Raw genomic sequence first — 57,671 nt, 5'->3', positions numbered from 1 at the left:
ATGGCAGACTATGCGTCAGCCACAACTGGAAGCTCAAAAGATGAATTAGGCAAAAACTTATTCCCATTAGGACGTTTAGGCTCTGTTAAGGAAGTGGCGCAAACAGTATTATTTTTAGCTTCTGATGAGTCTTCCTTCTCAACAGGTGCAGAATTCGTCATTGATGGCGGAGCAACAGCAAAATAACAATAAAGGTGGTCATTTATATGAAACTAAAAGATAAAGTAGCAATTGTTACTGGTGGGGCTAGTGGGATTGGTGAAGCCACAGTTCGTCTCTTTGTAGAAGAAGGCGCTAAAGTCGTTATTGCCGATTTTTCTGATCGTGGACAAAGCGTCTCTGAAGAATTAAATAACAATGGTTTTGATACACTCTTCGTGAAAACAGATGTAACAAGCGAAGCAGACATTCAAAACATGATAAAGGAAACCGTTACTAAATACGGTAAACTTGATATTATGTATGCAAATGCTGGCGTGGCTGATGATGCACCCGCACACGAGCTTTCTTTTGAAAAATGGAAAAGAACAATTGATATTAATTTATCAGGTGTATTTCTTTCTGATAAATATGCCATTGAACAATTCCTTGCTCAAGGTACAGGTGGCGTCATCGTCAACGCTGGTTCTATTCATAGTTTTGTTGCCTTACCAAATCCTACAGCCTACTCATCTGCAAAAGGTGGCATAAAATTATTAACGCAAAACCTATGTACAGCTTATGCTAAACAAGGCATTCGCGTAAATGCGGTTTGTCCTGGCTATATCGATACTCCTCTACTGGCTGAAGTTGATGCTCAAAAGAAAGAATATTTAGCATCCCTTCACCCACAAGGTCGACTTGGTAAACCAGAAGAAATCGCTAAAGCCGTTCTCTTCTTAGCTAGCGACGATTCAAGCTTTGTCAATGGTACAACGCTACTTGTTGATGGCGGTTATACTGCTCACTAATGAGACTTTGAATAGATTCGCCTGATAGCTGGTGCATTTAATGATGCCATTCTAGCCGTTAATAGTGCGAAGCTATATTTAGATCCTACCGAAGTCGATATGGCTGGTGTATCCTCTCACAATGACCGCTTCGCTGAAAAAAATGAAGAAATTATAAAACGTCATATGGCTAATTAAATAGAAACATCATGCATAACTGCACTTCAAATTATTGGAGAAAATCTAATAATTTGAATGCAGTTTATTTTTTTAAATAAATTTTTCACTTCTACGATACAAGCATCTATTTGAGAATCATTATCATTGATTGTATTATCGTAATATAAACTATTGAAAGAAGTGAATCCTCAAATTGAAAAATCTTACTTTAGCAGATTGGGACTCGGCAAAATTAACCATTATACATATATCTGATAATCCACTATTAAGGCCTGTCATTACTTGTAACTGCATTTTCGGTTTTATTGCTCAAGGAACTGGCGAATGGAACTTACATCATACTCCCCTATTACATAATAAAAACATCTTTTTGATTGTTCATGACCCTATAAACATACATGTCACGCAGGAACCATCTTCGGCATGTATATGGATCTATTGTAATGTTACTTTTGATAACACAAAATCTGAGCCCTTAGAGCCTCTCATTTTTTATGATGCACCGAAGCATTGGCTAACATTAATAGATAACATAAACATGCAATGGGAAAAGCACACAGACGCTAGTAAATATAAGACAAAGCTATACTTAGCAGAGTTAATCTATGAAATGTATACACTAGATTCAAATATACTGCATGAGGAACAGTTAACCTCTCAAACATTAGATTATATTAATAAACATTTTCATGAAAACTTATCTCGTCATACAATTGCAGAAAAAATGAATTACAGTGTATCTTATCTCTCTAAACAATTTAAATATCAAACTGGTTATGGTCTAATTGATTATTTATTACATACTCGTATCAAACATGCAAAGCGACTTTTAGTTGAAACACATCATTCAATCCAAGAAGTTTCGAAGCAGGTTGGTTACGAAGATTCTTCTTACTTTACTCGCCTATTTAAAAAACATACTGGATTAACACCTGGCCAATATAAAAGATTATATTTACCCACTTCTATAGTGTTGAATAATCCTAATTTTGAGTTAAAATCCTCCGATGTATTCAATCGAGGACCTTTATATAATGATAATTGTTATCAATATGAAGGAGGCTTTTTACCAATGAAATTTAATTGGAACCATACTATAGTAGCTTCATTTGTTTTATGTGCTGCTTTATTATTAACAGCTTGTACAAACAACGACACTACTGAAAAATCAGAGGAAACAATGGTTTATCACTCCATCAATGGTGATATTACGTATAATAAAAATCCAAAACGTATTGTTACTGATTTTTACTTAGGTTACTTACTTGCTTTAAATGTCAAACCGGTTGGTTCGAATGAAGCACAGCTAAAAAACCCTTATATACCTGAAAAAGATAAAAAAGGAATTGAGGTGATCGGAGACTCTATAGAAAAAGTACTTTCATTAGAGCCTGATTTAATTATTACAGGTAATAAAGAAATGTATGAGCAGCTTTCTAAAATCGCACCTACTATCTATATTGAATATGAAGAAAATATACCTAAACTCATTAAAGAATTTGGTATTATCTTAAATCAAGGAGACCATGCCGAGGAGTGGCTGAAAAATTATCAACAACAAGTTCAAACCGCTCGTAAAAAAATTGCTCATATCATTAAGCCTGAAGAAACAATAACTGTTATGGATATACTGGATGGCCAAGGAACCATCACTATTTATGGAGATGGTTATACAGGGTATCCTGTTTATACGGGATTAGGCTTACAAATGGCGCCAGCTGTGAAAGCACAAACTACTATAAAAACGCCGTGGACACAAATTTCTTCAGAAAAAATTTCAGACTTTGTAGGGGACCGTGTTATCGTAGCAAGAGCTGCCGACACACCTAAAGTCGACTTTACAACCGCTCCTGTATGGAAAAATTTAGAGGCCGTTAAAAATAATGAAGTTTACGAAATAGATAATTTCAAGTTTTGGTTTACAGATCCCATTTCTGTTATTGGGCAAATTAACGATCTAACTGACTTATTTATCGAGCGTGCCAATGATAAGAAAACTAAGTAGGACAAGCTCTTTTTAAACCATATCCCAAATGCGACAAAGCTCTTTATAGACTTTGTCGCATTTTTCTTAACCATCTTCTGCTTTTTATTTCATCATTCAAAGTTGATTGAAAAGTTTTAGATATAACGATTAGACTCCTCCCAAATAAAAATAGCAGTGACCTCTGATATTACGGCACTTCCCTTCCACATTATGCTATACTATTTCTATTATCGAAATATTGGAAAGAGGGATGCTAAATGACTAATTTACAGCAAATAGATGCTTATTTTGCAGAACATCGTGAGGCACATTTAAATGAACTGAATGAATTTTTACGAATTCCAAGTATCAGTTCGTTATCCGAGCATAAAGGGGATATTCAACACGCAGCTCAATGGCTAGCCGATGCGTTTGAAAAACTAAATCTTGAAAATATCTCTATTACACAAACAGCTGGACACCCTGTTGTTTATGCAGATTGGTTACATGCTGAAGGTAAACCAACTATTTTATTTTATGGTCATTATGATGTTCAACCTGTTGATCCATTAAATTTATGGGACAGTGAGCCTTTCAATCCTACGATTCGTGACAATAAACTATTTGCTCGTGGTGCTAGTGATGATAAAGGACAAGTCTTTATGCACTTAAAAATGATTGAGGCATTGTTTGCTACAACAGGGACGTTACCAGTCAATGTTAAATTCATTTATGAAGGTGAAGAAGAAATCGGAAGTCCTCATCTACCTGCCTATGTTGAACAATATAAAGAAAAACTAGCGGGAGATTTAATTTTAATTTCTGATACGGGCCTTTATGGTCCTCGTAAGCCTGCGGTGTGCTATGGACTACGTGGCTTAACAGGCATTCAAATTGATGTTCGTGGAGCTAAAGGAGATTTACACTCCGGTCTTTACGGTGGTGGTGTACAAAATGCAATTCATGCATTGGCTGAAATTTTAGCATCCTTCCGTGATGAGCATGGTACGATTCAAGTTGAAGGTTTCTACGACAACGTGTTGCCATTAACAGAAGAGGAACGTGAAGCTTATCTTGCACTTGGCTTTGATGAAGAATCAGTTAAACAGGAAGTGGGCGTAAAAGAATTATTCGGTGAACAAGGGTATTCTTATTTAGAACGAACTTGGGCGCGCCCAACCTTAGAGGTTAACGGTGTATTTGGTGGTTTCTCAGGTGAAGGCATCAAAACAGTGCTACCAGCTGAAGCTGGCGCTAAAATCACATGCCGTCTTGTACCAAATCAAGAGCCAGATGAAATCGTAGCACTTTTAAAAGCACATGTTGAAAAGCACAAACCTGCTGGTGTGGAAATCAACATTTCTGAATTTGATAAAGGCCGTCCATTCCTGACACCTTTCGATCATCCATTTATCCAGGCTGCTGGACGCTCCTATGAAAAAGTATATAATGTACCAACAGCTTACACACGTGGCGGTGGCTCTATCCCTATCGTAGCTGCGTTTGATGAAATTTTAGAATTACCTGTGGTGTTAATGGGCTTCGGTCTATCAAGTGAAAACTTCCATGCACCAAATGAACACTTCCATTTAGAAAACTTTGATAAAGGCTTACGTGTTCTAAGTGATTATTTATATGAGGTTTCAGGATTACAAAAATAAATATCGATTAATTAGAAAATCCCCTCACTTTTAAAGTGAAGGGATTTTTGTTTGATTACTCACCAAAAATCGTAACAATATCAGCTGATTGTTTGCGTTCTTTGCCTTTTGGCACTTCATCAAAATAACCAACTTGTAGCATGGCAATGACACGCTCACCTGGCTGCACCTTTAAAGCTTCACGGAATTTAGGGTTATCTAAGAAGCCTGGCGTTTTCCAGCAAGAGCCTATGCCTCTATCCCATGCGAGTAACTGCATATTTTGAATAAATGTACTTGCCGCTGCATAATCTTCTAAACGTTCTTTTTGACGTGCATCCTCTGGTACGATAACAAAGGCATAGCCACCTGGCAATGTAAATTTCAACATCTGCTTTGCTAAATCTTCGCTTGAAAGCTCCTGCCATTTCGGAATTGTCAGGTCACGTAATAGCTGATGAAGGTTTTCCAATTCCTTTCCACAGGCAACAACTAATCGCCACGGCTCGCGATTACCATGGTTTGGAGCCCATACCGCATCGTCAATAATAGCCATTAAATCCTCACGCTCTACAGGCTGACCATTAAATTTTTTAATCGATCGTCGTTGAATAATTGCATCTCTAACAGATAAAATTTGTTCGCTCATATATCTATTCTCCTTCTACCTTAAGACAACATATTAGAGTTTATCTCTTCTATCTTTCACATTATCATAAAATTGTATGCTTTAAAACTATCTGTTCTTAAGCAAAGCTGTCATCTATATGATAGAAAAAGTAAGTCATGCTTGGCGTATAGGCGGTGGAATCCTCGTAAAAGTAAGGTCGATTAATACTATCTGAGGTATGGGCATTCACATAAGGAATACCATTTTGAATACTTGTGACAATAACGGAGTGGTCAATTCTTCCATTCCCTTGAAAATCATAAAAAATGACATCCCCTAGCTCTAATTCCTCTGCATTTTGAACACGTCTACCCTTTAATCCTGTTGTAGACCCTTCTAAATACCATCGTAACGAATGGGCAACAGACCAGCTAAAGCTCCAATTCCCCTGCTGAATCCACCAGCCTTTATCTCTACTTGGTGCCCCCCGCATCGGTGCACCCCCTGCAAGTAAGCATTGAGATATATAGTTCGTGCAATCTACATCAAAGTTTGGAAAAGCTGGATTGCGTCTGTTCCACCACAAATTGGCGTATTGAACTGCAGCCTGCCTATTATACATTTTTGCCATACATCCCCTCCTCATGCCATCATATGTCTATTCAAGTATTTCTATTAGTTAGGTCCTTACTCTTATTCTTATTGAAATCCATTATATTCGGCATGTTCCTTTCCAATTTCAAGAACATTTTTGCTACAATAAGAATGAAAGATATGTCAATTTTATTTTATGATCAGAAGGGATGTTGAATGTGAAGCAGCATGCTGAGAAAGAGATTTTACAGCCAACTCTTTTATGCGATAAAAAAGGTAATTTAAATCCAGCAGCCATCGGATTTGCACGTAAGCCACTTATTAACAGCAATTTAAGCGGCCATCTCATGCGCAAAAAGAAATGGAACTATTGGTGTGTCTATGGTGATGAAATTTTGTTTTCAGCTACGATTAGTCATCTAGATTACGCAGCAGTCTGCTTCGTTTATTTTCTTGAATATGAAACACAACGCTATTTCGAAAAAACGATCACAATTCCCTTCGGTGGTAAACTAAAAATGCCTACACAGGTTTTAGAATCTGTTTCATTTAAAAATAGCGAAATGATGATTGATTTATTATATATACAAAATGAAACGCATCTATCTGTTTCCATACCAAACTTTGATGGAGATGTTTTACGAGCAAAGCTTATCATTCAGCACCCACCAGCTGACGAAACATTAAATGTAGTCATTCCTTGGAATCGCAAAACATTTCAGTTTACAGGCAAGCATCACATACTGCCAACCTCAGGTGTTGTCACAATTGGTACTCGACGTTTTAATTTCTCAGCTGAAGAGAACTTTGCTGTGTTGGATTATGGACGAGGTGTATGGCCCCGTGAAGCATTATGGAATTGGGGAATGGCCTCTCAACGCGTACGAGGAAGACGAATCGGACTTAATTTAGGGGGTAAATGGACAGATGGCACTGGCATGACTGAAAATGCTGTTTTTGTTGATGGTAAAATGACAAAAATACATGAGGATTTGATATTTCAATATGACTCCGGAGACTATATGCAGCGTTGGAAAGTGAAAACAAAATTTTCTAATCAGGTCTCATTAACTTTTTCACCTTTTTTTGAGCGTACTGCCCAAACGAATGCCAAACTAGTTAAATCAGAAGTACATCAACTATTTGGTTATTACGACGGTTCCATTTTACTCGACAATGGTGAAACACTAGTTATTCAACAAATGCTCGGATGTATTGAGGAACATCGTGCGAAATGGTAGAACAAATCTTCTAGAAGACGTTGCTTTCCGTGGGTATTTTAAAATGCAAATGATTCCACGGAAGCCTTTTGTCTCCTATTTTGTTCTAACTAAGGGCAAGTAATATTTTTTCAGGATCGTCTGTAAATATCGCCTGTACACCTAGTTGTTGTAAACTTCGAGCATCACGTTGATCATTAACGGTATACACACGTACTGTTGCGCCTTCAGCGAGAGCTAGTTTAACTGATTTACGAAATGAAGTTGGTAGACTTACATGTAACGCCTTAGCTGGAATGAGAGCAATGTAAGTAGTAAAATCTACTAACACCTCTGCAAACAATGCTGCACTTTCGATATAAGGCGCTATTTTAGATATGGTTTGCAGTGATTCATGATTGAAAGATGAAATGATGACCCGCTCTGTCATTTGCTGTGCAGCTACTTCTTTGAGTACAAGCGCTTCAATCCCTTCATATGCAATGATATCTGTTTTCAGTTCTATGTTGATACGATGATTGGTACCTGCAAAAAGCTCTAGCACTTCCCCTAACGTAGGAATTACTTCATCTCCGAACTCCCGCGAAAACCACGAACCAAAATCAAATGTACGCAATTGCTGTAATGTAAAATCTTTTACATAGCCCGAGCCATTGGAGGTACGATCAATGGTTTCATCATGAATGACCACTACCTCTTTATCTGCGGTTAAATGAACATCTAGCTCAATCCCTGCTATAGGGAGCTTTGATGCTGCTTGAAAGGCTGCCATCGTATTTTCCGGATAGTTTATCGAAACACCTCTATGTGCAAATATATCCAAAATCATGAACCTCCTCTATTTATTATTTAAAGAATAACCTTCCATCCCCCATGTAATAGTAGCATAATTAACTTTTTAGCTTTCACTTGATGGTAAATATTATATATAGTAGTATGATAATCTACTTTGAAATTGTAAGTACCTAGGAGGTGCTAAAAATGACTGTACAACATCCAGATTTTCAGGCTGAAGTAGAGCGGTTAGCGTATACCCAAAGTTATATGCAGCAAATATTAGACGAATCACAACGAGATTTACAATCTGCTCAAGAAAATATCCGCAAATCCATGGCTGATCTCGATTACTTAGATTCAAGTTTAAGTTATTTAAATATCTTAACAAATGCCAGATTCTTTGAAATGGCACGTAATCAAAAAGAAGGTCTAGAGGCCGTTCGCAAGAAGCCCTATTTCGCCAGAATCCATTTCCAAAAAACAGGTGACCCTGAAGAATTTCTTTATATTGGGAAGACCTCACTATTTCATCGTGAAACCCATGAACCCATTATTGTTGACTGGCGCTCACCCGTAGCCAATGTTTATTATGATGGTCGTCTTGGTGATATGGAGTACGATGTCCGTGGAGAAGTTCATAAGGGACATCTCTTTGCTAAAAGGCAATACAAGATCGAGAATGGCGAATTACTCGATATACGAGATATTGACTTAACAACAAATGATGAACTACTACAAGAAGCATTGGCTGGAAAAGCAGATGTTCGTCTAACGGAAATTGTTTCGACAATCCAAAAGGAACAAAATGAAATTATTCGAGCACATCTTCGTCAACCAATTATTGTGCAAGGTGCTGCAGGCAGTGGAAAAACGACCATTGCTCTCCACAGAATATCCTATTTCCTTTACACAATGGGTGAACATTTTAATCCTGAGCAGCTCATGATTTTAGCACCGAATAAGTTATTTATTGATTATATAGGCGATGTTTTACCAGAGCTTGGCGTCGATAAAATTTGCCAAACTACTTTTACAGACTACGTTCTTTCTGCCACTAAATTAAAGCTTAAGCTTCAAAATCCAAATGAGCAATTAGAGTCGCTCGTTGCCGGAGGTAGTCATCAGCCTACTGCCTGGATTGCTGAAATGAAAGGCTCCCTTTACTATCGTGATGTCATCGAACGCTACGTACAAAAGCTGGAACAAAAGATCGCAGAACAATTCGAAGATGTCTATATTGAAAAATACTGTATAATGCGTGCTTCCCACCTGAAGAAGCTGTTTTTATACGAATTTTCTTATATGCCTATCGAAAAGCGACTTGAACATATTAAAAAGGTGTTAGCAAGCCATGTTCGTCAAAAAAAACAGGCTGTTTTAGCTACACTCCATAAAAAGTATGATGAAGCATTGGGTAAAGCCTTAAATGGCATTCGAGATGATGAAAAACGACGACGTGTTGTCACAAAATTCATCGATGAGCGTGATGAGCGAATTCCTGCCATTGAAAAGGAAACGAAGACAACGGCATCAGCTTATATGCGTCGCTTTACTAAACATAATATTAAAACACTCTATCGTACCCTTCTCACCGATGCAGAACTTTTAGCAGAACTCGCCCCTGAATGGCATTACCTTGAACAGCAACAATTTTTACAGGCACATCGTAAAGAACAATGGGCACTCGAAGATTTAGCGGCACTATACTATTTACAAGCACGTTTAAAAGGCATTGCAGATGAATGGAAGATGCGTGTTGTCTTTATCGATGAGGTCCAAGATTATAGTTTATTTCAGCTTGCTGCTTTAAAAGCCGGTCTTGATACGGATATGTTCACAATGGTCGGTGATTTAGCCCAAGGTATTCATAGCTATCGTTCATTGACAGCATGGGAGCCTGTCCAAAACTTATTTCCTCGCGCAAGCTTCCGAACTTTGCAAAAAAGCTATCGTACAACCATTGAAATTATGGAAGTCGCGAATCAAATTCTAGCGCAAATGAATGAACAGCTCCCCCTAGTAGAACCCGTTGTGCGTCACGGTAACGTACCAAGTTTTATTCAAGCAGAGCAATTTGATGCCTTAAAAATTAAAGGGATCTTTGAAGCCATACGTCAAAACGGCCATCGATCCATTGCTTTAATTTGCAAAACTACTGCAGAAGCCATTACTATGCAACAGGCATTAAAAGACAATGCTATTGCTTCACAACTACTAACGGAAAATGAATCTATTAATCAAGAAATGTTACTTGTTGTACCAAGTCATCTAGCCAAGGGACTTGAATTTGATGCCGTCATAGTAGCTGCCTACGATACACCCTTTTACGATACGCCAATTGACCGAAAGCTACTTTATGTAGCTCTTACACGAGCCATGCACGAACTATACTTAATCGGTCCATCCAAAAAGACATTCCTATTAGAAAATTAAAAAGTCGCGAAAAGGCGACTTTTTTCTTTGCATCATTAATTTCTTGGTGGTAATTTATAAAACTTCCCTTTGGATAAATAAGCTTTAACAACTTTCCACCATGAACTAGGGGCTTCCTTTGGAGGAGACTTCTTCTTTGGCAATGCTGGCATGCGCATGATCACGACTCCTTTCTTAAAGCTTATTAATATTATATGAAGATAGTAGGTAATTATGATAAAAAAGGGCGATGAGTTGATATGAAATACCACTCATCGCCCTTTTTCCTATTGTTTTACATAATAATCAATTTGCTGCGCTTTCATAAAGCCTGCTTTTTCATAGACAGATAGTGCTTTTTTATTGTCTACTTCTACATCTAGCATGACGAATGCTGCACCAACTTTACTCGCATAATCCTTTGAGAAAGAAAGAAGTGCTGTCCCAATACCTTGTCCTTCACAATTTGGATGTACAGCAAGTGCTGTTACCCACTGGATTTCATTTTCCTGAGCTGTTGTCACTGTCCCAACAACAGCGCCATCCCGATAAGCAATCCAAAGCTTTCGTCCACTTGTTGATGTATTAAAGGCAATAAGCTCTTCTGATTCTTCTGGTAAATCTCCAAATGCTTCACAATAAATAGTAATCAGTTCAGCTTGCTCACCATTATAGGGTTGAATATTAATATCTTTTTGTAATGTAACGGGCTCTGCTTTTGTTTCTAAAGTAGCTTCTGAAAAACTATAGGTAAAACCTTTGTTTTCAATAAATGTGTGTCCATAAGGAGAGCCATCAATTACTACAGCTAATTGCCCCTCTGCCCCTCTTTCTTCTAGCCCAACTTGTATACCATCAACTAACGCAGTTCCAATACCCTTTTGTCGATATGCAGGTGTTACCACTAATGACCACTCATATGTATGAAGCCCCATTAAGTCAATTGCACTAGCAGCACCAACTAATAAATCCTTATCATCCTCATACGCTAGTACCATAAAGCCCTTAGTCTCGAAAGAGCTAGCCATTGGTACATTCATAATGGTTTCATATACTCGATAATCTTGAACTGTTGCTTCTTCACATAATAACTTTACTTCTTTCAATGTTTCTCCATCTAATGGAAAAGACACTGTCATCACTGAAATATTCATCATTTACTCCGTTCCTGTAACAGACTATTGCCCTATTGTAGCAAGAATGAAAATAAGCTGGCAACAAAATATATTAATACCCCCTATTAATCAGAATTTTACTTCAAATATTGGAAAAATAAAAGGATTTATACTATAAAAATTTAGTAAAATGACTGAAATTTACTAGAATTAATAGATATAAAATAATATAATAATTTCTCGAAAATAGTGATCTTTATCCTTTTGCAATCTGTTACTTTTAAACTATATACTACTTCCCATTTTACTAATGTTTTATAATAATTATACTATTTATTCAAATTAATAACATTTCATTTCAATAAAAAGATGATGTCAACGGCAGAAAAAGCAACTTTGCAAGGTGAGAGGTTGATTTCCGTTCCGCTAGCGTCCTTTCCAGGGGGCGTCCGATGAGCCGCTTCACTCACTTACGTTCGCTCTCATACTAGCATAGCAATCAAATAGCCAATATCTGTATTCTTAGAGGGGATAAGCTCTTATTTTCAATGTGGAGAAGTAATGCGTGACAACACCTCTTCATAAAGAGTAATGAACACCTCCACTTTATTTGAAAACCTTTGCTAAAAAGGTAACACTTTTATGGGTTGGAGTGGAAGGCTACTTGACTCCCGTGGGATAGCGAGACAGGCAAAACTCTAAACGAAGCGGTAGCGGAGGAAGCGGCTCGGCGCTCGCCCACATGAAAGCAAGTAGCCTGCAACGGAAATTCATTTCTACCTTTCAATTGACTGTTTTGTTTTTCAACACTAAGAGAGCAATTTCAAATGAAATTGCTCTTTTTCATCTATTCCTCAAGATGGTGTGAGGATGAATGCAGCATTTGTGCATAAAGACCACCTGATTCGATTAGTTTTTGCTGGGGTCCAGCTTCAACTAATTCCCCTTTATGCATAACTAAAACCATATCAGCATTATGGACAGTATTTAAACGATGAGCAATAACAAAGCTTGTGCGACCCTGCATCAACGTATCGAGTGCCTCTTGTATCGCCAGCTCTGTCACCGTATCAATACTGCTTGTGGCTTCATCTAATAGTAAAATTTTCGGATCAGCAATAAGTGCCCTTGCTATAGATAATAATTGCTTTTGACCTTGTGAAATCTCGCGTCCATCTGCAGCAAGAATGGTATCATACCCATCTTTGAGTTTCATAATGAAGTCATGGGCATTAGCACGCTTGGCCGCTTCTTCAATCTCTGCATCACTCGCATCCAATCGACCATAACGGATATTTTCGCGAACAGAAGCCTCAAATAAAAATGGATCCTGTAATACAAAAGCCATCTGTGAACGAAGGGATTGACGATCAATTTGCTGCACATTTATACCATCAAATAATACCTCACCCTTTGTTACCTCATAAAACCTTGCAATCAGTTGAAGAATTGTCGTTTTCCCAGCTCCAGTTGCACCAACGAGGGCTACTGTTTGTCCAGGCTCCACTTTAAAATCTACATTCTTTAATGTGTATGCTTCTTCTTCTAGTTCATATTTAAAGTACACCTGCTTAAATGCCACATGCCCCAACAACTGATGCTTTTGTGCAGACACGGTTTCCTTCTCTGGTTGTTCATCAAGCAAGGCAAATACGCGCTCTGCACCAGCAATGGCTGATAGTACCGTATTAAACTGGTTTGCTAAATCATTTAAAGGACGTGTAAATTGTCGTGCATATTCAGTGAATATAACAATTACCCCTATGGATACATGTCCATATAGTGCGAGAACTCCTCCTATACCAGCTACAATGGTAAAGCTCATATTATTTAAGAAGTTCATGACTTTAGGAATATAACCCGAGTAAGTCTGTGCCCAAAAGCCGGTCCTTCTTAAGCGCAAACTTTTTTCACGAAACTCTGCTTTCATTCGCTCCTCTTGGGAGAATGCCTTCACAATCCGCTGTCCTGAAATTGTTTCTTCTATCATACCGTTTAAGGCGCCAATAGCTACTTGCTGTTCTTTAAACAGTGGTGCTGTACGACGTGTAATCCATCGCATTGCCCAAAACATCAGTGGAATAATGACCATCGTCAGAACTGTCAGCAATGGGCTTAAACTGAGCATAATAATGACGGTTCCTCCAAGCGTAAGTACACTTGAAAATACTTGGATAAAGGAACTGTTCAATGTGGAGCTAACCGCTTCAATATCATTCGTCATTCGACTCATCAATTCACCATGCTGACGACGATCAAAGAATGCCACTGGCAGCCGTTGAAAATGAGCAAATACACTTGTTCTTAATCTATAGATCGTTTGCTGGGCAATACCAATCATCCAATAGTTTTGTAGAAAAAGTGAAATCGCTAAGAGAACATAAATACCAATTAATGCGCCAATCCCCTTACCTAAGCCTGAAAGCTCACCGTGCATCACATAGTGATCAATCATTTGACCGATTAAATAAGGGCCAACTAAAGCTAAAATGGAGCTAATCATCACTAACAAAAGCACCACAATGAGAAGTGCACGTTGTTCGTCAACAATTTTCCATAACCGTAGCAATGTATTTTTCCAATCAGCTGCACGTGGCCCCTTCTTTTTCTTCACAACCTGTTTCAGATCATCTTTTGTCAAAATCGGTTCATAGCCAAAAGGTTTCTGGAAAAATCCCATTAATCCTCCACCTCCTGTTGAGAGATAGCTATTTTTTTATAAAGAGAGGAAGTCTGTAAAAGCTCTTCATGTGTGCCATATGCAACTACTTTTCCAGCATCAATCAGTAAAATGCGATCTGCACCTTTAGCTGTACGAATTTTTTGCGTAACAACAAGCATCGTTGCCTGTTCTTCACTCAATGCCTCCCATAAAGACTGTTCCGTTTTTACATCTAAGGCACTGGTACTATCATCAAGCATTAAAATATGTCCTTTTCTCAAAAGGGCTCTAGCTATGGATAGCCTTTGTTTCTGTCCCCCTGATAAATTAACTCCTTTTTGCCCAACCTTGGTATCGTAACCATTTGGAAAATCTTCAACAGATGCATGTATTTGTGCCTGCATTGTAGCCTGTAGTACAGCATCCATTTCAGCCTGTGTATCTCCCCACCGTACATTATCTGCAATACTTCCGGTAAATAACAATGACTGCTGAGGGACATAACCAATTATTTCTCGCAGCTCTTGTAATTCCCAGTGTTGAACATCCTGTCCTTCTACAAGTATTCTTCCTTGTGTCACTTCATAGAAACGAGGAATGAGCTGTAATAATGTTGATTTTCCTGCACCAGTTGCCCCCATAATCGCTAATTTTTCACCAGACTTAACTTGAAAGCTCACATCCGACAGAACAAGAGCATCTCCTCCTGGATAAGTAAAACTAACATGTTCAAATGTTAATTCTCCATATTGTGTTGTATGGCCTACTTCTTCTATAAGGGAAGTATCTTCAACCTCATTTTCTATAGAAAGGATTTCTGCCATACGTTCTGCAGAGGCCTTTGCACGTGCGTAGAAGATAATAATAAACGCGAACATTGAAAATGAGCCCGTCATACGCATTGCATAATTCACAATAGCGACAATATCACCAAGCGGCGTTGTTCCTGTCGCAATTTGTTTTGTACCAAACCATAGAACTGCGAGCAAGCTCATATTCATAATAAATAAAAGAACCGGCATAATATATTCCATTATGCGTAAAGCCTTTACAGTATCCACTTTTAAACGCGATGCAACTTCATCGAAGCGAGTAGCCTCATATGCTCCTCTTAAGTAAGCCTTCACCAACCGTATCGCCTGTAAATTCTCCTGTAAAACCCTATTTAAACGATCGACTCTCTTCTGTACACGTCCAAAATAAGACACACCTTTTGCCACCATAAAGATAAGAAAAATAAAAATAATCGGTGCACCGATGACTAAAAATAAAGCCAATTTCGCATTTACGACAAAAGCCATAATAATACTTCCTATAACAGCAAGTGGCGCCCTAAGCATAATACGAAGGCTCATAAACAGCACTGTTTGTACCTGTGTGACATCATTTGTTAATCGAGTAATAAGCGATGCAGTGGAGAATTTTTGATAGGTTGCTAGCGTAAAGGATTGAATTCTATCAAACAGGGCATTTCGTAGATCATACGAAAAGCTTTGAGCTGTATGTGAAGAAAAATACGAATTAATAACTCCCGCTAGAAAGGCAACAAAAGATAGCGCTAATAAAACCGCTCCCCATTGCAAAATCATCCCTTGATCTTGAGCCCTTACTCCTTCATCGATTATTTTTGCCATAATGAGTGGCTGCACAAGCTCCACGAATAACTCTAAAAGCATTAAACATAAAGCAAAAATAGCTGTCCATTTATATGGCTTTACATAGGAAAAAACTTCTTTCATATTCTTTCCCCCTTGTTGGTAGATAAAATTTAAGGTAGTCAAAAACTCCTAACTCTATAGTATATTTATGATTTTTCTCCAGCTATTGAAAGCCATGTTACACAAACAAGCATAACGAATACACCTATTAATTGCCAGAAACCTAAGGAAGTACCGAAAACAATAACTGAAATAACCATTGCTGTTAATGGTTCAATACTGGAAAGAATGCTCGTTTCAACTGCCGAAATGTATTTCATACTACTTAAAAATAAGATAAAAGCAACTGTTCCAAAAAATATTAAAGCAACTAATAACATAAAAATTTTAAAGTCCATTAGTACGCCCCATTGATTGGACTGCCAAACACGGCTTACTACACCTAAAGTGAAGCCACCCACCAGCATCCCCCAGCCAACTACTAAAAGCACACTCCACTCCTTCATTAAGCGTGCAGGATACAAGGTATAAAATGCAAATGTTAAGCCTACTGCTATACCCCACAACAAGGCTTTTGGACTAATAAGCAAACTTTCAAATGATGCGTTCGTTAGTAATAGAAATAACCCTATAAGGGTACCAATAATACCTAACACTTGATATTTTGGTGGCCATTTCTTTAAACTAAGAGAGACATATGCAACAACAAATATTGGCGCTAAAAACTGTAGTAAGGTCGCCAGCACAGCATTACTTTCATTAATTGCAGCAACAAAGGCAAATTGTACACCTAGCATACCTGCAATACCAAAAACAATGAGCTGCCTTCCCCATAGCTTGTGCTGCCAAATACCAAAAATATTTTTTCCTGTTAACAATAAGTATGTAAGTAGTAATATACCTGCAACCGATAAACGGATCGTTAACATAAAGGATACGGTCAACGGTGTATGATTAAGTAACCACTCCATTAAAGGGCCAGTTGCTCCCCATAGCATAGCACCCGAGACAATAAATATTATTCCTTTTAAACGTTTCATACCAATCCTGCTTCCTATATACGTACTAAAAATTGTCACTTTTCTTCAAATCATTTCTTGTACTTCACGAGAAAAGTCCTACTATTTTTCATTATCAAATATTTACAAATATATTCATAATGACTAATTCCCGATTATTATCTATAATATTAGTATATATTGATTACCCAAGGAGATCGAATAATCATGAGTCATATGCATAAATCATTTACGATTGATGAACATTATTTAAATTCACTTCCTTTTCCTGCAATTATCATTAATCAAGATGGACAAGCGACAGTCTGGGGAAAGAGCGCTGAACATCTGATTGGATTATCAGCTAATGATATTAAAGGAAATACTACTCCATCTATACACGAAAATCTACTGCGTCAGCTTCCTGTCGAAACATTTCAATCTATTTTACAAAATGAGGACAGCACGTATCTAGAAAAAATTCAAGTTCTTACCACTTCAAATGCAGAAATAACGACAGCTCTGCTAACTAAACCTTTTACAGATGAAGGAGAGCGTTTTATTCTATTGATTTTTATGCTACCAGAATTAATGACGCAAGCTATCTCCCATTGCAGTACCTTTGTAAACCTTAAGCAAGGTTTAGATGCAACCTTTATGACTGTTACACTCGATCACGACGGATTTATCTTAGAATGTAATAATGAATTTCTAAAAACAAGCCAATGGACACCAAAGCGTGTTATCGGCAAAACTTTTTGGCAGCTATTCCCGGATAATGAAACGAGTGAAAAAATAACACATACGATCTGGCGTAATTTAAATAATGGTCATACGTGGCAAGGAGAAGTTGAAAAAGTCACAAAAACAGGGCAATCCTATTGGGTACTACTAACGGCTATCCCTCTTGTCAACCTTGAAACAAACGAACAACAATTTATCTTAATTGAAAAAGATGTGACGAAGTCAAAAACGATTCAACATCAACTTGAAAAAATTGCTTACATCGATACAGAAACGGGTCTGATGAATGCACATCGACTTGAAAAAGTAATTGCCAATATGATTGACGATGAAAGACATTTTTCATTTGTTTATCTAAGTATTGATAAATTTTATACGCTTAAAGAATTGCATGACCAACAAATCGATCAAAGCCTTATTGTTGAATTTACAAATCGTATAAAAATGTATTTCCAAGATAGCACGATGGCCCGTATCAATGAAAATGATTTTGTTGTCATCACGCCTTTAAGTGAATGGTTTATTCAAGGCTTTTTATCTTACTTACAACAACATCCGATTTATAGCGGCAATATTGCTGTACCAATTTCTATTAGCGGAGGCATAACTAGATATCCTGAGGATCAATCAACATTCTCTCAGCTTATGAAGGCATCCATTGCTACTATTTCAACGGTACGTGAAGCTGGTGGAGACAAAATTGTTTCTTTATCAACAGCAACACATAAAGCTTTAAATCGTAAAGCATTAATTGAAAAGCGCTTACTTCAAGCCCTTGATCAAAAGAACTTAAAGGTACTCTATCAGCCACAAATCGATGTGTATTCTGGAAAAGTTACTGCTGTTGAAGCACTCGTACGTTGGGAAGATGAGGAAATAGGCGTCGTTAAGCCTGATGAGTTAATTCCTATCGCAGAAGAAACAGGTCTGATTAACAATATTGGGTCCTTCATGCTGGAAAAGGCTTGTGAACAAGCTTTACTTTGGAAAAAGGCTGGCTATGATTTAAAAGTATCTATTAACTCTTCTGTACGTGAATTCCGTGATAAAAATATGGCAAAATCTATACTTGAAATGATCACAAAAACAGGTTGTCCAGCGAATCTATTACAAATTGAGATTACTGAAAAATTTGCTTTAGAAGCTGAAGCCGCAACATCTATCGCACAGCAAATGCGTAAGCTTGAAAACGAAGGCATCTCCTTTGTATTAGATGATTTCGGGACGGGCTATGGTTCATTTAGATATATGCAAATATTACCAATTGATACGCTAAAAATCGATCAAACTTTTACAAATTCACTATTGAAATCTGAAAAGAGCCAAAAGCTTATGCATGGTATGGTACAACTAGGTAAATCCATGGAATTGAAAGTTGTAGCTGAAGGTGTTGAAACAGCTGAACAAGCAGATCTATTAATCACTTATGGTTGTGATGCCATTCAGGGCTATTATATTAGCAAACCTGTTACACCCGAAGAGATTGAACTATTACTGACTAAAAAGCAATAAATGAATAAGGAGGCTGCGTGTATTGTGCACGCAGCCTCCTTCTATTTTTTATAAACCTTTTGCAATTTTACTTTACTTGAACGAACGGAGCGGAATATGAGTTGAATAATTACTTCTGCAAAAACAAGACCAATAACAATGGCACCTGTAATTAAAAATGCCTTTAAGCCATATTGCAAGCCTTGTAAGTAATCATCTTCTACTACATTTCTCATCGCATTATAGGCCATGCCCCCTGGCACTAACGGTATAATTCCACCAACAATAAAAATAATCATCGGTATTTTAAAACGTCGGGCATACAAATGAGCAACAATCGCTATGACAAATGAGCCAAAGAAAGAGGCTTTGACAACATCCATCCCTTGCTCTGTTAGAACATAGTAAATAATCCAGCCAATTACCCCAACAAGACCGCAATGAAGTAATGTTTTTCTAGGAACATTAAAAATAATGGCAATCCCAGCCGTCGCAAAAAAACTAACAATTAATTGTATAATAATGTCCATCATCTGCATATTGTCCGCCTCCTAAAATCCTAGTGTGACGGCAATTGCTGCACCAATAGCAAAGGCTGTTAAAAAGGCCTCTGCTCCCTTTGCCATCCCTGACATAAAATGACCTGCCATTAAATCACGAACAGCATTTGTAATCAAAATACCTGGTACGAGTGGCATGACGGAACTAATAATAATTTTATCAAGTTCAGTACCATAACCATACTTTACTGCCAAGAAGGCCACAAAGCCGAGGCCGAGTGATGCTGTAAATTCAGAAAAGAACTTTACCTTTGTTAAATGATTGATTATTACAAGTACTAGGAAACCTAGTCCACCTGCTAAACAAGCTATAGGAAAATCAGACCAACCACCTTTAAACATAATTAGGAAACAACCACTAGCAAGTGCAGCTGCCAAAACTTGTAAATAAGTTGGTAAAAAATAATTTGTTTTTTGTATCGACTTTAGCTCGTCATAAGCTTCTTCTAATGTTATGATTTGAGATGTGAGTCTACGAGATACTGAATTTACCAAGGCTATTTTTTGCAAATCTGTAACCCTACTGGAAATTGATGTAATTCTTGTTGGCTGTGTCTTGCCTAACGAAAAAATGATGCCAGTTGGTGTGGCATAACATTGAGCATTTGGCATATTTTGAGAATGTGCCATACGCAGCATCGTATCCTCTACGCGATATGTTTCTGCACCACTTTCAATCATAATGCGCCCTGCAAGCAACAAACAGTCAATCGTAAGTTCATTATCCGCATCTTGTAAGACCATTGCAGCTATCTGCCTCCTTCAAAAGGTTCCTTGCCAATATTAACGAACTGCTAATAAAAACTCAACTGAAAATTTTTTCATAAGCAATTAGTTATCTTTCAATTTATTTTCACAGTCTCACTAATATTGCGCATGATTTTTTCTATTTTAGTAGGTATTTTACAACCTCTTAAAAAGAAGTACAACTACAATTAATTCACTAACTATAGAAGGAAAAGTGATCTTTATAAATTCCCACAAAATAACATAAAAAGATTATAGATTTGTATAACTTTTTTAATGGCTGACACGTCTGATTGTATAGAAAATAAAAAAGAGGGGAGCGTATCCAACACCATGCAGGAACGCAGAAAAAGACGCGGTCCAATAATTGATTTCTTATTACTTAGCCTTATTGTGACCTTAACAACTATTATACTTTTTATTATCCTTTCAAAGGATGAATTTAAGTTTCAAAAGATTAGTGCTTCAAAAGAATCCGAGACGGAATCGGTGAATAGTCATTTATCGACCGAAAGTTCTGCGTTTCCCGGCATACGTATTGTGACAGACGTTTCAAATGACAAACGAACACCATTTGCTATTCATTACCCACAAACAGATAACGAAGTTTTTAATGATGCCGTATTACAATACATATCGGATTCAAAAGAAAACTATCTAACATCGATGAAAAAAATTAAAGATAAAGAAGCTATGGGTGAATTAAATATTAGTCTTGAAACGTTTCCATACCGAGAGCATTACTATTCCTTTGTGCTAACAAAGATGCTATATCTAGGTGGAGCCAATCACGAAGTCTCAACAAAAACATTCTTTATTAACAACGAAACTGGCGAACAAATTACGATCCAAACACTCTTACAAAATGATGAGAATAACTTATCTACGTTGGCGGTAAACGTCCGAAAAGATTTGCAAAAAAACCTCCAATTAAAGGATGAACTTTTCAATGATGAACTATTAAAAGCTACGGAACCAAAATGGTCTAACTTCAATCGCTTTGCTATTGTTGACGATTCATTACAATTCTATTTCGATGAATATGAGATTGCTAGTGGAGCAGCAGGTACCCCAATAGTGAAACTACCCCTTTCGCTTATTAACCCATTGTTAGCCTCCGAGTTTCAAATTGCAATGGAAAATGTAAAACCAATTAATCCACCGCCAACTGGTGATCCAAATAAAAAACGTATTGCCTTAACGTTTGATGATGGTCCACATCCAAAAGTGACGGAGCAAATTTTAAATATTCTCGATAAGTATCACGCAAAAGCTACCTTCTTCATGCTTGGTAGTCGTGTACAATATTATCCCGACATCGTAAAAGATGTTCTTGCGCGCGGTCATGAAATTGGAAACCATTCATGGAACCACCCTGTATTAACAAAGCTTACGCAAGAACAAGTAATGAAAGAGTATAACACTACTGCTACTGAAATAGAGAAAGCAATCAATCAAGGTGCGACTGTTTTTAGACCACCCTATGGTGCAACTAATGATACAATTAACGCGGAGATTCCTGTCCCTGTCGTGCTCTGGACGATTGACACATTAGATTGGAAACATCGCAATGCACAGCAACTATTGCCACATGTAAAAAATAATTTACACAATAATGCTATTGTCTTAATGCATGATATTCATCAATCCACTGCAGACGGACTTGACGCTGTTCTTGCCTATTTACAAGAGCAAGGCTATGAATTTGTAACTGTTTCAGAGATACTGCCATATCGCCAATAGTATTGACAAAGAAAAAGTCCAATGAATTTCGATATTCATTGGACTTTTCTTTGTATTGAAAAACAAAACAATCAATAGAATTTTGGTAAAAGGTGAAAATGGATTTCCGTTGCAGGCTACTTGCTTTCCTGTGGGCGAGCGCCGAGCCGCTTCCTCCGCTACCGCTCCGTTTAGTGACTCGCCTGTCTCGCGATCCCACGGGAGTCAAGTAGCCTTCCACTCCAATCCACAAAAGTGTTACCTTTTTAGCAAAGGTTTTCAAATAAAGTGAAGGTGTTCATTACTCTTTATGAAGAGGTGTTGTCACGCATCACTTCTCCACATTGAAAATAAGAGCCCATCCCCTCTAAGAATACAGTTAATGGGCGATTTGATCGCTATGCTACTATGAAAAAAGTAAAGACACTTTGCAGAATGGTTGATTGGAGTGGAGCCAGCGTCACTCCTAGGGGATTTAGCGTCACAGAGGAGACCCTGGAGCGAACGGAAGTGAGTGAAGCGGCTCATCGGACGCCCCCTGGAAAGGACGCTGGTGGAACGGAAATCAACCCCTCTTACCTTGTCAAAAAGTCTTTTTCTACAAGTGACAATATCTTTTTCAACAACATGAAAAGCCCAATGAATTTTGTTATTCATTGGACCTTTCTTATTATTTTATTGTTAATGTATCTAATGGCTTGAAGTCATTTAGCTGATAGCTCTTTACCTCGTTACGTGCAATTGTATAAAGAGTGTCATCTATATAGACAACTCGTTGTACAACCTGCTCCCAATTTTCATATGACTCATCATTATTACGATTGATTATATTTCCTTTCAATACAATCCCTTTCTCAGCAGTAATCTCATAAATTTGAGCACCCTGACCTTGATATACAACTTCATCTCCCTTACCTGCCTCATACAGTACTACTGGGAAGCCAAAATAGTTGAATTCTTTATTGCGGAATAGCGCTTTAGGATTGTATTGCACTTCAGAGGAAGAGCCTTTTCCACCAATTTTTACGGTCGATTGCTCTTTCGGGTTTCGGAAGTCCGATACATCGAATAGGGACATCTTCATATTGGTTGTCACGGTAAAATTACGTTTTGTATAAGAATCGTAGCGCTGCTCTGTATCATAACCAATACCAATTAAATGCGTTTCATCTAATGGATGTAGGTAATTACTGAAGCCAGGAATCTTCAATTCTCCTAGTACAGTAGGCTTTTTCGGATTCGCTACATCAATAACAAACAGTGGATCTACTTGTTTAAATGTCACCACATATGCTTTTTCCCCCATAAAGCGAGCTGAATATATTTTTTCTCCAGGGGCCATATCTTTCACTGAACCGAGCGTTTTTAAATGTTCATCCAAAATAAAGAGATGGTTATAGGAAGTACTTTTCTCATCCCACGTATTACCTTCTGTTGTAAAGATTCGGAAGTTCCCCTTATATTCATCCATTGAATACTGATTTAAAACAGTTCCCTTTACTTCAGTACTTCCAGCAAAGTTCAAAGTCGTTCCATCGACATTCCATTTAAAAATTTGGGTGTCAGCTGATCTCGGTAACCAAATCATATCCATAACACGCTTTTCTGATGAAACATCATTACTGCTTTCATACATTGGTGTCGTTAAATACAGGGCGTTTTCTGACATATAAAGACCACTACTTCCACCTAAGTACCCTTTCGTATTGGCCGTTGTCTTAGCCCCATTTTTTAAATCGACAGCTGTAATTAAACTATAGGTACCATCCATCGTATTTGGTAATATTGAGATTTTTTCTAAAGGCAGATTTTTGTACTCTGTTCCTGCCATACTATCAAATGTTTTAGGCTTTAAATCGGTTTTATTGTCTTCTTGTAGCATCCAATAATTCGGATACATATTACCGATTAAATATAATGTGTCCTTCGTTATTCGAATATCCTGTAAGAAGCCTTCTTGCCCCACATCACGTACATGCTTTGGATTGCTTGGATTTGAAATATCATAAAATGATGCTGTTACCATGGCTGTTCGTGCTTTTTCAATATATTGATCCCCGATGACAATTAATAGATTGTCATATAGCGCAAGCTTAGAAATGTATTGGGATTCTTTTAATTTAATACTTGTAGCCATCTTTAAATTCTTAGGATCTTTAGCATTCACAACTGTAATGCTCTGATCTTTTGCAGTGTAAATAAAGCCATCTTTTACAACAACTATGTCTCCCTCTTCTACCCCCTCTACTTGATTATTGGTTGTAGACTCATTATTAGCAGTTGCTTTATCTTCACTTGCTGAACTTTGGGCACTCTCGTCTTCTCTAATTTCTACTCTTTGAGTTGTTAACAACTTTTTAAAATACTGCTGTAACTCTTTCTCCGATTTGACGGCTGTTAATGTCTCGATAATTGTAAATGGAATTGTCTGTGAAGCTACATTCAGTCCGCCTTGTGCAAAGGCCTCCTTTTTCACATGCAATTGATAACTACCTGGTGCTAAATTTTTCACCACTACCGTTTTCTGATCTTCCAACAATTCAATTGTTGCAGTTACTTTGCGTCCTTTTTCCGTAGTGATAAAGACATATTCTTCAGTAATTTTGTTTTTCTTTAAAGCAACTGAAAAAGATGCTTGCCAGTTTTGTGTTGCCATACTTGCGCTAGCGGCCTTTGCCGTCACATCTGTATTCACTATCCATGTGAAAATGCCAGGCACGATAGCCAGAACGATAATCAGCATAATTGCGAACCATTTACTTTTCATCATTTTTCCTCCCTTTCATATACTTGTTTATCAATTAGACTAGTAAAAATGCGGAAAGTTACATTTTTCTGAAATTTTCTAAGTATGCTGTGATTACATAAAAAAGAGGCTGGGACAAAAAGAAAAAATGTTAGACCAAGATATAATTGGTCTAACATTTTTTTGATTTAGGAAGGCATATTTAACTTCTTAAAGTGAAAAAGCTAATATCCATTTTTATTGTTTTTCAATATAATCGAGTTCTGTCCCAGCCTCTTCTTAGTGTTGAAAAACAAAACAGTCAATTGAAAGGTAGAAATGGATTTCCGTTGCAGGCTACTTGCTTTCCTGTGGGCGAGCGCCGAACCGCTTCCTCCGCTACCGCTCCGTGCAGGGTTTCGCCTGTCTCGCTATCCCACGGGAGTCAAGTAGCCTTCCACTTCAACCCACTAACTTTTTAGCAAAGGTTTTCAAATAAAGTGAAGGTGTTCACTACTCTTTATGAAGAGGTGTTGTCACGCATCACTTCCCCAATAAGAGTTTATCCCCTCTAAGAATACAGATAATGGGCGATTTAATCACTATGCTACTATGAAAAAAAGTAAAGACACTTTGCAGAATGGTTGATTGGAGTGGAGCCAGCGTCACAGAGGAGACCCTGGAGCGAACGTAAGTGAGTGAAGCGGCTCATCGGACGCCCCCTGGAAAGGACGCTGACGGAACGGAAATCAACCCCTCGCCTTGCAAAGTTGCTTTTTCTGCCGTTGACATCATCTTTTTTCAACAACATGAAGAGGCTGGGACAGAACTCGATTATATTGAAAAACAATAAAAATGGATATTAGCTTTTTCACTTTAAGAAGTTAAATATGCCTTCCTAAATCAAAAAAATGTTAGACCAATTATATCTTGGTCTAACATTTTTTCTTTTTGTCCCAGCCTCTTATTCTTCAAATGGCCATTTAGGCAACATATTTTTTAATGGCTTATCTTGTCGTCTTCCTAACACATAATCAGCCTGCATAATAGTATGAATTTCGCGAGTTCCTTCATAAATTACAGGTGCTTTGGAGTTTCTTAAATAACGAGCAACTGGGTACTCGTCTGAATAGCCATATGCTCCATGAATTTGTACCGCATCATCAGCAGCCTTATTGGCAAAATCACAAGACTGCCATTTTGCCAATGATGTCTCTCGAGTATTTCGAACACCTTTGTTTTTCAATTCACCAACACGATAGACAAGGAGACGACTCATTTGATAGCCCGCTTCCATGTTAGCAATCATTCGTCCAACAAGCTGGTGCTCACCAATAGGTTTACCAAATGTCTCTCGCTCATGACAGTATTTCACACTAGCCTCTATGCAAGCTTGGATCAAACCAACAGCACCTGCCGCTACTGTAAATCGACCATTATCTAGCGCAGACATGGCAATTTTGAAGCCCTCGCCCTCTTCGCCAAGTCGGTTTTCAACTGGCACGCGTAAGTCTTCAAAAAAGAGCTCACCTGTATTACCAGCACGAATCCCATATTTGCCTTTAATCGCTTTAGATGTAAAGCCAGCCATGGAACGTTCTACAATAAACGCACTAATCCCATGATGTTTCTTCGATTTGTCTGTATAGGCAAAAACGATAAAGTGATCTGCAATATCACATAAGGAGATCCACGTTTTTTGTCCATTGAGGATATAATGGTTTCCATCATGGACAGCAGTTGTTGACATGGCAGCTACATCAGACCCAGCACCTGGTTCTGTGAGACCAAATGCTCCTATCCGAACACCTTTAGCTTGCGGAACAAGGTATCGCTGCTTTTGCTCTTCCGTCCCCCACTGCATTAAGGTCATGCTATTTAAGCCCGTATGGACAGATACAGCTGTGCGAAATGCTGTATCTCCTCGTTCAAGCTCCTCACATACGATAGCAAGTGCATTATAATCCATCCCACTACCACCGTATTGTTCGGGAACACAAACCCCCATTAAGCCAAGCTCAGCAAGCCTCGACCAAATTTTAGCATCAAAGCCACCTTCAGCATCCCACTTTGCAATGTAGGGAATGATTTCTTCATCAACAAACTGTCTTACTGTTTTTCGTAGTATTTCCTGCTCAGTGGACATTTCAAAGTTCATGGTCAGCACCTACCATTTCACAATCATAGTAGACTTATGTGATGTCTCTTTAATCACCACGCCACGTTTAGCCATCTCTTCAATATACGTATCACCTGGCACGATTGCTTCAGGCGGGAATACACCAGGCTCTGTAATAGCACCCGCACCAATCATCTGAGCTACAACTGAAATCGTATTTGCGGTAGCACGTGCCATAGCTGTTTCATTAATTGTCATATCCTTACGTACAACCATTTCATATTCATATGTCACCTGCTGCTGGGCTTTTTCACCAGCTACAATCACACGTAACAATACAGCATCAGGTTTTGTACCCAATTCAAGTTTCTTTTTGAGTGCCTCTCGTACGACTGCACGAACAGGAACTTCTTGGTTATCCACTTCGACCTTATTTGCAGAATCAAGGAAGCCTAAGTCTGCTAAAAGTTTAAATTTCTCTGCATGGCCTTTATAGCGGATTGTTTTATATTCTAATGTGCGGACATTCGGGAATGTCTTATACAATGTGGAGATTCCACCAGATGTATAAAATGCCTCAAGCACACCGAAATCATCAAAATAAATAGGTTCAACGCCTGATAGGGATGGAACTTCTTCAAGCTTGCCCTTCTGAATCGTTTTTGAAGGCTCAGTATAATGATCGAATACGCCATCTAGAGAAAATACACGTGTATAATGAAGTGGAGGTTTTGGCTCAGTTGGAATACCACCAACAAATAGTTTAATAGATTCTACTTCGTCTAATTTTGAGGCACCATAGCCCGCTAGAATATTGACCATACCAGGAGCAACGCCTAAGTCAGGGATAATTGTAACGCCCTTTACTTTTGCCTCCTCATGAAGATCTAGTATCTTCTCTGTAACACCACCGATATGGCCTCCTAAATCTACGGAATGTACGCCTGCCTCAATCGCTGCTCTCGCTACTCGCTCATTGAACGAATAAAATAGCGCATTAACGACAACATCACCTTTTGAAATAACATCCATTAACGAGTCGTCTCGTTCTGCATGAAGCTCTACAACCTCAACCTTATTTGAGCCCAGCGAGTCGACAAACTCTTGTGCTACTTTTACATCGATATCTCCTAAAAACACACGCCCAACTTTATCGTTTTTTATTAAATCACGAGCTACCTCTTTCCCCATTAAACCTGCACCTAATACAACAACTTTCATCAAGAACATCCCCTTTCGTTGATCTGTTACTCTGTATCGATTTGTGCTCTTTGTAATTTACCGCTGTAGTCTACATAAATACTTTTCCACTCTGTATATACATCCAGGGCAGCTACACCTGAATCGCGGTGTCCATTTCCAGTCCCTTTTGTACCTCCAAATGGCAAATGGATTTCAGCACCTGTTGTGCCGGCATTTACATAAACAATACCTGTGTCTAAATCACGCTGTGCGCGGAAAATTGTATTGACATCTTGTGAGAATATTGAGCTAGACAAGCCAAATTTCACACCATTATTTACTTCAATTGCTTCTTCCAAACTTGCTACTTCAATTAGAGAAACGACTGGACCAAAGATTTCCTCTTGGGCAATAATCATGTCAGGCTTCACATTCGTAAACAATGTTGGCTCATAATAGAACCCTTTATCATAAGGTGGTTCATTTAATATCCTGCCGCCTGCTAATAATGTGGCACCTTCCTGTTTACCTATTTGCACATAGTGATTAATTTTTTCCAATGCTGCTTTATTAATCACTGGCCCAATTTTAACTTCCTCGTCTAGACCATCCCCAATTGTGAGTTTTTGCATTTCATCTAAGAGACGTTTTTCTAATTGTTCTCTTACATCTTTATGCACAATGACTCGGCTACATGCTGTACACCTTTGCCCAGCAGTACCAAATGCGCTCCATAAAATCCCTTCTGTAGCTAGCTGTAAATCAGCATCATTCATGACAATAACAGCATTTTTTCCACCCATCTCTAATGAAACCTTTTTCAAATGCTTCCCGCCAAGCTCAGCTACTTTACTGCCCGTTGTCGTAGATCCTGTAAACGAAATAACCTTGACGTCAGGATGTTCAATTAATGCTGTCCCTACTGTAGGTCCTGTACCAAATACGATATTGGCTACACCATCTGGTAAGCCTACTTCCTCAAAAATTTTACCCATTTCATAGGCCATCATCGGTGTCTCATTAGACGGTTTCCAAATGAATGTATTCCCTGCAACAATAGCAGGAAATGACTTCCAAGTGGCAATAGCAACAGGGAAATTCCAAGGTGTAATGAGCGCTACAACGCCTATAGGTGCCCTTACACTCATAGCAAATTTATTGGCAAGCTCAGATGGTGTTGTTTCACCAAACAATCTGCGTCCTTCACCAGCCATATAGTATGCCATATCGATTCCTTCTTGTACTTCTCCTCTAGCTTCTTCAATGACCTTGCCCATCTCTTTTGTTAAAACGGTCGCCAAATGTTCTTTTTTCTCTTTCATTTTTTGACCGATGGCATATAAATAATCTGCACGTTTTGGAGCTGGTATAAGTGCCCAGCTTTTTTGTGCTTGTTTGGCAGCAGCTACAGCCTCGCCTACCTCATTTGAAGTAGAGCGCGGTATGGTAGCAAGCTGCTCACCGTTTGCAGGGTTCGTCACTGCTATACTTTGTAAATGTGAATGTGTGATCCATTTACCACCGATATAGTTTTTAATCTCCACTACATACACCCCCTGAAATACTCTTTGATGCCTCAGCTGTTGTACCAGTCGTATTCCATAGGTATAAGTCTATGAATTTAACCAGAATCCATTTCGCCTTGGAATAATTGCGTCCGAGCAGTGTAATGTGCTTGCACGTTTCACTATCCGTGACATCTACCATTGGCTTTATCTCCATACAATCCATATTTGATCCTCCACCAAAAGAATAGAATATCTTATTCATTTTGAAGGTAGGAATCTTTTACTTAACGAAGATAAAATATGTCAAAATTCCGAATTTTCAATATACATCACACCATGTAATACTAGCATTTCAATAATAATCGGTGACAACTGCCAGAGGCTTTATTTCCACTTAACTTCATTACCTCAATATAGAGGATGACCTCTAAATTTAGAAGCCTCTTAAGGTTATGTATATTCACAATACCCTTCGTTAAATGAAAATAAATAATACACATTCTAGTTTTTTATATTCGACATTTTCTAACTAATTCCCTTTTTTTCTAAAATATTTAATTTTCTATTGAAACCAATGTAGCTTATAATCGTATACAGTATCATTAAATTTATTTTTGGAGGAATCCCTTTATGAATAATCATGAAATTGACTACAAGTTATTTGGTGACGACATGCAATATGTGCAAGTTGAGCTTGACCCTCAGGAAACAGTTGTTGCAGAAGCAGGAGCGTTAATGATGATGGATGATTCGATCCATATGGAAACTATTTTTGGTGACGGCTCACGAGGTGGCTCACAAAGTGGTCTAATGGGAAAATTATTAGGTGCTGGAAAACGACTAATAACAGGTGAAAGCTTATTCATGACAACATTCACAAATGTTGGCTCAGGTAAAAAACATGTTTATTTCGCTTCACCATACCCAGGTAAGATTATTCCAATGGATTTAAGCCAATTAAACGGTAAAATTATTTGTCAGAAAGATGCATTCTTAGCAGCAGCTAAAGGTGTGTCTGTTGGCGTTGAATTTCAGAAAAAAATCGGTGTAGGCTTCTTCGGTGGTGAAGGTTTCATTATGCAAAAGCTTGAAGGTGACGGCATGGCCTTTGTACATGCAGGTGGAGCCATTCACGAAAAAACATTACAACCAGGTGAAGTTTTACGTGTAGATACAGGATGTCTTGTAGCAATGACATCCAATGTGGATTACGATATTGAAATGGTTGGAGGCGTAAAAACTGCACTGTTTGGTGGCGAAGGAATCTTCTTTGCTACATTACGTGGTCCTGGCACAGTGTGGGTACAATCATTACCATTTAGCCGTTTAGCCAGCCGTGTCTTTGCAGCAGCACCTATTTCGCAAGGCGGAGGCGGTCAGTCTAAAGGTGAAGGCGGTATCGGCGGCTTATTCGATTTATTCAATAGATAAAAAAAATGGAGCATATCTTTCGCCGATATGCTCCTTCTTTTAATCAATTCGATTGGATATTGCCTTACCTTGTCCATATGCTGTCAATGCTTTTACATTTAACATCAGCATGGCCGTTCTCGTTTCTAATGATGCACTACCGATATGTGGCAGAGCTACTACATTCGAAAGTGTTAATAAAGGATGGTTCATCGCAATCGGCTCTTGTTCAAATACATCTAATCCTGCAGCCCAAAGCTTCCCATTTTTCAGGACGTCATACAGGGCATCCTCATCAATAATTCCACCACGTGAGGCATTAATTAATACCGCATCCTCCTTCATCAAAGCAAGCTCCTGTGCTCCAATGAGTCCTTCCGTATCACTATTATAAGGCGTCATAATCACAACAAAATCAGATTGCTTTAAAATATCCTCCAGCGAAACATACTGGAAGCCATACATTTCTTCCGCTTCATGACGACGTCTGCGATTATTATACAAGATTTTCATATCAAAACCTTTTGCTCTTCTAGCAACGGCTTGGCCAATTCTTCCCATGCCAATAATGCCGATTGTGGCTCCTGATACATCCTTGCCAACCAGTTGCATTGGATACCAGCTTTTCCATTTGCCCTCACGTAAATATCTTTCGCTTTCTGGAATTCTACGGGCAGTTGCAAGCAGTAAGCCAAATACTAAATCCGCAGTCGTATTAGTTAATACCCCAGGCGTATTCGTCGCCATAATGCCTCGTTTCTTTAAAGCCTTCACATCGATATTATTATATCCAACTGCTAAGTTCGTCACTAATTTTAAGTTGGATGCATGTGAAAGTAATTCTTCATCTACTTGATCTGCAATCGTTACCCACAGCACCTCACAGTCAGCGACAGCTGCTAGCAATTTTTCACGTGGGATCACTATCTCTTCCTCATCCCATTGTGAGATTTCGTAAAACTCCTGTAATAGTTCAACAATATGTGTAGGAAACTTACGTGTTATAAATAATTTCTTTTTCATGCTCCAAACACCCCTCTAATCAATTCCCTAATTCGCCTATAGCGTAACACTTAAAACAAGCATTTTCTAGGGTTTTGTAGTCTTCATCTATCTATAAGAGATTGTTATTAGCTAATTCATCAGCCTATTAGTTGATTTATCCATAAAATAAGACCTTTTATCCTAATTCACAGTACTAAAAAACTATGCATAGATTGTATGCATAGCTTCATATTGTTGAAAAACAAAACCATCAATAGAATTTTTGTGAAAGGTGAAAATGGTTTCCGTTGCAGGCTACTTGCTTTCCTGTGGGCGAGCGCCGAATCGCTTCCTCCGCTACCGCTCCGTGCAGGGCTTCGCCTGTCTCGCTATCCCACGGGAGTCAAGTAGCCCATAGCCGTGTCCTTAGTGATTTCCTTTATTCGTGGGTTCATATTTCTCTTATCAAGGTATAGATAAGTACACTTGATAAAGGAGGTCCAGCAAAATGAAACCAGAAAATATTCAATTACTTGCGCCACTTTTTCAGATACTTGGGAAAAATGAAGTAAAAGAGGTGGGTAGATTATCGGGTTTTATTCAACGCGAGCGTTCGTTTAGTGCGGCACAATTTTTACACTTTCTGTTTTTGAAAAAGAGTGAGATTATCAGTGATTCGCTTGAAACGCTTTGTACGGACTTGGCGGAGCAGGATATATTTATGACGAAATCGGCTCTTAATAAACGCTTTGATGAACGGGCTGTTACTTTTTTGGAAACCATTTTTGGACGATTATTCAAAACGCAGCTTCAACTCGCCTTCCCCAAGCTAACGGGATACACATTTACTCGAATACGTATTTTAGATAGCACAACGATCAAATTGCCAGATGCCTATCAGGGAAATTTTCAGGGTGTCCATTGTTCGTCTGTTAAAGTGCAAGTGGAGTTTGATTATTTAACCCAACAGCTACTTTATTTTGATTTAATGAACGGACGTGATGCCGATAATCCAGCAGGAATGACGCGATTACCTTTGATTCAGGAGAGAGAACTGGTTCTACAGGATTTAGGCTATTTTCAATTCGATTTTTTTAAAAAGGTGCACGCAAAAGGTGCTTTCTATATCACAAAAACGAAAAAAGATACGCAATTGTTTGTCGAAGTAAGTCATCCACCTCGTCATCCAAATGGGAAATTGATTGAAAGTCGCCGTTACAAACAAATTCATTTAGAAGAAATCGCATTAGATATGGTACGTGGCGAATACAAAGAGTGGTCCCAATTATTTGTAGGACGACACGAAAAAATGCCTGCACGTTGTATTCTCTATCGCCTCTCAGAGGAACAGGAAAAAGAGCTACACAAGCGGGAAAAAAGAAGACGTCAAAAGAAACAAGGGCAAGTCCATAAAAATGAAGTAGAACAAATACCTGGAGTGGTCATCTATTTAACAAATGTACCAGAGGATATGCCAGCAAGTGAAATTCATGAACTTTACCGATTACGCTGGCAAATCGAGCTCTTATTTAAAACATGGAAATCAGATTTAGAAGTCGATAAGGTGAAGAAGGTGAAGATTGAACGATGGTTATGTCATTTCTATCTTCAAAGTATTGTGCTTTTATTGACTGAAATGATCATGGGAATGATGAGAAATGATCTGTGGGTGACAAGAAAACGGAGGATTAGTGAAAGAAAGACGGTCCGGTTGATTGCGAAACAAATAAATCGACTTTTAAAAAGTATGTGGCATTCGAAAAAACAGCTATATGTCTATTTCGATACGCTCACCCGAAACGTTTCGTCATTTTGCCTAAAGTGTAAAAAACGCAAAACTTCTTAAAAGTCGATGTAAACCCAATATTTGGATGGATAATTTGTATAGTTTATTTAGTGAGGCCATTTTTCCCTCACTCCTTGTGTAATACCCATTTTAAACAGAAGATAAACACACGAAAATCTGGCATAGGATGTCTGATGTTTTCTTAAGGACACGGCTATGGTCAAGTAGCCTTCCACTTCAACCTACAAAAGTGTTACCTTTTTAGCAAAGGTTTTCAAATAAAGTAAAGGTGTTCACTACTCTTTATGGAGGGGTGTTGTCACGCATCACTTCTTCACATTAAAAATAAGTGCCTCTCCTCTCTCTAATAAGACAAATAGTGGGCTATTTTGTTCACTACTACTAGTATGAAAGACATTTTCAGAATGGTTGATTGGAGTGGAGCCAGCGTCACTCCTAGGGGATTTAGCGTCACAGAGGAGACCCTGGAGCGAACGTTAGTGAGTGAAGCGGCTCATCGGACGCCCCCTGGAAAGGACGCTGGCGGAACGGAAATCAACCTCTCACCTTGCAAAGTTGCTTTTTCTGCCGTTAACATCTTCTTTTTTCAACAACATGAAACTATGCATAGATTTTATGCATAGCTTTGTTTCTTTTAAAACTCTCTGATTGTTGTATTTAAGCGATTAGCCACCCTCTCTAATTCTTCAGATGATTCACCAATTGACTCAATAATAGTCGCTAATTCAGATACTTGATTGCCGACTTATTGAAAATTCGAGATTGAATCCTCTACAGATCCAGAAATCGCATCAAATGCCTTTAAAGATTCTGCATTCCGTTCAATACTACTATTCACAAGCTCCTGTATGTCCTGAATGGCTTGTACTACTTGTGTTGTGATACCATTCGACATCATGATCAACTCAGCAATTTGTTCAACAGAGCTTTTCGTTTGATCCGCAAGCTTGCGTACTTCATTTGCAACAACTGCAAAGCCTTTACCATGTTCACCAGCACGTGCGGCCTCAATTGCAGAGTTCAACGCAAGTAAATTTGTTTGCCCTGAAATACTTTTGACAATTTCTACAACGGCATTAATCTTCGAAGAAGACGCATCTAATTGCTCCACCATATTTGCCATTTCAACGGTTTTATGATGAATCTTCCCTGTTTGTTCATTAATAGATATTATTTTAGTATAACCTTCACTAGACACTTTTTGCATAGATTCAGCCTCATGCATACTATCCTTCAAAGAAGTGTTGACACGCTGTGCGCTATATACAAGTTCTGCTACTGTTTCAGTCGTAGTTTGTGATTGAACCTCTAATTGTGTAGAAATTCCACCTATGACTTCCTTTACATGGTCCCTAACATTATTACGTTGTTCCTCAATTAATATACTTGCATAGCTATCGTATTCTTCTAAAACAATTTGTTGTTCAAAATTACATATTTTACTGATAGCATCACAAAACTTCTCTTCCTCACCTTTAGGTAATCGAAGCTCATAAATTATTTTCCGGAGTGATTTCTCTAGAATTTGAAAAGCTGCTAGATACCACTTCGGATATAAATTAATCTTCACATGCATTTTTGCCACACGTCTTCGCTTTTCTAAAAAGGCTTCATCTATTCGCCCTTCAAACATTTCAATAATATGGTGACGCAATGTTTGACGTAAACGCTCGCTGGAACTATGTGATTGAATAACCTCCTGTAAAGAAGGAACACTTTCTATTGCATGATAAAATGCCCCTACCACTTCTACTACATTTCTTTCTACATATGGTTTTAAACTATTAATCAGTTGAAGATCATGCACACTTAACCCTACAAGATTTAATTGTAGTAGACGGTCTGAATCTTCAATAAAAATACCGATAGTTGTTTCATTGCTTATTTCAATTGTATTTTTCTTGGATCTATTGATAAGTTGAAACATTTTCTCCACCTCATATTTTAATCATATACTTTAATAAGTCTATACTCCTATAATCCATAAAAAAACAACAAATAATTAGATACTTTATGTATCAATTATAATCTCAAATCAACCAAATGAACAATATATAGGTAAATGATGTCTAATATTATTATAATTTGCTATTACTCTATGTTTAAATATGATTCTTTATACTCACTTTCCTTCACTTTAATGAAAAAATGGATGAATGATTCAATAATTTTAACGCAAAAAAAGCCACTGCTTCTTCGAGAAGAAGCGTGACTTATTGTTTACATAAAAATGATAACGCAAAGAACTGCGGCTAAAACTAAACGATAAATGGCAAAAGGCATTAATTTTACCTTTGAAATAAGTGCTAAGAAAAACTTAATGGACAGTAATGCAAAGATGAATGAACTAATAAATCCGACAGCGTAGAATCCAAAATAGTCCATTGATAAAGTATCCCAGTTTTTCAAAACGGATACGAGGCTAGCTCCTGCCATAATCGGAACAGCCATAATGAATGTAAAATCAGCTGCAACACGGTGACTCATACCAAAGAGTACCCCACCAGAAATAGTTGCACCTGAACGAGAAAATCCTGGCCATAGAGATAGACATTGTACTAGCCCTACCTTAAATGCTAAACCATAGGAAATCTTATCTAAAGAATCTACCTTTGGTTTTCTCGGTGCCAATTTATCTGCCGCAATCATTAGAATTGCTCCTGCCACTAGCGCATAAATAACATGTTCTACTTTAAAAAGATGGTCATCAATAAAATCCTTGAATGCAAAACCTAAGACAACTGCCGGTAGCATCCCAACAATAACATGCAATAAGTTAAAGCGACCATTTATGGACTTAGCTTGACCTTCAATATTATATAAACCAACTAAGCTTAGCATGCGTTTCCACATAACTACGATAACCGCTAATATGGATCCAAGTTGTACAACAATTTTAAATGTGTTGGCAGGATATTTTCCCAAAAACTCCTCTGTCTTTAACCACATATCATCCACGATAATCATATGACCCGTAGAAGATACTGGTGCAAATTCTGTCATACCTTCAACAAAGCCTAATATCAATGCTTTTAATAACTCTATAATTTCCACCATGTCACCTTACCTTTTTTAATCAAATACCCACTTATTATAAAATACTCTGTTTTCATATACTACTGCCATTTCACCTAAGAAGCCTATTTCCAGATTATCACATACTACTGAAATTTTATATCTACTACCCAAAGCTCTGACCTACTGCCAATTCGCATCGGCGGGCCCCAGAAGCCATAGCCTGATGAAACAAGTGTATGCATCTGTTCCTTCAACTTATAACCATAATCCAGTTCAAATACACGAGCTGTTATATATTGATTTGGCCACAGTTGTCCCTTGTGTGTATGACCAGACATATGTAAATCAACACCCATTTTCGAAGGTGTGATCAAGTCGTCAGGTGTATGGTTCATCACAAGCCATGGTAAGTTAGCAGAAGGCTTTAATACTTCAAGTGGTTTTCTTTCTTTATTCGTCCTGTCTTCTTGCCCTGTTAATATAAACGCATCTTCTATAAGAATTGTTTCATCTAGTAGCATTTTTACATTGGCGTTTTCCATTTCCTTGATAAATTCAGTAATTTTTTTGCCATAATATTCATGGTTACCTAATATACCATATGTTCCATATGTAGATGTTAATTGTTTCATGACGTCTGCCATGCCCTCTTGAACAAACCATTTCGGGTCATCATCCACGATATCCCCAGCTAACAACACAATATCTGGTTGTGCTTCATTAGCTAAACTTATAAAACGTTGTAAATGTCTTTTATGTGATAAAACACCTAAGTGAAAATCAGACGCCACAACAGCTCTTAGTGTGTTTAACTCACTGTCTTTTTTATCAACTGTTATTTCTAAATGACGAACAACTGGAGAATAGGCTAAATAAGAGCCAATGATACTTAGCAAAAATAAGACTGCAACTGCTACACTACCAATTATTTGTACATTTTTAAAAGGTGTTAACCAAATAATGAACTGTGCAGCTAAACATAGCAATAAGCCATATTCAAAGATAAACATCCAGTAATTACTGATTACAGAAAACACTCGTAAAGACTCGTGTAATCTTCCGATTATAATACTAAAAGCAACAATATACAGCACCAACCAAAATAGGACTGGAAAACGAAACCATCCCATTGCCACAAGCCACTGCTTTACTCCCCACCCTAAATAGAAAGTCAACGCACTATAAATACTAATTAAAAGAACACCGCCGATTACTTTTGGCATAACCAAGTCCTCTACTTTCTTTCTATAATTTAATTGATTATATCATTATACTTAACAATCATATTGCTTGAAGCACTTGAATAATCTTCTAGAGAAAATAGGAACTTGTCACTTTATTCAATGACAAATATAAGTTTACCTTTTCATTTCATTAGTTACTCTCGTTTTACATGACATTTCATTGTATATAGATGACATTTTTGTCATTCTACCTGAAAAGTTACTTTGATTTTCACAAATCTTCCAGTAACATAGTAGATGAACGAGCAAATTTACGCATTTACGAGGAAAAAGGGGTGCTATTTCAAATGACACGTTATAAATTTGAAACAACAGAGCATGAGTTATTTCGTAAAACCTTTCGTAAGTTTTTAGCTGAAGAAGCTGAACCGCATTATGCACAATGGGAAAAGAATCATCTTATTCCGCCTTCTTTTTGGCGTAAGCTTGGTGATATGGGCTATCTTTGTCCACAAGTAGAAGAACAATATGGTGGGCTGGGCCTGGATTTCAGCTTTGGTGTCATTATTCAAGAAGAACTTGAACGTATAGGCTCCAGCCTTATTGGGGTCGGCTTGCATAATGATATTGTCGTACCTTATATTGAGGCATATGGTACACACGAACAAAAATCACGCTGGCTACCTAAGTGTGTTACAGGCGACTATATAACCGCTATTGCAATGACCGAGCCTGGTACAGGTTCAGATTTGGCGAATATCCAAACATCGGCTATTCGCGATGGTGACCATTATATTGTAAATGGTCAAAAAACCTTTATCACAAATGGTATCCACACAAACTTAGCGGTTGTCGCAGTGAAAACAAATCCACAGGCTGAAAAAAAGCATCGTGGCATCAGCCTACTTGTTATTGAAGAAGGTACACCTGGCTTTACAAAAGGAAGGCAGCTCGAAAAAGTGGGTATGCATGCTCAAGATACTGCTGAACTCTATTTTGAAGATTGTCGAGTGCCTGTGCAAAACCTACTTGGAGAAGAGGGCAAGGGCTTTCATTATATGATGGAAAAACTACAACAAGAGCGATTAGCCGTAGCGATTGCCGCACAAACAGCCGCTGAGGATATGCTTGCATTAACGCTAGACTATGTGAAATCACGCCAAGCTTTTGGTAAAACAATTGGTGACTTCCAAAATACACAATTTAAATTAGCTGAAATGGCTACTAAAATTGAGCTTGGTAAATCATTTTTAGAATCCTTGATTGAAGAGCATATCGCAGGGAGTGATGTTGTGACTAAAGTATCTATGGCAAAATACTGGATTACTGAAAATGCACGTGACCTTGCTACGCAATGCATGCAATTGCATGGTGGCTATGGCTATATGGAGGAATATAAGATTGCTAGAAGGTATAGAGATATACCTGTTATGTCCATCTATGCAGGAACCAATGAAGTCATGAAGGTTATTATCGCCAAAAATTTAGGTCTATAATAAAAAAGGCGGCAGAAGTTTGCCGCCTTTTTACCATTAAACTGCTGGAATTCGAACAATTACTTTAAATAAATCTCCATCTACATCAATGGTCATCCTTGCTCCATGTAAATCGACAATGGATTGTGCAATGGCTAATCCAAGCCCCGAGCCCTCTGTATGACGAGAAGCATCTGCACGTTTAAAGCGTTCAAATAATTCCTCAGCATCCTCACTAATTTCATACTTCGCTACATTTTTCACTGTAAATTCAGCATCGCCATCAGCCGTACGCTTTAATGTCACATAGACACGAGTTCCCTCAAGCGCATATTTCAAGACATTGACAATTAAATTATCAATGAGTCTCCACCACTTTTGACCATCCACATATGCATAAATTAGATCATTTGGCATCGTCATTCGTAAATCTAAATTAGATTGTGCTAGATCCTCCTTATGCTCTCCTACTGCTTGCTGGATAAGCTGTGTCAAATCAACTCGACTGCGATGAAGTTCAATATTACCGCTTGCCATTTTCGATACTTCAAATAGATCTTCAATTAGCACCTTTAAACGTTCAGATTTTTTATCGAGAATATGAATGTATTGTTGACGTTCTTCTTCTGTAATATTTGGTTTCTTCAGTAAATCGGTATACGTTATTATAGAGGTTAAAGGAGTCCGTAAATCATGACTCACATTTGTAATTAGCTCTGTTTTTAAACGCTCACTTTTCGCCTGTTCATGCATAGACGTACGCACGCCTTCTCGTAAATGATTGAGGTTTTCTGCATGACCTGCAAGCGGTGATTTCCCTTTTATCTTTACATCGCGGTTTAAACGACCTTCAGCCATATCCTTCGTATCTTTCATAATTCGATTTAAATAACCCATTCTTGATAGGAAAACAATCATAGCAGGGAATCCTATAAGCATACAAATACCAAGCACAAGGATTGCGAAGCCTCCTACTCCAGCCATGAAAGCGACAAGGCTACCTCCTCCAAAGAATGCTGCAGCTAGCATCACAATGGAATGCAATGCAATCGAACGATTAATAAATAAATCAGTAAGGGAATCCCCAAGTGACCATAAATAGCTCGATTTCACATTTTCCTCTAGCTTTTTCAAAGTATCTACTCTTGTATACAACCATATTAATTGCACAAAGAAGGCACTGCTAATTACCATTAAAACAGCTATTTTAAAGGCAATATCAAGTATAAAACGCACATAATTATAATTATATATTGAATTATATTCAATCGATTCAAAAACAACTTGTGCTGAAATGAAATAGATAAGGCCCGTTATTAACAAAAGAATAATTTGCACATCTATTTTATACTTTGATAAAAGATCTTTTTCCTTCATGCTCCTAACAATCTGTAATACGTCCTTACGCCCCCTCCAAACAAAGACGGCCATTATAATACTTGTAATCCAAATAAAGTAATGGGTATATTGATTGCGTTGAAACTGTTGAAATTGTTGGTATCCTCCTTGTATCACATCTTCTGACATTACTGCTTTTTTAGAGATAGCTACTACACCTGTATATTCTGTCGTTTCGTAAAGGTCATCTACATTCACATACGTTTCTGTACGGTAAAAAATATCTCTTAAATTATCACTAATATTCCATGCATATAGCGGTTTTCGATCAGTATACTTTATTTTATAGGCACTACTTTCAGAAACATCACCAGAACGGTAAATTTTACCTGTTTCTGTATTTGTCAACTCATAAGACCAATAGTCGTAGGTCTTACTAAAGCTTTTGGATTCACTTTGTGCAGCTTTGATATATTTATCAATAAGCGCTTCTTTTTCTGCAAGAATCTTCTTTCGTACATGTTCATCATTTTCAAAATTTGCTGTAATATCTTTAATTTTAGTATCGCGTTCAGTCTCTAGCTTTGTCTTTAATTCTGTTGCATTGGCATCTACAGCTTCCTGAATGCGCTGTTCGTATTGTGCTTTAATATTATCGATCTGCTGTCCTAATGTACCGTAGTAATTACGATGATCCTCTATTTCAGTTTGGGTAATCTCTATTTTATTTTTTAATTCCTGTGCATTCGGAACGTTGATTACTAACGGTCCTAGTTCTGCAGTGAAATTATCGATTTCATGCTGGAAATTTTCCGATTCGAAATATGATTTTCCAATATACTGATAACCCACATGATAAAAAGTAAGTACACCGAAAACCGTCCAGATTAAACACATTAATACGAGAAGGGATTTCCATTTTTTCACCATAAGTCTTTACACTCCTCTAAAAAATTCTTTCTAGTAACTGTAAAACTTCTGAGGAGCGAGAATTGACAATTTGATAGGCATAAACACCAAAATAAATGAGTCCAACAACGCCTGCTACAAATCCTGCAATTGTCATATACTTCTCTAGTTTATTTTTCCATTTTATAGCCAACGCCCCATACCACCTTTAGATAGCGTGGATTTTTCGGATCAGCTTCAATTTTCTCACGTATTTTCCGAATGTGAACAGCTACAATATTTTCAGCATTATAAGCTTCCTCATTCCAAACACGTTCATAAATTTCACGAATCGAAAACACACGCCCTGCATTTTTCATTAATAATTCCGTAATTTTATATTCTATCGGGGTTAGTCGAACAGCCTCTCCTTCTAATACAACCTCTTTTGCCTCTTCATCAAGAACAAGTCCGTCGATTTCCACCTTTGCAGCACCCTCATTATACGTCCCTAGCTGAACATAGCGTCGTAGCTGAGATTTTACACGTGCCAATAGCTCTAATGGATGGAATGGCTTTGTCACATAATCATCTGCTCCAACCGATAATCCATGAATCTTATCGCCATCCTCCGCCTTTGCACTCAGCATGATAATTGGAATATTGCGCTCTTCCCTAATTTTAAAGGTTGCTGTAATTCCATCCATGTTTGGCATCATGATATCTAAAATAATTAAATGTACTTCATTGTTCTCTAGCTTTTTTAATGCATCTAAGCCATCTGCTGCTTTAATGACATGATAGCCTTCATTTTTTAAATAGATTTCAATACCATCACGAATATCTTGATCGTCATCTGTAACAAGAACTGTTAATTTCGTCATGATATACACCTCGCTCTCAAATATAAGTGTATCGCTCAAATCTTAAAAACCAGCTATTATAAAAATGAAGAATTTCTTAAGGTTTTAGCTTTTTTCTTCCACCTAGTGTTAAAACAACAATGCCTCCTAATAACATTGCTACCCCAAGCCAAGATACTATACTTAAATGTTCTCCAATTAAAAACACACCAAGAATTGCTGCAGTCAATGGCTCTGCTAATGAAAGTGTTACAGCTGTGGATGAACTAATTTTTTGTAGTCCATTTAAAAACAATAAATACGCTACGCTTGTACACATAATCCCCATATACAGCATTGTCCATAAGTTGTGCACATTTCCTAACCAAGAAAATCCATTTTCTAAGGAAAACGGCAGTAAAAACAACGTGCAAATGGAAAACGTCATAGCAACTGCTGGTAATGCATCTTCCTGTGCCATTAATTTTTTACTTATGTTTGTATAAAATGCGAAGGCTAGACCTGCACAAAGTGCTAGTGTGAATCCGCCAATGTGAACAGACTCTTCTCCATTATTTATAAATAATAAAAGACATCCGATAATGGCCATAAATGTAGCAAGTCCCCATACCGCTGTGGGGCGTGTTTTCCATAATAGCCACTCTAAAACACCAGAAAACACCGGTGCACTGCCAATAGTAGCAACAGTTCCAATGGCTATACCTGTTAGACGAATGGATGAGAAGAAAAGACCTTGGAAAAGGGCTATACTAGCCGCAGCTAAAATCGTCCATTTCCACGACCACCTTAGAAAGTTAATTTTCCGCAATAAAATCGTAATGGCTAATAATAAACCACCACCAATTGCAGAACGAATTGTGGCCACTGCTATTGGAGATACTCCTTGGTCCAAATAGGTTTGGGCAGTTCCAGTCATCCCCCATAGAATAGCTGCTAGTAATACAAACAATGGATTTAACATTTATCAACTCATCCCCGCTTCACTACGTTCTCAATACTAATCATACATATTTATCCAAAATCAAACAATTATCATTTTTACTTTTCTTTTCATTACCACAGTATGCTTTCTCAATAATGGACGTTATAATAAAAACAGTAAAAGGAGCGAATCGTATGTATAAAACAATTGAAGAGACAGCTTTTGATCTCGGTATGCCTGAGGATCAAGTAATGCGTCTAGTTTACGAAGGACGCATCCGTTCTGTTTACGATGGACAACAAATTCTAATCAATAGTGGCCAATTCAGCACTTATTTTAAACAATTGGAACGTATTAAAGAGGAAATTGAAATTTGGCGTTCTACTCCTATTCCAGAGGATATTGACGTCAAAGATGAAGACTAAAAACCCACCATTCATACAATTGAACATTGTTGAATGGTGGGCTTTTTTAAAGCTTTTATTAGATTGTGACAACAAATCCTGCTCTTTTCCCAATGATTTCAGCATAATCCTCTACCATGACACTCGCAGTTGGATACATTCCTGCTCCAGGACCAACTAATGTTAATGTACCAATATAGTTAGTCTCTAATGCCACCGCATTAAACACATCATCGACTGGATAAAGTGGATGCTCTTTATCAACTAGTTGTGGACCGACTTTAGCAATAATTTTACCGTCAGCCCGTTTCTCCACTTCAGCTACATGGCGGTAACGCAGACCATTTTCACACGCTTCACGAACTTGTTCAGCAGAGATACTATCGATCCCAATCACTTCTACATCTGACCAATCTGGTTGCTCTCCAAAAGCTAAGGCACTTAAAATCATTAATTTTTTAAATGCATCCTGCCCAGATATATCATTATATGGATCTGCTTCAGCATAACCTAAGCCTTGTGCCTCTTTTAAAGCTGTTTCGAAAGACCAGCCCTGTGCACGCATTTTTGTTAAAATATAGTTACATGTGCCATTTAAGACGCCTTGTATACGACTTACATCATTTACAAGTAAAATATTTTTCATTGTTTTAATAACAGGTACACCACCAGCAGTAGTAGCCTCATAGCCTACAAAAACGCCATTAGCTTTTGCAAGATCCTGCAACTCTAAACCTCGTTTGGCAAACATCACTTTATTGGCTGTAATAACATGACATTTATGTTCAACTGCTCGCTTTAAATAACTGTATGCAGGCTCTTCGTTAACAATTGCTTCAAACACAACCTGCATACCTGGTTCTGCTAAGACTTCATCCATGCTTGTTGTCATTAAATGTGCTGTTCCTGGCACACGTTCGCGACTAGCATCTGTCACTAAAATCTTCGCTACCTCTAATTCAATACCTAATTTATTTTTTAGCTCTTCTCGTTTTTCATTTAAAATATGGTAGATCCCCTGACCTACCGTTCCAAATCCTAAAATCGCTGCCTTTATAGTTGCCATTCTTGTTATTCCCTCCAACTTACATTCCGCAGTTTCATTAAAGCTAATTCTCCATGGGGTTGTGTCATGACTATTTGACACCCACCGCAGTCTTTAGCCAACAACTCTTCTTTGTATGAGTTTCGCTATTTCTATATGTGTTGGAACACATACAAATTCAAATAATTCAAAATTTAACTTAAAGAAAATTGTAACGCAAATACATACATTGCACAAGAAAAATCTTTCTAGGAAGGACATTTGTTTTCTCTAGATGTGCAAAAGAAATCGGTTTCATTCCCTTTATTATACGTTTTATTAATCATTCTATAAGATTTGAACAAATATTGACTATTTACATTTCAATATACGAATGTCTTTCTTCTATTATATATATGTATGCTCGGACATTCATAACAATCCCTTTAAAGAAAAAACTCATTCCCTGTAGCAGCAGAGAATGAGCTTAAATATATGAGGGGGTTTTAACTTGCTTTTGAAAGCAATTGATAACGATATTGTGCTAAAGCTTGTTGAACAAGACTAATTTCTTCTTCTGTAAAATTTGGTATTGCATACGTACGTTCCACTAATTGAAATGTACCATACTTTAAGTAAATCTCTGTCGCAGGAAGTGAGATATGGCTCACACCGTACTGTTCATATGCCTCAAATACTTCCTTAACAGTATAGTCTTCCTCTTCAGCAAAAACATGTTCTTGAAATGCTGTATGACCAAAAACTTGCTGCCATTTTCTTTCGACTGATGTAAGAAGGTGTTGAATGGACTTATTGTTGACAAAGACATGCCCTTCATTTAGCTCATATATTAGATAGGATACAATGTTTTGTGCACTATAGATATTACCCATTTTAAACACTCCTTTATCATCAGTTTTTTTGGGAAGAGCAGTTACTGGCTAGGCAACTGCTCTTCTATATATTCAAAAGTGGGGGAGCACTTATGAAAACATTTACCTTTTTTAACAAGAATTTTCGTACCCTTAACTTATTTCCTAGTATATAACAAGGATTTAATTAAGTCAATAATACATATAAAATTACTTGGTATTATTTTTTATAAGGTTCTGATAATTAACGGATGTAGCAATTGGTTGATGTAGCAACGTTTAACGCATTACCAAATGAGGCCAATCGAATGAGAAAATACGTAAACGCTACAACATTCTTCCCTATGTTCTAAAGCTTAAGCTTCTACTGTTTGTTCAGTAGTTGTTGCCTGTGTAATGGCTTGATCTAAATCAGCAATAATATCCTCTATTGCCTCTAAACCGATGGATAAGCGAATGAGCGACTCGGTTACACCAGCTTGAACTAATTCGTCTGCTGATAGTTGCTGATGTGTAGTGGAAGCAGGATGAATAATTAATGACTTAGCATCACCTACATTTGCTACATGTGAAAATAGCTTTACGCTATCAATAAGCTTTCGCCCAGCTTCACGTCCACCTTTAATGCCAAATGTAAGCACTGAACCGAAGCCATTTCTTAAATATTTCTTTGCCAATTCATGTGTTGGAAAATCTTCCAGGCCATTATAATTTACATACTCCACAGATGGGTGGTTTCGTAAATATTCAGCCACTGCCAATGCATTTTCATTGTGTTTAGGGATACGCAAATGAAGCGTTTCTAAACCTTGTAATAAATTAAAGGCAGCATCTGCACTTAATGTTGGACCAAAATCACGTAATAATTGTACGCGTAGCTTCGTAGCAAAGGCCGCAGAAGCTGTATCAATTCCATAACGTAAACCATGGTAAGAAGCATCTGGTTCAGTAAAACCTGGGAATCGACCACTAGTCCAATCAAACTTACCAGCGTCTACAACAACGCCCCCTAAAGTTGTACCATGACCACCTATCCATTTAGTTGCTGAATGTACTACAACATCTGCACCGTATTCAATAGGTGTAGAACCGTAAGGAGAAGCAAACGTACTGTCAATAATTAATGGTAGACCATTATCATGTGCAATTTTAGCTACTGCTTCAATATCTAAAACCTTTAAGCTTGGATTACCATACACTTCAGCAAAGACTGCTTTTGTTTTATCAGTAATCGCCGCCTTGAAATTCTCTGGGTTTGTTTCATCTACAAAAATTGTTTTAATACCATAGTTTGGTAATGTGTTAGCAAATAAATTATAAGTACCACCATATAAAGAACTAGCTGCTACTATCTCATCACCAGCTCCAGCTAGATTTAAAATGGAAAATGCGATAGCTGCTGCACCAGATGAAAGTGCTACTGCTGCTGTTCCACCTTCCAATAAAGCCACACGTTTTTCAAACACATCAACAGTTGGATTGGTAATCCTTGTGTAAATGTTCCCTGCTTCCTCTAAGGCAAAAAGACGTTGCGCATGAGCAGTGTCTTTAAATACGAAAGCAGTTGAGCGATAGACAGGAACTGTTCGAGAACCCGTCACTGGGTCTGGCTCTTGACCGCCATGTAACAGCAATGTTTCTGGTTTAAAATTTGTCATTGTGTACCTCCAAATGGTTATTTTTTTTACGATGGTACCGGAGATGAGGAGGATTTTTCTGTAGAAAACAAAAACCCTCTTCAGCTAAGAAGAGGGTTGCGGTTGCAAGTTTTCCTCCCCTTATCTGCCAGATCCAAGTAAGAATCTGTAGGAATTAGCACCTTAGTAAGCTCGTTACTTACTGGTTGCCGGGCATCATAGGGCCTATCCCTCCGCCGCTCTTGATAAGAGTATGTGATTCAATTTCCATCGTTGTTACACAGTATAAACATAGAGTTTTTTTCTGTCAACATGTAAATTTTATTTTTTCCGAAACTTCTGTCTGCTCTTATACGTAATATGAACGCATACACTATTTTAGAAAAAAATTTGAGAGGAGGATTTTTATGGTAAAAGCCGTGATCACTTTTCTTATTATTGGCTATTTAATTGGCTGTATTCACGGCTCTAAAGTGGCACAATTTTTATCGGGGGTTGATTTAAAAAAAGCTGGCCACGGCAATGCTGGTGCCTCTAATGCTACGCTTTCCCTCGGCTGGAAATATGGCGTTTTAGTAGCCCTCATCGATATTGGCAAAGGCGTTGTAGCTATTATCGGTGCACATTTTTATCTAGGGGACGTCACTCATTTAACAGAAGAACAAATATGGCTGCTTACCTACATTATGGCTGCTGGGGTCATTTTAGGTCATAATTTCCCTTTCTATATGGGCTTCAATGGCGGAAAAGGAACTGCCTCCATTATCGGAATTTTACTTGCTGTCGATTGGAAGATTGGTTTATTTGCACTTATTTTATTTGTTATTTTATCCTTTGCAACAAATTATTTAATTGTTGGTGTTCTAGAGTTTTATCTCGTTTTTTGTACAGCCACTTATTTATGGATTCCTGGCATTGGCCCAACCATTATAGCTGTTCTTCTTTTTGGCATAGCCATCATCCTGCACATAGAAAATATTAAACGTTTAGTCAATGGTACAGAGCCTAAAGTAACTTCTGCCTTTAAGAAAAAGAAATAATATTTTTATGGATATTTTTGTATTTTTTGTGACCATGTATTTTCTCTTTATCTACCCATATTGCTGTAAAAAACACCTATTCTGCGTAGTTTTTTTTCTACAATAAAATAGACATATTCTTATCTTAATAAAACATTATCTAGGCCGATGTTATGGTTAATAATCGTCATTTTTATCGTAGAAAGGATGAGAAAATATGTCTTCACCAAATCAAGAAGCTTCAAAACGTAATTTAAAGCCACTATGGATTGGCTTGGCCTTCGCTTTACTAATTATTATTACTTTTTTACCTAATAACGGTGATTTACCTATAGCTGGACAACGAGCTTTAGCCATCTTAGCTTTTGCAGTCATCCTTTGGGTAACAGAGGCCGTTTCATATCCTGTTAGCTCGGCCATGATTATTGCACTTGTAACTGTTTTACTAGGACTCGCTCCATCAATGGATGATCCTACCACAGAGCTAGGTACAGCAGGCGCATTAAAATTATCCTTAAGTGGATTTAGTAATTCTGCTGTTGCTTTAGTAGCAGCCGCTCTTTTTCTAGCGGCTGCAATGCAAATTACCAATCTACATAAACGACTTGCTCTTTGGATTCTTTCACTGGTAGGAACCAAAACAAAAGCTATCGTATTTGGCGCCATTTTAGTTTCTATCGTCCTCGCATTTTTTGTTCCTTCTGCTACAGCACGAGCTGGCGCAGTAGTGCCAATATTGCTTGGAATGGTTGCCGCATTTGGTTTACCACGTGATAGTCGGCTCGCTGCCTTACTAGTTATTACTTCCGTACAAGCCGTTTCCATTTGGAATATCGGCATTAAAACGGCAGCCGCTCAAAATATGGTTGCCTTAAATTTTATTCAAGAGCAATTTAATGTAGATATTTCTTGGGGTGCTTGGTTACTCTACGCTGCCCCCTTCTCGATTATTATGTCTGTTGTCTTATTTTTCATTATGATCGCTTTAATTAAACCTGAGACTAGCAATATCGAAGGTGGTAAAGAGGTCATCAAAAAACAGCTTGCAGCGCTTGGCCCATTAAAAGCTCCTGAAATTCGCTTAATCATTACATCCTTAGTTTTACTATTTTTCTGGGCAACTGAAGGGAAGCTGCATCCATTTGACACGACCACAGTCACAATTATTGCCATCGCTATTCTATTAATGCCTAAAATCGGTGTGTATTCATGGAAGGAAGTTGAGCCTCATATTCCATGGGGAACAATTATCGTCTTTGCAGTAGGCATTATGTTAGGAACCATTTTACTGAATACAAAAGGTGCTGCATGGTTATCAGATAAAGTTTTTGGTTCACTTGGACTAGATACAATGCCTTTACTAGCAACCATCGCACTCGTAACTTTATTTAACATTTTGATTCATTTAGGCTTTGCAAGTGCAACTAGCTTAGCATCAGCACTTATACCTGTGTTTATCGTGTTAGCCTCCACATTAACAGCTAATGTGGATCAGGTTGGTTTTGTTATTGTGCAACAATTCGTCATAAGCTTTGGCTTCCTATTACCAATTAGTGCACCACAAAATATGCTTGCCTATGGTACAGGTGCCTTTACAACAAAGGATTTCTTGAAATCTGGGATTCCATTAACCATTATCGGTTTCCTTCTCGTTCTTTTGTTCTCTGCAACTTATTGGAAATGGATTGGATTACTATAAGTCGCTGATAATCTCAGATAAATTAACATGTAAAAAGCCTTGAAGGCACAGATTAACTGTCCTTCAAGGCTTTTAAGATGAAATTTTATTGTTTCGTGAAAGCAGGGTCCTTCATCGTACCGTTTTTCGCATAATTAACATGCCATGAAAGTGCTTTTTCTAGGTTATGTGGTGTATGATGTCCACCCGTTGCCTCATTGGCATCATTAAAGTACTGCCACAGCTGCTCCCGATAATCAGGGTGTGCACAGTTATCAATGATAAGTCCCACTCGTTCTTTTGGAGCAAGTCCTCGTAAATCGGCTACGCCCTGTTCAGTTACAATGACATCAACATCATGCTCTGTATGATCAACATGCGAGACCATTGGGACAATACTCGAAATATCTCCACCCTTAGCGTAAGACTTTGTCACAAATATCCCTAAACGTGCATTACGTGCAAAGTCACCAGACCCTCCGATACCATTCATCATCTTTGTACCAGAAACATGTGTTGAATTAACATTGCCGTAAATATCTAATTCCAAGGCTGTATTCACTGAAATTAATCCGAGTCGACGGATAATTTCAGGCTGATTTGAAATTTCTTGAGGACGCAATACTAATTTATCAGCATATTTTTCAAAATTCCCATAAACACGGTTTCCTACTTGCTCAGAAAGGGTAATAGAAGTAGCAGAAGCGAAATTTACTTTTCCTGCATCAATCAATTCAAATACTGCATCCTGGAGAACTTCTGAATAAACTTCTAAGTTCTCAAACTCAGAATCTTTAAAACCTAGCAATACAGCATTTGCTACTGAGCCTACCCCAGATTGAATTGGTCGCAAACTTGTTGTTAAGCGACCTACTTTAATCTCTTCACGCAGGAAATTTAATAAATGATTAGCCATAACATCCGTCTCTTCATCAGCAGGGACAATAGTTGATGGTGCATCTAATATATCCGAAATAACGATGCCTTTTACTTTATCTAAATCTAGTGGAATTCCAACTATACCAAGACGATCAGAAACATTCTGTAAAGGAATTGGATCACGTTTTCCTTGTGGTGCAGGTACGTAAATATCATGTATACCCTCTAATGCATCAAGCTGTGCTACGTTTAATTCAATGATGACTTGGTCTGCTTCTTGCACAAAAATCGGAGAATTACCAACTGAAGTTGTAGGAATTAATAAGCCTTCTTCTGTAATTGCAGCCGCTTCAATAATCGCAAAATCAATTGGTCCTATAATACCTTGGCGGACAAGCTCAGCATTATGAGAAAGATGGGCATCCACAAATGTGATGTCACCACTATTGATTTTATTACGAATGCCAGCATCTGCTTGGAAAGGACCGCGTTTACGAATGACCCCTGCTTCTGCTAAGTATTGGTCTACCTCAGGGCCAAGTGATGCACCTGTAAAGACATCTACTTGGAAATTCTCTTTTTTCGCTTTCTCTACAAGTGCAAGAGGTACAACCTTTACATCGCCAGCACGTGTGAATCCGCTCATCCCTAATACCATGCCATCCTTAATCCAAGATGCTGCTTCTTCTGCTGTTACAACCTTGCTTCGCAATTGTTCATGGCGAAGCTTTTTCGCTAATTTTTCTTCCATTCCCTATTCCTCCATTCCACTTTATTTTTATTCAACTCGCATATTTGGTTCCAGTAAATCTGTGACGTCCATCAGAGGCTATATCTTTATTCTAGGAGGATTTCATCACCTAATAGCTAATGTTGTATAAACATTTGCGAATAAAGATAATGTAATTTTTGGTAGTACAACCAAATAAACAGTCGCTTCTATAATTTTATACTATTTAGAATATTTAATCTATATTAAATGAAATATTTTACTTTGCGAGATAATTTCTACATTTTTAAATTATGTATATATAACTTTTTATACCTCACTATTCGATTTTGACGGAAAAGCGTGCTATGCTCATGGTATAGAACAGACACAAAGGAGAGAGTTTTAATGGTTAAAGAATTATTACGCAACCATTCCTCGGTACGCATCTATGATGGAGAACCGATTTCAAAAGAAATCATCGAAGATTTAATTGGAACAGCACAAATGGCTGCAACATCACATTTTGTGCAAGCCTATAGTGTGATCTGGGTAACAGATGCAGATAAAAAAGAAAAATTAGGCTTACTCTCTGGTAATCCACGCCAATATGAAACTTCAGGCGGAGCATTTGTTTTTTGCGTAGATTTCAAGCGACTTCAAATGGCTGGGAAGCTAGAAGGAGTAGATATTGTGGCTGATTCAGCTGAAAATGTCCTTGTCGGCGTAGCTGATGTATCATTGTTTGCACAGAATTTTGTTATTGCAGCAGAATCAATGGGTTATGGCATTTGCTATATTGGAGGAGTCCGCAATAAAACTTCTGAAATCAGTGAATTATTCAATCTACCCGATTACGTTTTCCCATTATTCGGGCTAACAATCGGCGTTCCTGCACGTCGCAATGATGTAAAACCACGTTTACCTGTGTCTGCTGTATTACATGAAAATGAATACAATGTTGAAAAATATGAAGAGCTTTTACCGGCTTATAATGAGACAATGGAAATATATTATAATAGTCGTTCATCAAACAGAAAAATTGATAACTGGACAAAACAGATGGCTGATTTTTTAATCGAACAACGCCGCCCTCATATTAAAGAGTTTTTAGCAACCAAAGGATTTAATTGGCAATAACTTAATGAAAATGGGGTTACTATCGTATGATACTAATCCCATTTTTTACATAAAAATATTACCTATTTATATTCATTCTAGGTATATCGCCATATTACCTAGTTTAACTATAACCCTAAATTAAACGAAAAGACTCTTCCCTTTTCCAGCTATTCCATTCATATTAATAAATGATACCTAACAAAGAAAGGAGTCATACAGACAATGTCCAATATCAATAAACATCTTGCTCGTACCTTAGAACAACAGCATAAGAGAAGTGTAAGAGGTTTATTTTTAAAAATAGAAGACTTAAATAATGAATGCACCCAATTAAGAAAACGACTAGAACCACATATTGATATGAATGTATATAAAAAATCCATTGATTATGTCAATCAGTTCGTCTCCCATACTACTATTCTCAATTTAAAATTCGTTACGAATACGCAAAATTTAGAAGTAGTTGTCTTGCATGCTCTTTTATTATCCTATATTTTAGAAACCAATCCTGGCCATACTTTTGAATACGAAGATAGATTGCTAAAAGGATATTTACAGGAAATTTTCACACTAAATGATCATGCAAAAAAACTATTTATGAACCATAAAGAAAAAATGCTTACCTATGTCCAAGGACAATCTACATAAAAAAGACGATCTTAATTATTTCAAGATCGTCTTTTGTTCTGTTATTGTAGTCCTTTAATAATGAGAGAGCGAACTGGTAGGAACTGCTCTCCTGTATCTCCATAAGTGAGAATTACCTCATCACCCTCTTGTAAATAAATTACCAAAGGTTCTGTTTCAGCACTCACTAAATAATTTTCGCCATTGTTTAATAAGAAAGATACAGTTGTAAAATCGCCTAGACGTTCTTTATATACGCGCAATACCTTACCACTTACTTGTTTCTCTTCCGCGTTTGAGCTACCATCTACTGTGTTTCCTCCTCGACTTAAGGCAGTTTTATATAATTTCAATGCCTCCTTAGGAGTAGTAGCGTAAACGGAAATTTCAGGATTGGCTGCAGACACGATAAAATAGTTTTGTAAGAAACCATTGGAATCTAGCACTGCTGTCAGCCAGCTCGCCTCTCCATAAAAGTTATACAACACCGGCATTTCACCATTCCACTTTTTCTCAATAAATTTCTTCTCGATTATTTGTAAATTACCTTGGGAATCCATATAGCTTGAATCTTGATTCCCTGTATAGTATGTTGCATTCCCTGTTCGTGCGTTAGTTAGAGAATAGCCTAACATTGAATCGACACCTTCTTTAGGACTTGTAAAATCCGTAAAGTAATACATGTCACCCTTCTCATCGAAAATTGGGCTAACATTCGATTCTGTTCCTTCATCAGAAGGAATCTTTACATCCTTTTTACCAAACATACTATTCCAAAAACCATGTACATAATTACCGAAATAACTGTTTTGTAAACTTACTGTCTCTGGTGATACAGCACCATCAATAAATTCAGGTATTTGATCCAGTTTAATTACCTCTGATTTCCCCGTCAGCGCATCAACCAAGACAATTCCTTTCACATCAAAGCCATTTCGTGCAGAAATAAATTCCCCATATGAGCGAATGTAATATGGCTTTCCTTCATCATCTACCTCAAGCTGTACGTCACCATAAAAAATAAGGAATGGATTTTGTAAACGCATATGACGTTCTAAATTAGCATTTAAATATGCCGAAGGAACATACTTCATTTCCTCTTTGATAAATTTAGGATTATCTGCTGAATCGGTAGCACTCATTATGAAGTAACCAGGTGTTGTACCACCATTCATCCATTTAAAGAATCCTGAAAATTCAACTGGTGCGATATAAACATATTCGCCTTTCACTTTTTGGATTTGTAAGCGCCCTAATTCATAGTAGCTCGTGTTTGGCACTTGTCCGAAAGCCTTTTTCATTTTATTGCGAGCAAATTTCGGTGGAACACTTGCAGGTGTTTGTGTCTCATCGAATGGTTTTATCTCAACTTCTTCCTTCATTTCCGATGACTTAAATTTTTCATTAGCATTCCATAAAGGTGCTGATAATACATACACAGCTACACCTAAACTAGCTAAAAATAAAACACCTTTTATTTTCCGTTCGATACCACTTGCAAGCAGGGCACCAGCTAACGTTAATAAAATAATAGCAGGCCAAAAAACAAGCCAGTTTACATCAATTTTTGTTACATATAACGTGATTCCTGTGGCTAGAAATCCTAATACAAAGACACCAATAAAAAAGTATCCAATTACCTTTTTCGATTGTCCATCTTCTCGCTTCTTCGTAATAAGCGGCGTCACTAACACACTCGCGATCAATGCAATGACTGCAGAAGCTATCAGTAGCTTAGTCATTTGGTTCATCCTCTCTTCATCTTTCTCTCTACTTACTTTACGGTTACATACTAAAAAAGTTTCATACATACGTTGTACAGAAAGGAATTCTACCATAAATATTGAATTTCAAAAGGAAAGGAGCTGAAAATTTTGTTAAAAAAATTATTAATAGGTGTCATTATTTTATTTGGTCTTTATTATATTTTTTTCTTTTCCCATATTGCGGAAAGTTTAAAACTCATTTTTAAAGTGATTCCCATGTTGCTCATCATTATTCTAGCTGCGATTCAGAAGCCATTACATATTAAAAAATACCAACTTTTGATTATTGCTGGGCTTCTATTTTGCATGATTGGAGACTATACATTGCAGTGGTTTTTAATTGGTCTAACTAGCTTTCTTATCGGGCATATCTTTTATATTTTTGCTTTCTCTACCGCAAACGAGCGGCAAATACCCACGTGGGCAAAAATACTCTTACTGCTTTACGGAGCAGGCATGACCATCTGGATTGCAGGGTCCGTCTTTAAAACAGGTGAAATGATACTCGGTATTGCAGTGATCGCCTATATCTCGGTGATTCTCACGATGGGATGGACGGCTATTAAAACCGGTTCTACTTTGGCAACAAGTGGCGCACTATTATTTATTGCATCTGACTCCTATTTAGCTATTAATAAATTTGTCATGCCACTAGCATTGTCACATGAAGTTATCATGCTAACTTATTATAGTGCCCAATTACTTATTGCTTTAAGTATCCTTCAATATTCCGAAATCCGAAGTAAAGTGTTACAATAATATCAATTATGCCAAGGCATAATTGCGTCTGGAATCGGCTTTGTGAATGCACAAAGAATTTTAACATATACACATTAGGAGGCCATACTTATGAAAGAACAAGTAATTGAGCGATTAATACGCTATGCAAAAATTGATACACAATCAGACTTCACAAGCGAAACAACTCCTTCTACACAAAAACAATTTGACCTATTGCATGTTTTAAAAGACGAACTTGTCGAAATTGGTTTAACAGACATTACATTAGATGAAAATGGCTATTTATTTGCTTCATTAGAAGCTAATACAGATAAAGAAGTACCAACTATCGGCTTTTTAGCCCACGTTGATACAGCCACTGACTACACGGGCACAAATGTAAAGCCACAGCGCGTAGATAATTATGATGGCGGAGATATTCAGTTAAATGAAAACTTAGTTATGTCTCCAACTGACTTCCCTGAGCTTAAAAATTATGTGGGCCAAACACTTATCACAACAGATGGCACTACATTATTAGGGGCTGATGATAAGGCTGGAATTGCTGAAATTATGACGGCAATGGAATACCTCATTAAAAACCCTACTATTAAGCATGGTAAAATTCGTGTAGCTTTCACACCAGATGAAGAAATTGGTCGTGGGCCACATAAATTTGATGTTGCTGCTTTTGGAGCAGAATATGCCTATACAATGGATGGTGGACCACTCGGTGAGCTGCAATACGAGAGCTTCAATGCTGCTGGCGTAAAAGTAGTTACAAAAGGAACGAGCGTCCATCCTGGTTCTGCGAAAAATAAAATGGTGAATGCTATTACAATGGCTATCGCCTTCCAGAATGAAATGCCTGCTGACGCAGTTCCTGAAAAGACTGAAGGTTATGAAGGTTTCATTCATTTAATGGGCTTCAAAGGGGCTCTTGAGCATACTGAGCTATCTTATATCGTGCGTGACCATGATCGCCAAAAATTTGAAGAGAAAAAACAATTAATGCGTGATGCTGCAGCTAAAATTCAAGCACAATTTGGCGAGCATGCACTGAGTATTACCATTGAAGATCAATACTACAATATGGGTGAAAAAATTGAGCCTGTAAAAGAAATTGTTGACATTGCACGTACTGCAATGGAAAAATTAGATATTACGCCGAATACCCTGCCAATTCGTGGTGGTACAGATGGCTCACAATTGTCATATATGGGCTTACCAACACCAAATATTTTCGCTGGTGGCGAAAACATGCATGGTAAATTTGAATATGTATCTGCTGAAACAATGGAAAAGGCAACTCAGGTAATTATTGAAATCGTTCAGCTTTTTGAACAGCAAGCAAAATAGTTTTTTGGAGTGAACTCGTTTATTTCGATAAGCATTCACGTAAGGAATAATGAAAATTTTCATAGTTACGAAGAGAGGCTTTTTTCTCTCTTCGTAACTTTTTCAGTAATAATTACTGAATTTTCAAATTACATAAAGGGTTTGAGGTTATAAACTCAAATTGAGGTGATCTTTATGAAAGAAATTGCATTAGGTATTTTAGCTTCACTTTTCTTTGCCGTGACATTTATTTTAAATCACGCAATGGAAATGCAAGGTGGTAGTTGGCTATGGAGTGCATCATTACGCTATTTTTTTATGCTCCCCTTCTTGCTCATCATTGTCTTTTATCGTAAAGGCTTTTCACAGCTTTCTGGTGAAATAAAAGCACAACCCATTTCGTGGCTGCTGTGGAGCTTTGTTGGATT

General features: G+C 37.7%; 49 protein-coding genes, 1 pseudogene and 1 riboswitch (2 of these 51 cut by a window edge). Of the genes and pseudogenes, 22 read left to right on the top strand and 28 right to left on the bottom strand.

Features of this window, described 5'->3' with window-relative positions:
* The 5 genes and pseudogenes from MHB40_RS02195 to MHB40_RS02175 form a co-directional block, all read left to right on the top strand.
* A protein-coding gene (locus MHB40_RS02195) for a glucose 1-dehydrogenase (RefSeq protein ID WP_342533805.1) crosses the window boundary here: on the top strand, positions 1-186 show its 3' end. It extends 570 nt beyond the left edge of the window; only the last 186 of its 756 coding nucleotides appear in the window; the start codon falls outside the window, past its left edge; the stop codon is at positions 184-186.
* 20 nt (positions 187-206) lie between these two features.
* Complete coding sequence (locus MHB40_RS02190) at positions 207-950, top strand: glucose 1-dehydrogenase (RefSeq protein ID WP_342533804.1); 744 nt, start codon at positions 207-209, stop codon at positions 948-950.
* A gap of 15 nt (positions 951-965) precedes the next feature.
* Positions 966-1,127: pseudogene (locus MHB40_RS02185) on the top strand (thioredoxin reductase); the annotation flags it as partial.
* 175 nt (positions 1,128-1,302) lie between these two features.
* Positions 1,303-3,114, top strand: a complete 1,812-nt coding sequence (locus MHB40_RS02180; RefSeq protein ID WP_342533803.1) for an AraC family transcriptional regulator — start codon at positions 1,303-1,305, stop codon at positions 3,112-3,114.
* A 239-nt stretch (positions 3,115-3,353) separates the two neighbouring features.
* Positions 3,354-4,736, top strand: a complete 1,383-nt coding sequence (locus tag MHB40_RS02175; protein ID WP_342533802.1) for a dipeptidase — start codon at positions 3,354-3,356, stop codon at positions 4,734-4,736.
* Positions 4,737-4,791: 55 nt separating this feature from the next.
* On the opposite strand, the gene MHB40_RS02170 is transcribed toward MHB40_RS02175, so the two are convergent.
* Together MHB40_RS02170 and MHB40_RS02165 are read right to left on the bottom strand one after the other, a co-directional pair.
* Positions 4,792-5,364, bottom strand: a complete 573-nt coding sequence (locus MHB40_RS02170) for a nitroreductase (RefSeq protein WP_205446674.1) — start codon at positions 5,362-5,364, stop codon at positions 4,792-4,794.
* A 97-nt stretch (positions 5,365-5,461) separates the two neighbouring features.
* On the bottom strand, positions 5,462-5,956 hold the full coding sequence (locus tag MHB40_RS02165) for an amidase domain-containing protein (protein ID WP_205446673.1): 495 nt from the start codon (positions 5,954-5,956) through the stop codon (positions 5,462-5,464).
* Between the two features lie 181 nt (positions 5,957-6,137).
* Here MHB40_RS02165 and MHB40_RS02160 point away from each other — a divergent pair, with 181 nt between their 5' ends.
* The gene (locus MHB40_RS02160; RefSeq protein WP_205446672.1) at positions 6,138-7,160 is read left to right on the top strand and encodes a DUF2804 domain-containing protein; all 1,023 of its coding nucleotides are present in this window, start codon (positions 6,138-6,140) and stop codon (positions 7,158-7,160) included.
* A gap of 85 nt (positions 7,161-7,245) precedes the next feature.
* Here MHB40_RS02160 and MHB40_RS02155 read toward each other — a convergent pair whose 3' ends face one another.
* Entirely contained in the window at positions 7,246-7,962 is a 717-nt protein-coding gene (locus MHB40_RS02155; protein WP_342442345.1) for a glycerophosphodiester phosphodiesterase, read from the bottom strand.
* Between the two features lie 158 nt (positions 7,963-8,120).
* Between MHB40_RS02155 and helD the strand changes: the two genes are divergently transcribed.
* Positions 8,121-10,349, top strand: a complete 2,229-nt coding sequence (gene helD, locus MHB40_RS02150; protein ID WP_342533801.1) for an RNA polymerase recycling motor HelD — start codon at positions 8,121-8,123, stop codon at positions 10,347-10,349.
* A 35-nt stretch (positions 10,350-10,384) separates the two neighbouring features.
* Here the strand turns inward: helD and MHB40_RS02145 are convergent, their stop codons facing one another.
* From MHB40_RS02145 to MHB40_RS02125, 5 genes are all read right to left on the bottom strand, one after another.
* Positions 10,385-10,507 carry a hypothetical protein gene (locus MHB40_RS02145; RefSeq protein ID WP_004229664.1) on the bottom strand — a complete coding sequence of 41 codons (123 nt, stop codon included), beginning with the start codon at positions 10,505-10,507 and terminating at the stop codon, positions 10,385-10,387.
* A 108-nt stretch (positions 10,508-10,615) separates the two neighbouring features.
* Positions 10,616-11,485 carry a GNAT family N-acetyltransferase gene (locus MHB40_RS02140; RefSeq protein ID WP_342533800.1) on the bottom strand — a complete coding sequence of 290 codons (870 nt, stop codon included), beginning with the start codon at positions 11,483-11,485 and terminating at the stop codon, positions 10,616-10,618.
* Positions 11,486-12,290: 805 nt separating this feature from the next.
* Complete coding sequence (locus tag MHB40_RS02135) at positions 12,291-14,123, bottom strand: ABC transporter ATP-binding protein (protein WP_342533799.1); 1,833 nt, start codon at positions 14,121-14,123, stop codon at positions 12,291-12,293.
* Positions 14,123-15,844, bottom strand: coding sequence for an ABC transporter ATP-binding protein (locus MHB40_RS02130; RefSeq protein ID WP_205446668.1), 1,722 nt, complete (start codon positions 15,842-15,844; stop codon positions 14,123-14,125). The genes MHB40_RS02135 and MHB40_RS02130 overlap by 1 nt, the downstream gene beginning before the upstream one ends.
* A gap of 65 nt (positions 15,845-15,909) precedes the next feature.
* Complete coding sequence (locus MHB40_RS02125) at positions 15,910-16,803, bottom strand: EamA family transporter (RefSeq protein ID WP_205446667.1); 894 nt, start codon at positions 16,801-16,803, stop codon at positions 15,910-15,912.
* Between the two features lie 186 nt (positions 16,804-16,989).
* On the opposite strand from MHB40_RS02125, the gene MHB40_RS02120 reads away from it, so the two are divergent.
* Entirely contained in the window at positions 16,990-19,017 is a 2,028-nt protein-coding gene (locus tag MHB40_RS02120; protein ID WP_205446666.1) for an EAL domain-containing protein, read from the top strand.
* Positions 19,018-19,058: 41 nt separating this feature from the next.
* On the opposite strand, the gene MHB40_RS02115 is transcribed toward MHB40_RS02120, so the two are convergent.
* Together MHB40_RS02115 and MHB40_RS02110 are read right to left on the bottom strand one after the other, a co-directional pair.
* Entirely contained in the window at positions 19,059-19,526 is a 468-nt protein-coding gene (locus MHB40_RS02115; RefSeq protein ID WP_175400783.1) for a threonine/serine exporter family protein, read from the bottom strand.
* A 21-nt stretch (positions 19,527-19,547) separates the two neighbouring features.
* Positions 19,548-20,300: a threonine/serine exporter family protein gene (locus tag MHB40_RS02110; protein WP_342442341.1), complete on the bottom strand. Its 753-nt coding sequence runs from the start codon at positions 20,298-20,300 to the stop codon at positions 19,548-19,550.
* 336 nt (positions 20,301-20,636) lie between these two features.
* On the opposite strand from MHB40_RS02110, the gene MHB40_RS02105 reads away from it, so the two are divergent.
* Together MHB40_RS02105 and MHB40_RS02100 are read left to right on the top strand one after the other, a co-directional pair.
* On the top strand, positions 20,637-22,046 hold the full coding sequence (locus MHB40_RS02105) for a polysaccharide deacetylase family protein (protein WP_342442340.1): 1,410 nt from the start codon (positions 20,637-20,639) through the stop codon (positions 22,044-22,046).
* Between the two features lie 387 nt (positions 22,047-22,433).
* The gene (locus MHB40_RS02100) at positions 22,434-22,727 is read left to right on the top strand and encodes a hypothetical protein (RefSeq protein ID WP_342533798.1); all 294 of its coding nucleotides are present in this window, start codon (positions 22,434-22,436) and stop codon (positions 22,725-22,727) included.
* On the opposite strand, the gene MHB40_RS02095 is transcribed toward MHB40_RS02100, so the two are convergent.
* Entirely contained in the window at positions 22,696-24,795 is a 2,100-nt protein-coding gene (locus MHB40_RS02095; RefSeq protein WP_342533797.1) for a beta-propeller domain-containing protein, read from the bottom strand. The genes MHB40_RS02100 and MHB40_RS02095 overlap by 32 nt on opposite strands.
* Before the next feature lie 649 nt (positions 24,796-25,444).
* Here MHB40_RS02095 and MHB40_RS02090 point away from each other — a divergent pair.
* On the top strand, positions 25,445-25,603 hold the full coding sequence (locus tag MHB40_RS02090; RefSeq protein WP_243456384.1) for a hypothetical protein: 159 nt from the start codon (positions 25,445-25,447) through the stop codon (positions 25,601-25,603).
* Positions 25,604-25,714: 111 nt separating this feature from the next.
* On the opposite strand, the gene MHB40_RS02085 is transcribed toward MHB40_RS02090, so the two are convergent.
* Genes MHB40_RS02085 through MHB40_RS02070 form a run of 4 tightly spaced genes read right to left on the bottom strand, consistent with a single transcriptional unit; the run spans position 25,715 to position 29,782 of the window.
* A complete protein-coding gene (locus tag MHB40_RS02085) occupies positions 25,715-26,908 on the bottom strand; it encodes an acyl-CoA dehydrogenase family protein (RefSeq protein WP_205446662.1) in 1,194 nt (397 codons plus the stop codon).
* A 9-nt stretch (positions 26,909-26,917) separates the two neighbouring features.
* Positions 26,918-28,090, bottom strand: a complete 1,173-nt coding sequence (locus MHB40_RS02080) for a saccharopine dehydrogenase C-terminal domain-containing protein (protein WP_205446661.1) — start codon at positions 28,088-28,090, stop codon at positions 26,918-26,920.
* A 26-nt stretch (positions 28,091-28,116) separates the two neighbouring features.
* Positions 28,117-29,595 (bottom strand): aldehyde dehydrogenase family protein, encoded by a 1,479-nt coding sequence (locus MHB40_RS02075; protein WP_205446660.1) that lies wholly within the window; start codon positions 29,593-29,595, stop codon positions 28,117-28,119.
* Positions 29,585-29,782: a hypothetical protein gene (locus tag MHB40_RS02070; protein ID WP_205446659.1), complete on the bottom strand. Its 198-nt coding sequence runs from the start codon at positions 29,780-29,782 to the stop codon at positions 29,585-29,587. Before MHB40_RS02070 ends, MHB40_RS02075 begins: the two co-directional genes overlap by 11 nt.
* Before the next feature lie 407 nt (positions 29,783-30,189).
* Here MHB40_RS02070 and MHB40_RS02065 point away from each other — a divergent pair, with 407 nt between their 5' ends.
* Positions 30,190-30,990: a TIGR00266 family protein gene (locus MHB40_RS02065; protein ID WP_004229711.1), complete on the top strand. Its 801-nt coding sequence runs from the start codon at positions 30,190-30,192 to the stop codon at positions 30,988-30,990.
* Positions 30,991-31,029: 39 nt separating this feature from the next.
* On the opposite strand, the gene MHB40_RS02060 is transcribed toward MHB40_RS02065, so the two are convergent.
* A complete protein-coding gene (locus MHB40_RS02060) occupies positions 31,030-31,992 on the bottom strand; it encodes a D-glycerate dehydrogenase (RefSeq protein WP_342533796.1) in 963 nt (320 codons plus the stop codon).
* Positions 31,993-32,461: 469 nt separating this feature from the next.
* Between MHB40_RS02060 and MHB40_RS02055 the strand changes: the two genes are divergently transcribed.
* A complete protein-coding gene (locus tag MHB40_RS02055) occupies positions 32,462-33,799 on the top strand; it encodes an IS4 family transposase (RefSeq protein WP_342532925.1) in 1,338 nt (445 codons plus the stop codon).
* A gap of 706 nt (positions 33,800-34,505) precedes the next feature.
* On the opposite strand, the gene MHB40_RS02050 is transcribed toward MHB40_RS02055, so the two are convergent.
* The 3 genes from MHB40_RS02050 to MHB40_RS02040 all read right to left on the bottom strand — a co-directional run bounded on the left by MHB40_RS02050 (position 34,506) and on the right by MHB40_RS02040 (position 38,001).
* Complete coding sequence (locus tag MHB40_RS02050) at positions 34,506-35,687, bottom strand: globin-coupled sensor protein (protein WP_342533795.1); 1,182 nt, start codon at positions 35,685-35,687, stop codon at positions 34,506-34,508.
* 293 nt (positions 35,688-35,980) lie between these two features.
* A complete protein-coding gene (locus tag MHB40_RS02045) occupies positions 35,981-36,814 on the bottom strand; it encodes an undecaprenyl-diphosphate phosphatase (RefSeq protein WP_279381330.1) in 834 nt (277 codons plus the stop codon).
* A 107-nt stretch (positions 36,815-36,921) separates the two neighbouring features.
* Complete coding sequence (locus MHB40_RS02040) at positions 36,922-38,001, bottom strand: metallophosphoesterase (RefSeq protein ID WP_342533794.1); 1,080 nt, start codon at positions 37,999-38,001, stop codon at positions 36,922-36,924.
* A 308-nt stretch (positions 38,002-38,309) separates the two neighbouring features.
* On the opposite strand from MHB40_RS02040, the gene MHB40_RS02035 reads away from it, so the two are divergent.
* On the top strand, positions 38,310-39,458 hold the full coding sequence (locus MHB40_RS02035) for an acyl-CoA dehydrogenase family protein (protein WP_342533793.1): 1,149 nt from the start codon (positions 38,310-38,312) through the stop codon (positions 39,456-39,458).
* Positions 39,459-39,494: 36 nt separating this feature from the next.
* On the opposite strand, the gene MHB40_RS02030 is transcribed toward MHB40_RS02035, so the two are convergent.
* From MHB40_RS02030 to MHB40_RS02015, 4 genes are all read right to left on the bottom strand, one after another.
* Positions 39,495-41,705, bottom strand: a complete 2,211-nt coding sequence (locus MHB40_RS02030; protein ID WP_342533792.1) for a histidine kinase dimerization/phospho-acceptor domain-containing protein — start codon at positions 41,703-41,705, stop codon at positions 39,495-39,497.
* Between the two features lie 16 nt (positions 41,706-41,721).
* Entirely contained in the window at positions 41,722-41,877 is a 156-nt protein-coding gene (locus tag MHB40_RS02025) for a hypothetical protein (RefSeq protein WP_016994457.1), read from the bottom strand.
* A complete protein-coding gene (locus MHB40_RS02020) occupies positions 41,855-42,547 on the bottom strand; it encodes a response regulator transcription factor (RefSeq protein ID WP_342533791.1) in 693 nt (230 codons plus the stop codon). The genes MHB40_RS02025 and MHB40_RS02020 overlap by 23 nt, the downstream gene beginning before the upstream one ends.
* Before the next feature lie 76 nt (positions 42,548-42,623).
* The gene (locus tag MHB40_RS02015; protein WP_342533790.1) at positions 42,624-43,487 is read right to left on the bottom strand and encodes an EamA family transporter; all 864 of its coding nucleotides are present in this window, start codon (positions 43,485-43,487) and stop codon (positions 42,624-42,626) included.
* A 155-nt stretch (positions 43,488-43,642) separates the two neighbouring features.
* Between MHB40_RS02015 and MHB40_RS02010 the strand changes: the two genes are divergently transcribed.
* Complete coding sequence (locus tag MHB40_RS02010; protein WP_205446650.1) at positions 43,643-43,873, top strand: DNA-binding protein; 231 nt, start codon at positions 43,643-43,645, stop codon at positions 43,871-43,873.
* Positions 43,874-43,931: 58 nt separating this feature from the next.
* Here MHB40_RS02010 and MHB40_RS02005 read toward each other — a convergent pair whose 3' ends face one another.
* The 3 genes from MHB40_RS02005 to MHB40_RS01995 all read right to left on the bottom strand — a co-directional run bounded on the left by MHB40_RS02005 (position 43,932) and on the right by MHB40_RS01995 (position 47,406).
* Positions 43,932-44,918, bottom strand: a complete 987-nt coding sequence (locus tag MHB40_RS02005) for a homoserine dehydrogenase (protein WP_205446649.1) — start codon at positions 44,916-44,918, stop codon at positions 43,932-43,934.
* A gap of 464 nt (positions 44,919-45,382) precedes the next feature.
* Positions 45,383-45,769, bottom strand: coding sequence for a hypothetical protein (locus tag MHB40_RS02000; protein WP_205446648.1), 387 nt, complete (start codon positions 45,767-45,769; stop codon positions 45,383-45,385).
* A gap of 335 nt (positions 45,770-46,104) precedes the next feature.
* A complete protein-coding gene (locus MHB40_RS01995; protein WP_205446647.1) occupies positions 46,105-47,406 on the bottom strand; it encodes an O-acetylhomoserine aminocarboxypropyltransferase/cysteine synthase family protein in 1,302 nt (433 codons plus the stop codon).
* Positions 47,407-47,523: 117 nt separating this feature from the next.
* A riboswitch (SAM riboswitch) is annotated at positions 47,524-47,637 on the bottom strand.
* A gap of 155 nt (positions 47,638-47,792) precedes the next feature.
* Here MHB40_RS01995 and MHB40_RS01990 point away from each other — a divergent pair.
* Together MHB40_RS01990 and MHB40_RS01985 are read left to right on the top strand one after the other, a co-directional pair.
* The gene (locus tag MHB40_RS01990; protein ID WP_342533789.1) at positions 47,793-48,425 is read left to right on the top strand and encodes a glycerol-3-phosphate acyltransferase; all 633 of its coding nucleotides are present in this window, start codon (positions 47,793-47,795) and stop codon (positions 48,423-48,425) included.
* Between the two features lie 196 nt (positions 48,426-48,621).
* Positions 48,622-50,103, top strand: a complete 1,482-nt coding sequence (locus MHB40_RS01985) for a DASS family sodium-coupled anion symporter (RefSeq protein ID WP_342442329.1) — start codon at positions 48,622-48,624, stop codon at positions 50,101-50,103.
* Positions 50,104-50,188: 85 nt separating this feature from the next.
* On the opposite strand, the gene MHB40_RS01980 is transcribed toward MHB40_RS01985, so the two are convergent.
* A complete protein-coding gene (locus MHB40_RS01980) occupies positions 50,189-51,712 on the bottom strand; it encodes a succinate CoA transferase (protein WP_342442328.1) in 1,524 nt (507 codons plus the stop codon).
* Between the two features lie 366 nt (positions 51,713-52,078).
* On the opposite strand from MHB40_RS01980, the gene chrR reads away from it, so the two are divergent.
* Complete coding sequence (gene chrR / locus MHB40_RS01975; protein ID WP_205446643.1) at positions 52,079-52,810, top strand: oxygen-insensitive NADPH nitroreductase; 732 nt, start codon at positions 52,079-52,081, stop codon at positions 52,808-52,810.
* A 204-nt stretch (positions 52,811-53,014) separates the two neighbouring features.
* On the top strand, positions 53,015-53,440 hold the full coding sequence (locus MHB40_RS01970; protein WP_342533788.1) for a hypothetical protein: 426 nt from the start codon (positions 53,015-53,017) through the stop codon (positions 53,438-53,440).
* Between the two features lie 41 nt (positions 53,441-53,481).
* Here MHB40_RS01970 and MHB40_RS01965 read toward each other — a convergent pair whose 3' ends face one another.
* Entirely contained in the window at positions 53,482-55,161 is a 1,680-nt protein-coding gene (locus tag MHB40_RS01965) for a hypothetical protein (protein WP_205446641.1), read from the bottom strand.
* Between the two features lie 132 nt (positions 55,162-55,293).
* On the opposite strand from MHB40_RS01965, the gene MHB40_RS01960 reads away from it, so the two are divergent.
* From MHB40_RS01960 to MHB40_RS01950, 3 genes are all read left to right on the top strand, one after another.
* Positions 55,294-55,944, top strand: coding sequence for a lysoplasmalogenase (locus MHB40_RS01960; protein ID WP_342533787.1), 651 nt, complete (start codon positions 55,294-55,296; stop codon positions 55,942-55,944).
* Between the two features lie 90 nt (positions 55,945-56,034).
* Positions 56,035-57,264, top strand: a complete 1,230-nt coding sequence (gene pepT / locus MHB40_RS01955) for a peptidase T (protein WP_342533786.1) — start codon at positions 56,035-56,037, stop codon at positions 57,262-57,264.
* Positions 57,265-57,438: 174 nt separating this feature from the next.
* A protein-coding gene (locus MHB40_RS01950; RefSeq protein WP_205446638.1) for a multidrug resistance efflux transporter family protein crosses the window boundary here: on the top strand, positions 57,439-57,671 show its 5' end (the start). It continues 730 nt past the right edge of the window; 233 of the gene's 963 nt are visible here — the first part of the coding sequence; the start codon lies at positions 57,439-57,441; the stop codon falls past the right edge of the window.

The organism is Lysinibacillus sp. FSL K6-0057, from assembly GCF_038630885.1.
Lineage (GTDB): Bacteria > Bacillota > Bacilli > Bacillales_A > Planococcaceae > Lysinibacillus > Lysinibacillus fusiformis_F.
Note: the sequence above shows the minus strand (reverse complement) of the source record. Positions and strands in the feature narration are given on the sequence as shown.

What these genes read in the sequence shown, in the direction of transcription:
- MHB40_RS02190 (WP_342533804.1), top strand. Translation starts at nt 207, where the DNA reads ATGAAACTAAAAGATAAAGTAGCAATTGTTACTGGTGGGGCTAGTGGG.
- MHB40_RS02175 (WP_342533802.1), top strand. Translation starts at nt 3,354, where the DNA reads ATGACTAATTTACAGCAAATAGATGCTTATTTTGCAGAACATCGTGAG.
- MHB40_RS02170 (WP_205446674.1), bottom strand. Translation starts at nt 5,364, where the DNA reads ATGAGCGAACAAATTTTATCTGTTAGAGATGCAATTATTCAACGACGA.
- MHB40_RS02165 (WP_205446673.1), bottom strand. Translation starts at nt 5,956, where the DNA reads ATGGCAAAAATGTATAATAGGCAGGCTGCAGTTCAATACGCCAATTTG.
- helD (WP_342533801.1), top strand. Translation starts at nt 8,121, where the DNA reads ATGACTGTACAACATCCAGATTTTCAGGCTGAAGTAGAGCGGTTAGCG.
- MHB40_RS02145 (WP_004229664.1), bottom strand. Translation starts at nt 10,507, where the DNA reads ATGCGCATGCCAGCATTGCCAAAGAAGAAGTCTCCTCCAAAGGAAGCC.
- MHB40_RS02140 (WP_342533800.1), bottom strand. Translation starts at nt 11,485, where the DNA reads ATGATGAATATTTCAGTGATGACAGTGTCTTTTCCATTAGATGGAGAA.
- MHB40_RS02135 (WP_342533799.1), bottom strand. Translation starts at nt 14,123, where the DNA reads ATGGGATTTTTCCAGAAACCTTTTGGCTATGAACCGATTTTGACAAAA.
- MHB40_RS02130 (WP_205446668.1), bottom strand. Translation starts at nt 15,844, where the DNA reads ATGAAAGAAGTTTTTTCCTATGTAAAGCCATATAAATGGACAGCTATT.
- MHB40_RS02125 (WP_205446667.1), bottom strand. Translation starts at nt 16,803, where the DNA reads ATGAAACGTTTAAAAGGAATAATATTTATTGTCTCGGGTGCTATGCTA.
- MHB40_RS02120 (WP_205446666.1), top strand. Translation starts at nt 16,990, where the DNA reads ATGAGTCATATGCATAAATCATTTACGATTGATGAACATTATTTAAAT.
- MHB40_RS02115 (WP_175400783.1), bottom strand. Translation starts at nt 19,526, where the DNA reads ATGGACATTATTATACAATTAATTGTTAGTTTTTTTGCGACGGCTGGG.
- MHB40_RS02110 (WP_342442341.1), bottom strand. Translation starts at nt 20,300, where the DNA reads ATGGTCTTACAAGATGCGGATAATGAACTTACGATTGACTGTTTGTTG.
- MHB40_RS02105 (WP_342442340.1), top strand. Translation starts at nt 20,637, where the DNA reads ATGCAGGAACGCAGAAAAAGACGCGGTCCAATAATTGATTTCTTATTA.
- MHB40_RS02100 (WP_342533798.1), top strand. Translation starts at nt 22,434, where the DNA reads ATGAAAAAAGTAAAGACACTTTGCAGAATGGTTGATTGGAGTGGAGCC.
- MHB40_RS02095 (WP_342533797.1), bottom strand. Translation starts at nt 24,795, where the DNA reads ATGATGAAAAGTAAATGGTTCGCAATTATGCTGATTATCGTTCTGGCT.
- MHB40_RS02085 (WP_205446662.1), bottom strand. Translation starts at nt 26,908, where the DNA reads ATGAACTTTGAAATGTCCACTGAGCAGGAAATACTACGAAAAACAGTA.
- MHB40_RS02080 (WP_205446661.1), bottom strand. Translation starts at nt 28,090, where the DNA reads ATGAAAGTTGTTGTATTAGGTGCAGGTTTAATGGGGAAAGAGGTAGCT.
- MHB40_RS02070 (WP_205446659.1), bottom strand. Translation starts at nt 29,782, where the DNA reads ATGGATTGTATGGAGATAAAGCCAATGGTAGATGTCACGGATAGTGAA.
- MHB40_RS02065 (WP_004229711.1), top strand. Translation starts at nt 30,190, where the DNA reads ATGAATAATCATGAAATTGACTACAAGTTATTTGGTGACGACATGCAA.
- MHB40_RS02060 (WP_342533796.1), bottom strand. Translation starts at nt 31,992, where the DNA reads ATGAAAAAGAAATTATTTATAACACGTAAGTTTCCTACACATATTGTT.
- MHB40_RS02055 (WP_342532925.1), top strand. Translation starts at nt 32,462, where the DNA reads ATGAAACCAGAAAATATTCAATTACTTGCGCCACTTTTTCAGATACTT.
- MHB40_RS02050 (WP_342533795.1), bottom strand. Translation starts at nt 35,687, where the DNA reads ATGTTTCAACTTATCAATAGATCCAAGAAAAATACAATTGAAATAAGC.
- MHB40_RS02040 (WP_342533794.1), bottom strand. Translation starts at nt 38,001, where the DNA reads ATGCCAAAAGTAATCGGCGGTGTTCTTTTAATTAGTATTTATAGTGCG.
- MHB40_RS02035 (WP_342533793.1), top strand. Translation starts at nt 38,310, where the DNA reads ATGACACGTTATAAATTTGAAACAACAGAGCATGAGTTATTTCGTAAA.
- MHB40_RS02030 (WP_342533792.1), bottom strand. Translation starts at nt 41,705, where the DNA reads ATGGTGAAAAAATGGAAATCCCTTCTCGTATTAATGTGTTTAATCTGG.
- MHB40_RS02020 (WP_342533791.1), bottom strand. Translation starts at nt 42,547, where the DNA reads ATGACGAAATTAACAGTTCTTGTTACAGATGACGATCAAGATATTCGT.
- MHB40_RS02015 (WP_342533790.1), bottom strand. Translation starts at nt 43,487, where the DNA reads ATGTTAAATCCATTGTTTGTATTACTAGCAGCTATTCTATGGGGGATG.
- MHB40_RS02010 (WP_205446650.1), top strand. Translation starts at nt 43,643, where the DNA reads ATGTATAAAACAATTGAAGAGACAGCTTTTGATCTCGGTATGCCTGAG.
- MHB40_RS02005 (WP_205446649.1), bottom strand. Translation starts at nt 44,918, where the DNA reads ATGGCAACTATAAAGGCAGCGATTTTAGGATTTGGAACGGTAGGTCAG.
- MHB40_RS02000 (WP_205446648.1), bottom strand. Translation starts at nt 45,769, where the DNA reads ATGGGTAATATCTATAGTGCACAAAACATTGTATCCTATCTAATATAT.
- MHB40_RS01995 (WP_205446647.1), bottom strand. Translation starts at nt 47,406, where the DNA reads ATGACAAATTTTAAACCAGAAACATTGCTGTTACATGGCGGTCAAGAG.
- MHB40_RS01990 (WP_342533789.1), top strand. Translation starts at nt 47,793, where the DNA reads ATGGTAAAAGCCGTGATCACTTTTCTTATTATTGGCTATTTAATTGGC.
- MHB40_RS01985 (WP_342442329.1), top strand. Translation starts at nt 48,622, where the DNA reads ATGTCTTCACCAAATCAAGAAGCTTCAAAACGTAATTTAAAGCCACTA.
- MHB40_RS01980 (WP_342442328.1), bottom strand. Translation starts at nt 51,712, where the DNA reads ATGGAAGAAAAATTAGCGAAAAAGCTTCGCCATGAACAATTGCGAAGC.
- chrR (WP_205446643.1), top strand. Translation starts at nt 52,079, where the DNA reads ATGGTTAAAGAATTATTACGCAACCATTCCTCGGTACGCATCTATGAT.
- MHB40_RS01970 (WP_342533788.1), top strand. Translation starts at nt 53,015, where the DNA reads ATGTCCAATATCAATAAACATCTTGCTCGTACCTTAGAACAACAGCAT.
- MHB40_RS01965 (WP_205446641.1), bottom strand. Translation starts at nt 55,161, where the DNA reads ATGACTAAGCTACTGATAGCTTCTGCAGTCATTGCATTGATCGCGAGT.
- pepT (WP_342533786.1), top strand. Translation starts at nt 56,035, where the DNA reads ATGAAAGAACAAGTAATTGAGCGATTAATACGCTATGCAAAAATTGAT.